Source organism: Sphingomonas pseudosanguinis (genome assembly GCF_052056765.1).
Lineage (GTDB): Bacteria > Pseudomonadota > Alphaproteobacteria > Sphingomonadales > Sphingomonadaceae > Sphingomonas > Sphingomonas pseudosanguinis.
In genome coordinates this window covers 1,128,164-1,184,769 of the sequence record NZ_CP189888.1, presented here as the reverse complement: position 1 = coordinate 1,184,769, position 56,606 = coordinate 1,128,164, and the positions used below count along the sequence as shown (strand labels likewise).

The 56,606-nt window shown below is 67.2% G+C and carries 54 protein-coding genes (2 of these 54 running past the window's edge); 21 read left to right on the top strand and 33 right to left on the bottom strand.

The window, feature by feature from the left end:
- Positions 1-96, top strand: the 3' end of a protein-coding gene (locus tag ACQHGV_RS05335) for an AMP nucleosidase (RefSeq protein ID WP_409789550.1). 1,341 nt of this gene lie to the left of the window's left edge; 96 of the gene's 1,437 nt are visible here — the last part of the coding sequence; the start codon falls outside the window, past its left edge; the stop codon is at positions 94-96.
- A gap of 62 nt (positions 97-158) precedes the next feature.
- Complete coding sequence (locus tag ACQHGV_RS05330) at positions 159-590, top strand: hypothetical protein (RefSeq protein ID WP_440979713.1); 432 nt, start codon at positions 159-161, stop codon at positions 588-590.
- Positions 591-996: 406 nt separating this feature from the next.
- Here the strand turns inward: ACQHGV_RS05330 and ACQHGV_RS05325 are convergent, their stop codons facing one another.
- The 3 genes from ACQHGV_RS05325 to ACQHGV_RS05315 all read right to left on the bottom strand — a co-directional run bounded on the left by ACQHGV_RS05325 (position 997) and on the right by ACQHGV_RS05315 (position 4,656).
- Positions 997-2,850: a M2 family metallopeptidase gene (locus tag ACQHGV_RS05325; protein ID WP_440980148.1), complete on the bottom strand. Its 1,854-nt coding sequence runs from the start codon at positions 2,848-2,850 to the stop codon at positions 997-999.
- A 76-nt stretch (positions 2,851-2,926) separates the two neighbouring features.
- Positions 2,927-3,688: an alpha/beta fold hydrolase gene (locus ACQHGV_RS05320; RefSeq protein WP_440979712.1), complete on the bottom strand. Its 762-nt coding sequence runs from the start codon at positions 3,686-3,688 to the stop codon at positions 2,927-2,929.
- Positions 3,689-3,873: 185 nt separating this feature from the next.
- Positions 3,874-4,656, bottom strand: coding sequence for a DUF4019 domain-containing protein (locus tag ACQHGV_RS05315; protein ID WP_440979711.1), 783 nt, complete (start codon positions 4,654-4,656; stop codon positions 3,874-3,876).
- 288 nt (positions 4,657-4,944) lie between these two features.
- Here ACQHGV_RS05315 and ACQHGV_RS05310 point away from each other — a divergent pair, with 288 nt between their 5' ends.
- A complete protein-coding gene (locus ACQHGV_RS05310; protein ID WP_183952145.1) occupies positions 4,945-5,589 on the top strand; it encodes a YitT family protein in 645 nt (214 codons plus the stop codon).
- 135 nt (positions 5,590-5,724) lie between these two features.
- Here the strand turns inward: ACQHGV_RS05310 and ACQHGV_RS05305 are convergent, their stop codons facing one another.
- The 8 genes from ACQHGV_RS05305 to ACQHGV_RS05270 form a co-directional block, all read right to left on the bottom strand.
- Positions 5,725-6,750 carry an aspartate-semialdehyde dehydrogenase gene (locus tag ACQHGV_RS05305; RefSeq protein WP_183952144.1) on the bottom strand — a complete coding sequence of 342 codons (1,026 nt, stop codon included), beginning with the start codon at positions 6,748-6,750 and terminating at the stop codon, positions 5,725-5,727.
- A 125-nt stretch (positions 6,751-6,875) separates the two neighbouring features.
- Complete coding sequence (lysA, locus tag ACQHGV_RS05300; protein WP_440979710.1) at positions 6,876-8,162, bottom strand: diaminopimelate decarboxylase; 1,287 nt, start codon at positions 8,160-8,162, stop codon at positions 6,876-6,878.
- Positions 8,159-8,407: a hypothetical protein gene (locus ACQHGV_RS05295; RefSeq protein ID WP_440979709.1), complete on the bottom strand. Its 249-nt coding sequence runs from the start codon at positions 8,405-8,407 to the stop codon at positions 8,159-8,161. The genes lysA and ACQHGV_RS05295 overlap by 4 nt, the downstream gene beginning before the upstream one ends.
- Entirely contained in the window at positions 8,404-8,838 is a 435-nt protein-coding gene (locus tag ACQHGV_RS05290) for an SAM-dependent methyltransferase (RefSeq protein WP_440979708.1), read from the bottom strand. The genes ACQHGV_RS05295 and ACQHGV_RS05290 overlap by 4 nt, the downstream gene beginning before the upstream one ends.
- A 14-nt stretch (positions 8,839-8,852) precedes the next feature.
- The gene (locus ACQHGV_RS05285) at positions 8,853-9,116 is read right to left on the bottom strand and encodes a hypothetical protein (RefSeq protein WP_440979707.1); all 264 of its coding nucleotides are present in this window, start codon (positions 9,114-9,116) and stop codon (positions 8,853-8,855) included.
- Positions 9,117-9,234: 118 nt separating this feature from the next.
- On the bottom strand, positions 9,235-9,471 hold the full coding sequence (locus ACQHGV_RS05280) for a hypothetical protein (protein WP_440979706.1): 237 nt from the start codon (positions 9,469-9,471) through the stop codon (positions 9,235-9,237).
- A 131-nt stretch (positions 9,472-9,602) separates the two neighbouring features.
- A complete protein-coding gene (locus ACQHGV_RS05275) occupies positions 9,603-10,319 on the bottom strand; it encodes an MgtC/SapB family protein (protein WP_440979705.1) in 717 nt (238 codons plus the stop codon).
- A 140-nt stretch (positions 10,320-10,459) separates the two neighbouring features.
- Positions 10,460-12,718 carry a DPP IV N-terminal domain-containing protein gene (locus ACQHGV_RS05270; protein ID WP_440979704.1) on the bottom strand — a complete coding sequence of 753 codons (2,259 nt, stop codon included), beginning with the start codon at positions 12,716-12,718 and terminating at the stop codon, positions 10,460-10,462.
- A 218-nt stretch (positions 12,719-12,936) separates the two neighbouring features.
- Here ACQHGV_RS05270 and ACQHGV_RS05265 point away from each other — a divergent pair, with 218 nt between their 5' ends.
- From ACQHGV_RS05265 to ACQHGV_RS05255, 3 genes are all read left to right on the top strand, one after another.
- Positions 12,937-13,590, top strand: coding sequence for a DUF6975 family protein (locus tag ACQHGV_RS05265; protein WP_183952136.1), 654 nt, complete (start codon positions 12,937-12,939; stop codon positions 13,588-13,590).
- Positions 13,591-13,706: 116 nt separating this feature from the next.
- Entirely contained in the window at positions 13,707-14,252 is a 546-nt protein-coding gene (locus ACQHGV_RS05260) for a CHAP domain-containing protein (RefSeq protein ID WP_183952135.1), read from the top strand.
- A 58-nt stretch (positions 14,253-14,310) separates the two neighbouring features.
- Entirely contained in the window at positions 14,311-14,568 is a 258-nt protein-coding gene (locus ACQHGV_RS05255) for a hypothetical protein (RefSeq protein WP_440979703.1), read from the top strand.
- A 3-nt stretch (positions 14,569-14,571) separates the two neighbouring features.
- On the opposite strand, the gene ACQHGV_RS05250 is transcribed toward ACQHGV_RS05255, so the two are convergent.
- Entirely contained in the window at positions 14,572-15,666 is a 1,095-nt protein-coding gene (locus ACQHGV_RS05250) for an anhydro-N-acetylmuramic acid kinase (RefSeq protein WP_440979702.1), read from the bottom strand.
- Between the two features lie 118 nt (positions 15,667-15,784).
- Here ACQHGV_RS05250 and rimO point away from each other — a divergent pair, with 118 nt between their 5' ends.
- Entirely contained in the window at positions 15,785-17,125 is a 1,341-nt protein-coding gene (gene rimO, locus ACQHGV_RS05245) for a 30S ribosomal protein S12 methylthiotransferase RimO (RefSeq protein WP_440979701.1), read from the top strand.
- Here rimO and ACQHGV_RS05240 read toward each other — a convergent pair.
- Positions 17,109-17,498 (bottom strand): MAPEG family protein, encoded by a 390-nt coding sequence (locus tag ACQHGV_RS05240; protein ID WP_440979700.1) that lies wholly within the window; start codon positions 17,496-17,498, stop codon positions 17,109-17,111. The genes rimO and ACQHGV_RS05240 overlap by 17 nt on opposite strands.
- 342 nt (positions 17,499-17,840) lie before the next feature.
- Between ACQHGV_RS05240 and ACQHGV_RS05235 the strand changes: the two genes are divergently transcribed.
- Complete coding sequence (locus ACQHGV_RS05235; RefSeq protein WP_440979699.1) at positions 17,841-19,241, top strand: serine hydrolase domain-containing protein; 1,401 nt, start codon at positions 17,841-17,843, stop codon at positions 19,239-19,241.
- Positions 19,238-20,617: a leucyl aminopeptidase family protein gene (locus ACQHGV_RS05230; RefSeq protein ID WP_440979698.1), complete on the top strand. Its 1,380-nt coding sequence runs from the start codon at positions 19,238-19,240 to the stop codon at positions 20,615-20,617. Before ACQHGV_RS05235 ends, ACQHGV_RS05230 begins: the two co-directional genes overlap by 4 nt.
- 395 nt (positions 20,618-21,012) lie before the next feature.
- On the opposite strand, the gene tpiA is transcribed toward ACQHGV_RS05230, so the two are convergent.
- Complete coding sequence (gene tpiA / locus ACQHGV_RS05225; protein ID WP_440979697.1) at positions 21,013-21,759, bottom strand: triose-phosphate isomerase; 747 nt, start codon at positions 21,757-21,759, stop codon at positions 21,013-21,015.
- A 134-nt stretch (positions 21,760-21,893) separates the two neighbouring features.
- On the opposite strand from tpiA, the gene ACQHGV_RS05220 reads away from it, so the two are divergent.
- A complete protein-coding gene (locus tag ACQHGV_RS05220) occupies positions 21,894-23,840 on the top strand; it encodes a SurA N-terminal domain-containing protein (RefSeq protein WP_440979696.1) in 1,947 nt (648 codons plus the stop codon).
- Entirely contained in the window at positions 23,827-25,344 is a 1,518-nt protein-coding gene (trpE, locus tag ACQHGV_RS05215; RefSeq protein WP_440979695.1) for an anthranilate synthase component I, read from the top strand. The genes ACQHGV_RS05220 and trpE overlap by 14 nt, the downstream gene beginning before the upstream one ends.
- A 223-nt stretch (positions 25,345-25,567) precedes the next feature.
- Here the strand turns inward: trpE and ACQHGV_RS05210 are convergent, their stop codons facing one another.
- Positions 25,568-26,002 (bottom strand): hypothetical protein, encoded by a 435-nt coding sequence (locus tag ACQHGV_RS05210; RefSeq protein WP_183951362.1) that lies wholly within the window; start codon positions 26,000-26,002, stop codon positions 25,568-25,570.
- Between the two features lie 191 nt (positions 26,003-26,193).
- Between ACQHGV_RS05210 and ACQHGV_RS05205 the strand changes: the two genes are divergently transcribed.
- The 6 genes from ACQHGV_RS05205 to lexA are packed head-to-tail and all read left to right on the top strand — an operon-like array spanning position 26,194 to position 31,005.
- Positions 26,194-26,808, top strand: coding sequence for an anthranilate synthase component II (locus tag ACQHGV_RS05205; RefSeq protein ID WP_427730005.1), 615 nt, complete (start codon positions 26,194-26,196; stop codon positions 26,806-26,808).
- Entirely contained in the window at positions 26,805-27,800 is a 996-nt protein-coding gene (gene trpD / locus ACQHGV_RS05200) for an anthranilate phosphoribosyltransferase (protein ID WP_440979694.1), read from the top strand. Before ACQHGV_RS05205 ends, trpD begins: the two co-directional genes overlap by 4 nt.
- A complete protein-coding gene (gene trpC / locus ACQHGV_RS05195; protein ID WP_440979693.1) occupies positions 27,797-28,573 on the top strand; it encodes an indole-3-glycerol phosphate synthase TrpC in 777 nt (258 codons plus the stop codon). The genes trpD and trpC overlap by 4 nt, the downstream gene beginning before the upstream one ends.
- On the top strand, positions 28,570-29,037 hold the full coding sequence (moaC, locus tag ACQHGV_RS05190; protein WP_440979692.1) for a cyclic pyranopterin monophosphate synthase MoaC: 468 nt from the start codon (positions 28,570-28,572) through the stop codon (positions 29,035-29,037). The genes trpC and moaC overlap by 4 nt, the downstream gene beginning before the upstream one ends.
- A gap of 47 nt (positions 29,038-29,084) precedes the next feature.
- Entirely contained in the window at positions 29,085-30,269 is a 1,185-nt protein-coding gene (locus tag ACQHGV_RS05185) for a molybdopterin molybdotransferase MoeA (protein WP_440979691.1), read from the top strand.
- Between the two features lie 55 nt (positions 30,270-30,324).
- A complete protein-coding gene (lexA, locus tag ACQHGV_RS05180; RefSeq protein WP_440979690.1) occupies positions 30,325-31,005 on the top strand; it encodes a transcriptional repressor LexA in 681 nt (226 codons plus the stop codon).
- Positions 31,006-31,309: 304 nt separating this feature from the next.
- On the opposite strand, the gene ACQHGV_RS05175 is transcribed toward lexA, so the two are convergent.
- Positions 31,310-33,409 carry a ComEC/Rec2 family competence protein gene (locus tag ACQHGV_RS05175; protein ID WP_440980147.1) on the bottom strand — a complete coding sequence of 700 codons (2,100 nt, stop codon included), beginning with the start codon at positions 33,407-33,409 and terminating at the stop codon, positions 31,310-31,312.
- 37 nt (positions 33,410-33,446) lie between these two features.
- Between ACQHGV_RS05175 and gltX the strand changes: the two genes are divergently transcribed.
- From gltX to ACQHGV_RS05160, 3 genes are read left to right on the top strand one after another with little or no spacing between them, the layout of a single operon-like run.
- A complete protein-coding gene (gltX, locus tag ACQHGV_RS05170) occupies positions 33,447-34,931 on the top strand; it encodes a glutamate--tRNA ligase (protein WP_440979689.1) in 1,485 nt (494 codons plus the stop codon).
- Positions 34,932-34,933: 2 nt separating this feature from the next.
- Positions 34,934-36,217, top strand: a complete 1,284-nt coding sequence (locus ACQHGV_RS05165; protein ID WP_440979688.1) for a citrate synthase — start codon at positions 34,934-34,936, stop codon at positions 36,215-36,217.
- Between the two features lie 3 nt (positions 36,218-36,220).
- Positions 36,221-36,430, top strand: a complete 210-nt coding sequence (locus tag ACQHGV_RS05160; RefSeq protein ID WP_183951371.1) for a hypothetical protein — start codon at positions 36,221-36,223, stop codon at positions 36,428-36,430.
- A gap of 47 nt (positions 36,431-36,477) precedes the next feature.
- On the opposite strand, the gene ACQHGV_RS05155 is transcribed toward ACQHGV_RS05160, so the two are convergent.
- The 4 genes from ACQHGV_RS05155 to ACQHGV_RS05140 form a co-directional block, all read right to left on the bottom strand.
- On the bottom strand, positions 36,478-37,824 hold the full coding sequence (locus ACQHGV_RS05155) for a sensor histidine kinase (RefSeq protein WP_440979687.1): 1,347 nt from the start codon (positions 37,822-37,824) through the stop codon (positions 36,478-36,480).
- The gene (locus ACQHGV_RS05150; RefSeq protein ID WP_440979686.1) at positions 37,821-38,900 is read right to left on the bottom strand and encodes a hypothetical protein; all 1,080 of its coding nucleotides are present in this window, start codon (positions 38,898-38,900) and stop codon (positions 37,821-37,823) included. Before ACQHGV_RS05150 ends, ACQHGV_RS05155 begins: the two co-directional genes overlap by 4 nt.
- A 35-nt stretch (positions 38,901-38,935) precedes the next feature.
- A complete protein-coding gene (locus ACQHGV_RS05145; RefSeq protein WP_440979685.1) occupies positions 38,936-40,066 on the bottom strand; it encodes a hypothetical protein in 1,131 nt (376 codons plus the stop codon).
- 119 nt (positions 40,067-40,185) lie between these two features.
- A complete protein-coding gene (locus ACQHGV_RS05140; RefSeq protein ID WP_440979684.1) occupies positions 40,186-40,479 on the bottom strand; it encodes an Hpt domain-containing protein in 294 nt (97 codons plus the stop codon).
- A gap of 101 nt (positions 40,480-40,580) precedes the next feature.
- Between ACQHGV_RS05140 and ACQHGV_RS05135 the strand changes: the two genes are divergently transcribed.
- Positions 40,581-42,905 (top strand): hypothetical protein, encoded by a 2,325-nt coding sequence (locus tag ACQHGV_RS05135; RefSeq protein ID WP_440979683.1) that lies wholly within the window; start codon positions 40,581-40,583, stop codon positions 42,903-42,905.
- A 32-nt stretch (positions 42,906-42,937) separates the two neighbouring features.
- Here the strand turns inward: ACQHGV_RS05135 and ACQHGV_RS05130 are convergent, their stop codons facing one another.
- The 13 genes from ACQHGV_RS05130 to nuoG form a co-directional block, all read right to left on the bottom strand.
- Positions 42,938-43,660, bottom strand: coding sequence for a helix-turn-helix transcriptional regulator (locus ACQHGV_RS05130; protein ID WP_440979682.1), 723 nt, complete (start codon positions 43,658-43,660; stop codon positions 42,938-42,940).
- Position 43,661: 1 nt separating this feature from the next.
- Positions 43,662-43,937: a DUF1467 family protein gene (locus tag ACQHGV_RS05125; protein ID WP_440979681.1), complete on the bottom strand. Its 276-nt coding sequence runs from the start codon at positions 43,935-43,937 to the stop codon at positions 43,662-43,664.
- A gap of 4 nt (positions 43,938-43,941) precedes the next feature.
- The gene (locus tag ACQHGV_RS05120) at positions 43,942-45,576 is read right to left on the bottom strand and encodes a ribonuclease J (protein ID WP_440979680.1); all 1,635 of its coding nucleotides are present in this window, start codon (positions 45,574-45,576) and stop codon (positions 43,942-43,944) included.
- A 141-nt stretch (positions 45,577-45,717) separates the two neighbouring features.
- The gene (locus ACQHGV_RS05115; RefSeq protein WP_440979679.1) at positions 45,718-46,497 is read right to left on the bottom strand and encodes a type III pantothenate kinase; all 780 of its coding nucleotides are present in this window, start codon (positions 46,495-46,497) and stop codon (positions 45,718-45,720) included.
- Between the two features lie 9 nt (positions 46,498-46,506).
- Positions 46,507-47,211, bottom strand: a complete 705-nt coding sequence (locus ACQHGV_RS05110; RefSeq protein ID WP_440979678.1) for a biotin--[acetyl-CoA-carboxylase] ligase — start codon at positions 47,209-47,211, stop codon at positions 46,507-46,509.
- A 5-nt stretch (positions 47,212-47,216) separates the two neighbouring features.
- Positions 47,217-48,680 (bottom strand): NADH-quinone oxidoreductase subunit NuoN, encoded by a 1,464-nt coding sequence (gene nuoN / locus ACQHGV_RS05105; protein ID WP_440979677.1) that lies wholly within the window; start codon positions 48,678-48,680, stop codon positions 47,217-47,219.
- A complete protein-coding gene (locus ACQHGV_RS05100) occupies positions 48,680-50,230 on the bottom strand; it encodes an NADH-quinone oxidoreductase subunit M (RefSeq protein ID WP_440980146.1) in 1,551 nt (516 codons plus the stop codon). Before ACQHGV_RS05100 ends, nuoN begins: the two co-directional genes overlap by 1 nt.
- 7 nt (positions 50,231-50,237) lie before the next feature.
- Complete coding sequence (gene nuoL, locus ACQHGV_RS05095) at positions 50,238-52,325, bottom strand: NADH-quinone oxidoreductase subunit L (protein WP_440979676.1); 2,088 nt, start codon at positions 52,323-52,325, stop codon at positions 50,238-50,240.
- A gap of 5 nt (positions 52,326-52,330) precedes the next feature.
- Positions 52,331-52,639, bottom strand: coding sequence for an NADH-quinone oxidoreductase subunit NuoK (nuoK, locus tag ACQHGV_RS05090; RefSeq protein WP_007404079.1), 309 nt, complete (start codon positions 52,637-52,639; stop codon positions 52,331-52,333).
- On the bottom strand, positions 52,636-53,247 hold the full coding sequence (locus ACQHGV_RS05085; RefSeq protein ID WP_007404217.1) for an NADH-quinone oxidoreductase subunit J: 612 nt from the start codon (positions 53,245-53,247) through the stop codon (positions 52,636-52,638). Before ACQHGV_RS05085 ends, nuoK begins: the two co-directional genes overlap by 4 nt.
- Before the next feature lie 49 nt (positions 53,248-53,296).
- A complete protein-coding gene (gene nuoI, locus ACQHGV_RS05080; protein ID WP_440979675.1) occupies positions 53,297-53,782 on the bottom strand; it encodes an NADH-quinone oxidoreductase subunit NuoI in 486 nt (161 codons plus the stop codon).
- On the bottom strand, positions 53,779-54,834 hold the full coding sequence (gene nuoH, locus ACQHGV_RS05075; protein ID WP_314375569.1) for an NADH-quinone oxidoreductase subunit NuoH: 1,056 nt from the start codon (positions 54,832-54,834) through the stop codon (positions 53,779-53,781). Before nuoH ends, nuoI begins: the two co-directional genes overlap by 4 nt.
- Positions 54,831-56,606, bottom strand: partial view of an NADH-quinone oxidoreductase subunit NuoG gene (nuoG, locus tag ACQHGV_RS05070; protein ID WP_440979674.1) — the 3' portion only. It continues 243 nt past the right edge of the window; only the last 1,776 of its 2,019 coding nucleotides appear in the window; the start codon falls outside the window, past its right edge; it ends in the stop codon at positions 54,831-54,833. The genes nuoH and nuoG overlap by 4 nt, the downstream gene beginning before the upstream one ends.

Sequence of the window (56,606 nt, the reverse complement as noted above, 5' to 3'; positions counted from 1 at the left end):
CGGATCGGTATCGAGACCTGCGAGCAGCTGCGCCGCGAGGGTGACAAGCTGCACAGCCGCAAGCTGCGCGCGTTCAACGAGCCGCCCTTCCGCTGATCGGCAACCGGCGCGGGGGGCGGTGCGTTACGCGCACGAACCGAAACAGGGGGTTTCTCGTCATGGTCGATCCGAACGACCCGAAAAAGCCACGTCCACCGCGCCGTCGCGTCAGCCCGAAGTCTACCGCCGGCGCGACCCCGCGCAAGCGCCCCGCCGCCAAGCCGCCCGAGGTGGAAGCGCCGCCCGTCGAAACCGGCGAACAGGACGGGACGGCCGCGCCCAAGCCGGCGGCGAAGCCCAAGGCTCCGCCCAAGCCCCGCTCGACCAAGCGCACCGCCCCGCGCAAGGCCCCGCCGCGCAAACCCGCCCCGATCAAGCCCGCCCCCGCGCCCGCCTTGGGCAAGCATGGGCTGGACCGAGTGGGCGGCAAATGGGGCGTCGCATCGATCCTGGGCAGCCTGGCGGCCTTTGCCGGCGTGACGGCGGCGCTGCTGTCGTTGCGGGGGAGCAGCGCCAGGCGGGACGACGACGGCGAGCGTCAGGGCGACTGAGCGCGTATATCTGCGCGCGTTCCTTACCCCACCCCCGTTCAGGCTGAGCGAAGTCGAAGCCCACGCCCCAATCTCCGCCCAGCGGACAGGTTTTCCCTTGGCCTTCGACTTCGCTCAGGCCGAACGGAGGTAGGGCTCAGGCCGAACAAAGGTCGAGAAGCCCCATTCCTCCCCTGCAAGGGGAGGTGGCAGGGCGAAGCCCTGACGGAGGGGTGTCCTCGCTCGCGGCAAATCACGACCGCCAGCGACAAAATCCCCTCCACCACCGCTACACGGCGGCCCCCTCCCCAAGCTGGCTTGGGGAGGAATGGGTCGATCAAATCCTCCCCATCTTCGATGGAGAGGGGGCCCGCTTGCGAAAGCGAATGGTGGTGGGGCAGGCTTCCTCCCCCAACACTCACCGGCCTCACCAGCCCTGCGGCTTGCCCTTGTTCTGCTGATCCAGCCAGGTCTTCAGCGGCGCGAAATATTCGACCAGCGCCTTGCCCGACATCTCGCGGCTGCCGGTGAACACCTGCAAGGCATCCGGCCACGGCTTGGACTGGCCCATCGCCAGCATCGCGTTCAGCTTCCCGCCGACCTGCTTGTTGCCATAGAAGGAGCAACGGTGCAGCGGCCCCTTCCACCCGGCCTGCTCGCACGCCGCCTTATAGAACTGGAACTGGAGCACCCGCGCCAGGAAATAGCGGGCATAGGGCACGCCCGCCGGGATGTGGTACTTGGCGCCCGGATCGAACTTCGTCTCGTCGCGCGCGACCGGCGGCACCACGCCCTGATATTTCAAGCGCAATGCATCCCAGCCCGCCTGATACTGGCCGGCGGGGATCTGGCCCGAGAACACGCCCCAGCGCCACTTGTCGATCAGCAGGCCGAAGGGCAGGAACGCCACCTTGTCCATCGCCTGGCGCAGCAGCAGACCGATATCCTTGTCGGCACTCGGCACCTTGGCCGGGTCGAGCAGGCCGATCTTCACCAGATAATCCGGCGTGATCGAGAGCGCGACGGTATCGCCGATCGCCTCGTGGAAGCCGTCATTCGCGCCGTTCTTGTACAGGAACGGCTGGTTCTTATAGGCGCGCTGATAGTAATTATGCCCCAATTCGTGATGGATGGTGACGAAGTCGTCGCCATTCACCTTGGTGCACATCTTGATGCGGATATCGTCCAGATTGTCGATGTCCCAGGCCGAGGCGTGGCAGATCACTTCGCGGTCGGCGGGCTTGGTGATCTGCGACCGCTCCCAGAAGGTCTTCGGCAACGGTGCAAAACCGAGCGAGGAATAGAAGCCCTCGCCCGCCTTCACCATCTTGATCGGGTCATAGCCCTTGGCCTTCAGCAGCTCGCCGGTGTCATATCCGACATCGCCCGCACCCTTGGGCGCGACGACGTCATAGATATTGCCCCATTCCTGCGCCCACATATTGCCCAGCAGATCGGCACGGATCGGTCCGCTCTTGGCCTGCACCGCATCGCCATACTTCTCGTTCAGCTTCCAGCGGACATAGGTGTGCAGCGCCTTGTACAGCGGCTCCAGCTCGCCCCAAATCTTGTCGGTCAGCTGCGCGAACTGTTCGGGGCTCATATCATAGCCCGAACGCCACAGCGCGCCGGCATCGGCATAGCCGAGTTCCTTGGCGCCCTGGTTGGCGAGGGTCGTCATCTGCGCATAATCGGCGCGCATCGGTGCACCGACATTGTCGTGCCAGCTGACCCACATCTCCTTCAAACGGGCGGGATCGCGCTCGCTGCCCATCGCGGCCTCGATATCCGATCCGTTGATCGGTTTGCCGTTGAGCAGACCCTTGCCCTTGCCATAGGAGGAGGACATGCGCGTCGTCAGCATCGACAGCTGGGCCGAGGCACCCGGCGTGGTCGGCGCGGGCAGCGTGATCCCGCCGCGCAGCAGATCGAGCTTGCGCTTGGTGTCATAGGACAGGCCCGGCAGCGCCTGATACCGCGCCGCGCCCAGGCCATAGCGGACGGCCAGATCGGTCATCTCCGCGCCCGAGGCGGCGGCGAGCGCATCGGTGTCGTCGGTGATATAGGTCGCATTGACCCAGGCGATCTGCTGCGCGGGCACCGACTTTTGGGCCAAGGTCTTTTCGGCTTCCGCGACAAAGGCGTCGGCCGAGGCGACGGTGGCCGGCACCTGCTTGGCGGGCGCGGTAGACTGCGTGATGGGCGGCGTGGCGGTCTGGGCATGCGCAGCACCCGCCAGCACGAAGGCGAGCACGGTGCCGGAAACGGCGGAGCGGATCATCATATCCCCCTAAAATTCTGAATTGCCCTCGAAACGGGGCGGATAGCGCGCAGTTGCGGCGCTTTGGTGGTCGCCGTCAAGCGCTCAGGAAGTGCGCGATCGCCGCACCCAGTTCGGGCTTGGTCACCGAACCCATATGGTTGCCCGGAATTTCGACATAGCGCCCACGCGGCAACGCATCGGCCAGCTCGACCGCCGCGCCATTGTCGAAATCGTCGACGCCCGCGACGACTAGCGCGGGCAGGTCGAACCCCTCGATCGCCGATAGCGGCGTGTCAGCGAAGGTCTGGAGGATATGGAGCAGCGCCACCGGATCGCCGCCGGTCGTCTTCAGGAACGCCTCGGCCATCCATTCGGGGCTGCCGCGCTTATGCTCGCCCAGCCGGATCAGGATGTTGGTGAAGTGATCGACCCGGCGATCGGTATGGAGCAGTCCCTCCAACCCCATGCCGGCGAAGATCGCCTTGCCCGGCTCCGCCCCCGTCGCCAGCATCCGCGACACGGTGCGCGCGCCGAGCGAATAGCCGCCCAGATCATAATCGGTCAGCCCCAGATGCGTGACCAGCGCATGGCCGTCCCGGGTCAGCGCGTCCTTGGGATAGGCGGCGGGGTCGTGCGGCTTGCCGCTTTCGCCATGCGCGCGCAGGTCGGGCATGATCACCCTATAACCCTTGGCGGCGATGGCGGCGGCATGGCCGTAGCGAATCCAGTTGGTATAGGCGTCGGAGAAATAACCGTGGATTAGGACCAGGGCGCGCCCCTCCCCCATCTCACGCCACGCGATCGGGGTGCCGTCGAAGCTGTCGAAGAAGTGCGTTTCGGGGGCGGTGTCAGCCAAGGGTTCGGTCTCCGGGAAGCAAGCTGTAGCCGCATCTCCTAATACGGATCGACCGGGATGTGGACCTCTCATCCGGCCGCACTGCCCTCACCCTTCCCACCCGCTAGAGCGGGCGGGCCCCTTCCCTCTCCCGGTGGGAGAGGGAAGGAGGCGCTTTAGCGCCGGAAGGGTGAGGCTCGTCTGCGTTACCCCACATAGATCCCCGCGACCCGCCACGCGCCGTCTTCGCGCTCCAGCGTCAGCGTTTCGACGATGTCCGTCGAGGTCCCGAACCGCGTCTTGAACCGCACCATCCGATAGCCGGCGGGGGGCGCGGGAATATCTTCCTGGCTCAGCAGGGTCCGCGACACCGTCTTGCCCAGCGGCGTCCGCACCTTCTCCGAGGTGGCGGCCCAGACCTGTTCAGTGTTGAGCTTGCGGAAACTGCTGGTCGTCAGGCGGTAGCTGTCGGCCCAGCGGCCTTGGTCGATCAGTTGCAGGAAGCGCTGGGCCGCCTCCACCGCCGCCGGGTCGGCGGTCGTGGTCGATGTCGCGGTCGCTTGCGGCGGGACGGAGGCCATGTGGGTCAGGCCGCCAAGGGCGAGTAGGCTGAGGACTAGGGTCATGAGGGTCGCTCCGATGATGATCCGGGAACGGCGGACGCCGTGTCCCACGCCGACGACCGGCGCGGGGCCGTCATCCGTCATCGCCCGGGGCCGGTCCTCCCCGATCCTTCTGTCCCCCACATATTCGGGGGGCAGCGATGCGATCGCCCCGCCTTCCGCTTCGAGAAGCATCCGCGCCGCTTCCCGGCTGCTCGACACCGACAGCTTGCGCCGCGCGTCCCGCAGCCGTTCGTTGATGGTATGGACCGACAGGTCGAGCGCCTGCGCGACCGACTTGGCGTCATGCCCCCGCACGATCAGGCGCAGCGTTTCCTTCTCCTTTTCGGTCAACGCCGTGAGGCCGTGTCTCTCCCGCATGGTCATCGCCCAAGCCCTATGGTCGTGCCGGGCGTGTCGCCAACCCCCAATAATTTGTACCGTCCGATTGGGGGAGTTGCGTGGGCTTCGACTTCGCTCAGCCTGAACGGAGGTTGGGGATCGAGCCCCTTATCCCACAGCCGTTCAGGCTGAGCGAAGTCGAAGCCCACGCCCACCGCCCACGCCCCACCGCCCACCAATTGGCTTGCAGGGACATATGCGGTAGAAGCCCGAAAACTGCCGCCAGAAGCAGACCGCCAGGAGCGGATGCCGGACCCCATATCCGGACCCTCGATGACCGCAGCGACCGCCTCCCCAGCCGACACCCCGCCGCCCAGCCCGATCGGCCGGCCACACAGCCTGCTCGAAGACGCTTATGCGATCTTCATAGGCTGTGCGCTGCTGATCGTGGGGCTGGTGTTCCTGAAAGCGGCGGGATTGGTGACGGGCGGGATCGCGGGGGTCGCGCTGCTGCTATCCTATCTGATCCCGCTGCCCGCCGGCGTGCTGTTCACGCTGGTCAACATCCCCTTCTTCCTGTTCGCGCACAAGGTGATGGGTGCGCGGTTCGCGGTGAAGACGGTGCTGGTCAATATCGGCATCGGCGCGGCCTCGGCGATCACCCGCGTCTCGGTGCATGTCGACAGCGTCCATCCGGCCTTCGCCGCGCTGGTGGGCGGCACCGTGATCGGCATGGGCATATTGGCGCTGGCACGGCATCAGGCGGGCGTGGGCGGCACCGGGGTGATCACCATCTGGCTCTACCGCAAGCGCGGCTGGAACATGGGAATGACGCAGGTCGCGCTCGACGTGTTCATCCTGTCGATGGCGATCCCGGTGGTGACGGGGCCGCAGATGATCTGGTCTGCGATCAGCGCGGCGGCGATCAGCCTGATCCTCTTCGCCTGGCACCGGCCGGGATTGTATATGGGGCGGTAATTCTCCTTTCCTCCCCTGTAAGGGGAGGGGGACCAGCGAAGCTGGTGGAGGGGTGTCACCCTATCGAGAGCGGGACACCCCTCCGTCAGGCCTTCGGCCTGCCACCTCCCCTTCCAGGGGAGGAAGCAGGTCCCCTCAACCCTTCTTCAGGTGGCGGCGGCCGAGCAGTTCGGCGATCTGCACCGCGTTCAGCGCCGCGCCCTTGCGCAGGTTATCCGACACGCACCACAGCGACAGGCCGTTATCGACCGTCGAGTCTTCGCGCACGCGGCTGATGAAGGTCGCATAGTCGCCGACGCACTCTACGGGCGTAACGTATCCGCCGTCCTCGCGCTTGTCGATCAGCATGACGCCGGGGGCTTCGCGCAGGATGTCCTGCGCTTCCTGGGCCGAGATCTCGTCCTCGAACTCGATGTTCAGCGCCTCGGAATGGCCGACGAAGACGGGCACGCGCACGCAGGTCGCGGTCACCTTTACCTTGGGGTCGAGGATCTTCTTGGTCTCGGCGACCATCTTCCACTCTTCCTTGGTCGAACCATCGTCGAGGAAGCTGTCGATGTGCGGGATCACGTTGAAGGCGATCTGCTTGGTGAACTTCTTGGGCTCGGCGGGGTCGCCGACGAAGATGTTGCGGCTCTGCTCGAACAGCTCGTCCATGCCTGCCTTGCCCGCGCCCGACACCGACTGATAGGTCGCGACGACGACGCGCTTGATCGTCGCCTTGTCGTGGAGCGGCTTGAGCGCCACGACCATCTGCGCGGTCGAGCAGTTCGGGTTGGCGATGATGTTCTTGGCCGTATAGCCGTCGATCGCGTCCGGGTTCACCTCGGGCACGATCAGCGGCACGTCCGGGTCCATGCGATAGAGCGACGAATTGTCGATCACGACGCAGCCGGCGGCGGCGAATTTGGGCGCATAGACCTTGGTCGCGTCCGATCCGATCGCGAACAGCGCGATGTCCCAGCCGGTGGGATCGAAATGCTCGATATTCTTGATGGTGAGCATCTTGCCCGTCTCACCATATTCGATCTGGTCGCCCTGGCTGCGCGACGAGGCGACGACCGCCAGTTCGTCGATCGGAAATTCCCGCTCCGCCAGAATGTTGATCATTTCCCGGCCGACATTGCCCGTCGCCCCGGCGACCACCACGCGATAACCCATTAAACCCTCCACTCGGAAGCGTGAGCCGGTAGCGTCATTGCGCGGACGCGTCCACCAACTTTGCGAAAAGTGCGCGTTTGGCGCGGCCAAGCGGGGGTTTAGCGAGCCCCCCCCCCCCCCGCCCCTCAGGCCGCATGATGCAGCGGCTCCGCGTCCAGCCATGCCGGCACCGATTGCGGCCGGATCGCCGCCGCCGCGATCCGGGGCGCGGTGACGGCATGGCGATCGCCATCGACCATGACCTCCGCCGCCAGCGCCCGGCTGTTGTAGCAGGAGGCCATCGAAGCGCCGTACGCGCCGACATCGCGAAGAACGGCCAGATCGCCCTCCGCCACCCGATCGATCAGGCAGGCTCTGGCGAACCGGTCGCTGCTCTCGCAGACCGGGCCCACGACATGGGCGCGTATCGTCTTGCCGGTCGGCGCGACCGCCGTAAATTCATGCCATGCGTCATAGAGGGCGGGCCGCGCCAGATCGTTCATGCCCGCATCGACGACGACGAAGGGACAGTCCGCGCCCGGCTTCACCCAGAGCACGCGGGTCAGCAACACGCCGGCATGCGCGGCGATATAGCGGCCCGGCTCGAACATCAGCGTCACGTCCCAGTCGCGGGTGACGCGGGCGACCATCGCGCCATAGGCCAGGACATCGCCGTCCGCGCCGCCGCGATAGTCGACACCCAAGCCCCCGCCCAGATCGACATGAGTGATCGGATGCCCGCGCGCGCGAAGCAGCGCGACCAGCTGGCCGATCTTGCGATACGCCGCCTCCATCGGTGCCGGGTCTATGATCTGGCTGCCGATATGGACGGCAATGCCCTGCATCGCGATACCCGCTCGGCCCGCCAGCCGATCATAGATGTCCAGCGCCTGCGCGAAGGCCACGCCGAACTTGCTGTCACTCTTGCCGGTGGTGATCTTGGCATGGGTGCCGGCATCGACATCGGGATTGACGCGCAGCAGCGCGGTCGCGGTCAGCCCGATGCGGGTGGCCATCGCGGCCAGCACCTCGCCCTCGCGCTCGCTCTCCAGATTGATATGCCCCACCCCGGCGTGCAGTGCCTGCGCCAGTTCGGCCGGCGTCTTGCCGACCCCCGAATAGACGATGTCGCCCGCCGCCATGCCGGCCTGCAGCGCGGCGGTCAGTTCGCCGCCCGAGACGATATCGGCGCCAAAGCCCTCGCCGCGAAGCAGCGACAGCACCGCCAGCGACGGATTGGCCTTGACCGCGAAGGCCAGCGATTTGCGTGGGATCGGCGACAGCGCCTCGCGAAACCGGCGTGCGGCGGCGCGCAGGGCGCCCGCCGAATAGACATAGGTCGGCGTGCCGACCGCCTCCGCGATGGTCGCCAGCGACACACGCTCGGCATGCAGGACGCCGTCGCGAAAACCGAAACCCGCCTCGCACGTCATGACCGGCGCCCCCGCTTGATCCGCGCGGCATGAATGACCTCGGCGGTATGATAATGCCCGTGCCGCTCCGCGCGCAGCGCCTGGGGCAGGCGCTTGCCGTTGAGCAGCAGGAGGACGCCCCCGAGCGCGACGAGGAACCAGAACAGCGCCAGCAGCGATCCCGCCGGCTCCATCAGCGTGGCGACCACCGCACCCAGCGTCATCGCCGCGCCCAGCGAACGCCAGGCCATGTCGCGGGCCGTCATGCCGCCGTCTCCCTGCCGTCGCGCCCATCGATGGGATCGCCGATCACGCAGGTGGCAGCAGCCTCGAATGCATGGGACGGCGCGCCGCACCGGTGACAGAGCAGGATGTCGGCGGGAAAGGCGCGCTCCTCCGCCAGCGCATCGGCGGGATCGCGACGTTCGAACACCAGCCCCATCGCGGCATGGCGATGCCGCCGCGCGGCGGCGCGGGCGCGGCCGATCAGCACGGGCGAGCGGCCGAGCCCGCGCCCCTCGATCGCGGTAAAGCCCTTCGCGCGCGCCTGCTCGGCCACCGCGATCAGGAATCCGCCCGCGCCGCAGTCGGCGTCGACGATGCGGACCGCACGGCGATGCCGCTCGCGCAGATGGTCGAGCGCCGCCTCGACGGCGGGCCAGCGGGGGTCGTGGCGATGCCGGTTATCGCTATGCATGATGCCCCCTCCCCTCACGCCGCACGCGCCAGCGCGTGGGCATCGGCCTCGACCGGATCGAAGGACACCAGCGGTACCAGCGCCTCGACGGCGACGGTCACGCTGGCATGATAGATATCGGCCTCCTCGGCCGCGAAGCGCATCGCCGCGCCGCGCGAGACGAAGCGCCCCTCCAGCATCCCGGCGCTATCCTGCACCAGCCAATGGCCGGCCCGGTCCTGGCCGACATAGATGTGCCGCGTCTGCGGGTCGGGATCGATGGGGAAATCGGTACGCATGGACACTGAAGACCTTTGCCGATCGGACGTTCGTTCGTCCGCCCGCATCAGCTACGCCCCGCCCCATAGGGTTTCGAGATCGATTTCCCGCTATCGCATAGCGGCGGCATAATGTCGGTCACAACCGGCGCCAGCGTGCGCTGACCTCCACCTCATCGAACATATGCCCGCCCAGCATCGCCAGCGCACTGCCCAGGCTGGCGCAGAAAAAGCCTGCGGTCGCCAGCGCATAGCTCAGGAGCCCGGCACGGCCGCCATGGCCCGCCATCACGATCAGATGCGCGATCGCCCGCCATGCGAGCATGCAAAGCCCCACGCCCAGACAGCGCAGCGCCAATCCCTGCCGCCAAGTCATGCTCCGTACCGCCATACCACCTCCCGGGATCGGTCGGCGGCTAATCGCGGTGCGCGTAGCAATGCGAGAGCGATTTCCTACTATCGCATAGCGGCGGCATAATATGCAGGGAGCCAAAGAGCTCCCCGAGCTCAGTCGTGCGTGCTGGCGGCCCAGGTGGCGTGGGCGATGCCATGGACTGACTGGAAATGGTCGGTGATTCGGTCCAGCTCGCCCGCCTCGACGATCGTGCTGGTCAGCGTGGCGGTGACCGTCACCTGATCCTCGCCCAGTTCCTCGGTATCAAGTTCGCCGACCGGCAGGCCGGCGCGCTCCAGATGCTCGACCAGCATGTCGCCGACCGGGCCGGCGCTGGCGGCGGCGGTCGTCAGGCTGACCGAATAGGTCGCCTCGACATGCCGCCCCTCCACCGGGATGCGGTTGATCGCGTCGACCAGCGGGCGAAGCGCGGTGTTGGCGAGCAGGACGACAACGGTCAGCAGCACCGCCTCGGCCACCATGTCGCTGCCCGCGATCGAACCGACCGCCGCCGAGCACCAAAGGGTCGCGGCGGTGTTCAGGCCGCGGACGTTCATCCCCTCCTTCATGATGACGCCCGCACCCAGGAAGCCGATGCCAGAGACGACATAGGCGATGATGCGGATCGACTCGATGTCGCCGCCCAGCCGCTGGCCAAGATCGACGAACGCCGCCGCGCCGATCGCGACAAGCGCGTTGGTGCGCAAACCCGCCGTGCGCTGGCGATACTGCCGCTCCGCCCCGATCACCGTGCCCAGCACGAAGGCGGTCAGATAGCTGACCAGCGTGTCGAGGAACGGCCAGAGGTGGAAGGTCTTCAGGAATGCCATGGCTGCTCACCTAATTCCTCCCCTGCAAGGGGAGGGGGACCGCCGCGAAGCGGTGGTGGAGGGGTGTCACCGCCAGCGTGGACACCCCTCCGTCAGTCCTTCGGACTGCCACCTCCCCTTACAGGGGAGGAATGACCGCATTATTTCTTCGCCGGCTTATCCTTCACCGTCCGGTCGAGGAAGTTCAGGATCGTGTGCCACAGATGCTGCGACACGCCCGGCCCGCCGACGCGGTGGGTCTGCCCCGGATAGAGCATCATCTCGAACGGCGTGTCGGTCTTCTGCATCTCGGCGGCGAAAGCGGTGGCATTGTCGAGAAAGACGTTGTCGTCCGCCATGCCGTGGATCAGCATCAGCGGATCGCGGATCTTCGCCGCCTCCTTGATCGCTTCCGACGTCGCATAGCTTTGCGGGTCGGTGCGCGGATCACCCAGATAGCGCTCGGTATAATGGGTGTCGTAGAGCCGCCAGTCGGTGACTGGCGCGCCCGACACGGCGGCGGCATAGACGCCGGGCGTCTTCTCCAGCATCTTGATCGACATATAGCCGCCGTACGACCAGCCATAGGTCGCGATGCGCACGGGATCGACGAAGGGCAGCGACTTCAGATAGTTCGCGCCCGCCAACTGATCGGCGACCTCGACCGTGCCCATCGCGTGATAGATGGCATCCTCGAACGCCTTGCCGCGATTATAGGAGCCGCGATTGTCGATCTGGAAGAAGATCCAGCCCTGATCGACCAGATATTGCGGCAGCGCGCCCTGCCAGCCGCGCGTGACCTGCTGACCGGTGCCGGGGCCGCCATAATGCTGGAAGAACACGGGGTAGCGCTTGCCCGGTTCCAGCTTGGGCGTGATCATCTCCCAATAAAGCGTCGTGCCGTCATCGGCCTTGATCGTACCGAACTTGGTCTCGCGGTGGCTGGCGAGATAGGGCGCATAGGGGTGCCCCGCGACAATCGCATTCTCGTTGATCCAGTTCAGCCGCTTGCCCGTCGTATCGGCGAGATATATCTGCGTCGGCTGGGTCGGGCTGGAGCGCGAGACGATGAAGCGGCTGGCCGACGAATCCATCGACGCGCTGTTGGTATAGCCGCGCTCGGTCAGGCGGGTGACGACGCCCGGCTGCGCGATGTCGACCGCATAGAGATGCTGTTCAAGGACATCGTCCTTCAGCCCGGTGAAATAGAGCCGTCCCTTCGCTTCGTCGACGCCGACGAGATTGGTGACGACCCACGGCCCCTGGGTCAGCTGCGTCCACTGGCCGTTCGCGAAGCGATAGAGATGACCATAGCCGTCGCGCTCCGACCGCCAGATCAGGCTGCCGTCCTTCATCGGGCGATAAGCGTCGGACAGGTTCAGCCAGCTGCGATCGCCGGAACGCTCGGTGAAGAGCACGGTCGACTTGCCCGTCCTGGGATCGACGCGCAGCATGTCGAGCGTCTTCTGGTCGCGGCTCTCGCGCTGGACCAGCATCGCCGAGCCGTCGGGCGTCCAGTCGACACGCGCCAGATAGATGTCGGGATTGCTGCCGAGATCGACCTTCACGCGGCCCGACCCGTCCGCCTTCATGACATACAGGTCGACCAGCGCATTGGGCGTACCCGCCGCCGGATAGCGCTGTTCATAGACCTTGGTGCCCGCCGCACCGATCGCGGCGCGCACCGCGACCTTGACCGGCGCCTCGTCGAACCGCTCGACCGCGATATAGCGCTCGTCGGGGCTCCACCAATAGCCGGTGAAGCGGTGCATTTCCTCCTGCGCGACGAACTCCGCTTCGCCGAAATGGACGGTGCCGCCGCCTTCCTTGGTCAAGGCACGCGCCTCGCCACCGGCCAATGGCATGGCCCAGAGATTCTGGTCGCGCACGAAGCTGACATAGCCGCCCTTGGGGCTGACGATCGGGTTCAGCTCGCCGCCGGGCGTATTGGTCAGGCGACGGACCTGCCCGTCGAGACCGGCAAGATAGAGGTCGCCGTCCAGCGGGACCAGGATCGACTTGCCGTCGGGCGCCCAGTCATAGGCGACGATGCCCTTCGACCCGCCGATACGCGCGCGCTCCCGCTGCATCTTCTCGGCCTCGGACAGTTCCGCGCCCGAGCCGACCTTCTTGGAGTCGACCAGCATCCGCTCCTCGCCGGTGCGGGTATCGCGTGCCCAGAGGTCGAGCCGCTCCTTTTCGTCCGCGCGCGGGCGCAGCGAGGTGAGCAGCGTGCCGTCGGGCGACAGGCGCAGCCCGCGCGGCTGCGACCCCGACAGGTCCGGGCTGCCGAACACCCGTGCCAGCGTCAGGTCGCCCGCCTTCTCATTCCGCTCAGCGGCCATCGCCGGCACCCCCGACCCGATCGCGATCGAGGCCCCGACCGAAGCCAGCGCCAGACCCAGCACCCATTTGCGCATCCATAGCACTCCAAACCATCGTTTCGCCGATCATCCCGGCGCATGGCGCGCGTTATCGCGACCGTGCCGCCATCCGTAAAGCGGCATCCTCGGCCAGCAATGTCGCGCCGCGCGGATATTCGTAAACCCGGCATTAACGAAAAGCCGATAGGACCGACGATCGGGAGCATAAGGGCGGCGCACCTCCCCTCGCGGTCGGGAGGCTTATCGGAACGGACATGACGATCACGGCAGCATTCGACATCCAGCATGACCGGCGCGGGGATATCGACGCGATCCTGGCGCGGCTGGGCAGCGCGGGGCATCCGCATGTCCAGGCGCTGCTGATGCCGCAGGCGCTGCTGCACGACCTGACCGACGCGGTGCATGCGCTGTGCGCGGTGCATGGCAATCATCCCAGCATGATCGACTATGCGATGGCGCGCGGCATCCAGCTCGAGACGCTGCCCTGGCTGATCCGTTCGTCCAACGCCTTTGCCCATGAACGCGCCTTTCTCGCCAACCTGACCTCCGCCGCCGGCCCGCTGCCCTCCACCCCCGGACAGGCGCAGGCCGATGCCGCGCTGACCCAGTTGCGCCACACGCTGGAGATGCTCGCCAATTCCGACCGGCGGGGCTGCGCGACGGGTGCCGTCTCCGCCCTCATCCTCGACTGGCAGGCGATCCGGCAGTTGCTCGATCACGCCGCGAACCGCTTCGGGATCGAGGCGCCGCCCGAATTGCTGCCCGACCCGATCCGGCGCGAGGTGGACGGCGACGATCCCGCCTTGGGCATCGCGCGCGCGCGCGGGTTCGGCGCCACCCAGCTGCTCAACCAACATCGCGGACTGTGGGAACTGCTCGAAGCGCGCGCCAGCGCCCGGCGCGGATAGACCATGCGCGCGCGTCCCCCCGACTGGACGCACAGAACACTCCGTTTACCGGCCTGTCGTCGCGTTAACCATATTGGGCAGGATCAGGTTAATCCCGCAAACTCAAGATGGTGGGCATGAAAGGCATCGTTCCCCCCGTAACTTTGTCACTCTGCGCCGTGGCGATCGCCTCGCCCGCCCCGGCCCGCTCGCTGCTCGACTATGTCGGGCAATGCGTTCCCTTCGCCCGCCAGGCGTCGGGCATCGCGATCTATGGCGACGCCTGGACCTGGTGGGGCCAGGCGGAGGGGAAATATCCGCGCGGCCATGCGCCCCGCGTCGGCGCGGTCGTCGTCTTCGCCCGAACCGCGCGCCTGCCGCTGGGCCATGTCGCGGTGGTCAGCCGCGTCGTCGAGGACCGCGTACTGATGCTGACCCACGCCAACTGGTCGATCCAGAATGGCGAGCGCGGCCATGCCGAACAGGACGTCACCCTCTTCGACGTTTCCCCCAACAATGACTGGAGCAATGTCCGCGTCTGGTTCCGCGACTCGGATGGCCTGGGCAGCTCGACCTATCCGCTTTACGGCTTCATCTATGGCAAGGGCCGCACCGCGCCCGAGCTGACCAGCGAAAAGCCCGATTATGTCGGCGCGCTGATCGACGCCTATGTCGCGCGCTGATTGCCGGACGCGCCGATAAGGCATAGTCTGTCAGTCATTCCCAGGGAGGAGAATGGCGATGACGATGCTGGTTGCGTTGCTGACCCTGTCGACCATCGGTGAGGACGTGCTGAACACGACCCCCACGCTCGGTCAGCCCCCGGCCCGCTGTGCCCCGCATGCCGAGCAGGTGGCCAGCCCCACCCCCGCAAACAAGGGCGGCCTTCGCAGGCTCGACGAAATGCCCGCCGCCGAGCCGCATCTGGCGGTGCTGCGCAGCGTCGATGGCTGCCCCGTCCCCGTCAAGGTCCGCGCCGAGGTCGCCCCTCGCCGCTGATCCTCATCCGCCGGCGGGGTGATGGATGACGCCGCCGGTCATCGGCTGGGGCACGCCGGTCGTCCCCGGAAAGCTGATCGGCAGATCGCGCAGGCGGCGCACCGCCATATAGGCGAAACCCTCCGCCTCCAGCGCGTCGCCGTTCCAGCCGAGCCCATCGGTCGGCTCGGGCGTCAGGCCCGTCTCGGCGGCGATCATCGCCAGCATCGTGGCATTGTGCCGGCCGCCACCCGCGACCAGCAGCCGCTGCGGCCGCTCCGGCAGATGGTCGAGCGCGCGCGCCACCGTCCGCGCGGTAAAGGCGGTCAACGTCGCGGCACCGTCCGCCGCCGACAGGCCGCGCGCCGGCTGGATGGTGAAGTCGTTGCGGTCGAGCGACTTGGGCGGTGCGAGATCGAACCAGTCATTGTCCATCATCGTGTCGAGCACGGTCGGCTCGATCCGCCCCGCCCCCGCCAGCGCGCCGCCGGCATCGAAACGCTGCCCCGCCTCGGCCTCCATCCAGTGATCGATCAGCCCGTTGGCCGGCCCGGTATCGAAGGCGACCAGCGAGCCGTCGCGCCCGATCCAGGTGATATTGGCGACCCCGCCCAGGTTGAGCAGCGCGACCGGCTGCGCCAATCCAGCGGCAAGCGCGGCGTGATAGATGGGGATCAGCGGCGCGCCCTGCCCGCCCGCCGCGACATCGGCGGAGCGGAAATCGCCGACCACGGTGATCCCGGTCGCGTCCGCCAGCGCCTGCCCGTCGCCGATCTGCCAGGTCCAGCCGCGATCGGGGCGGTGCGCCACCGTCTGGCCGTGAAAGCCGATGACATCGACCGCCTCCGCGCCCAGCCCGGCATCGCGCAGCAGCTTCTGCACGACCATCGCATGGGTGCGCACGATCAGATCGCTGGCGGCCACGATCGGAGGACTGGCGCGCGGTCGCTCGAAGGTCAGCGCCAGCGCGGTCGCCTCGGCCAACTCGGCGCGGGCGGCGTCCGAATACGGTTCGGTGCGAAAGGCGACGGGACGCACGTGGCCCTCGCCATCCGTCTCGATCAGCGCGGCATCCACCCCGTCGAGCGAGGTCCCCGACATCAATCCGATCGCCAGCATCGCGCCTAACCCTTGTGAATTTCGGCCCCTCATGCCGGGATCGCGGCGGCCTGTCGACCACATGGCGCAAGCGCATCTGGAAAAGCGGTCCGATTTGGACTATGTGCGCGCGCATCCCATGGCAACCAAACTCCCCACTCCGCCGCGTGTCGGCATGGTCTCGCTCGGCTGTCCCAAGAATCTGGTCGACAGCGAACGCATCCTGACCCAGCTGCGCGCCGATGGCTATCAGATGTCGCCCGACTATGCCGGCGCGGACGTCGTACTGGTCAACACCTGTGGCTTTCTCGACTCTGCCAAGGAGGAAAGCCTGGAGGCGATCGGCGAGGCGATCAAGGAAAACGGCCGCGTCATCGTAACGGGGTGCATGGGCAAGGAAGCCGAGGCGATCCGCACCCGCTTTCCGGACGTGCTGGCGATTACCGGCGCGCATGAATATGAGCAGGTGGTAGAGGCCGTCCACGCCGCCGCGCCCGCCAACCTGTCGCCCTATATCGACCTGATCCCCGACGCCGGCCTGAAGCTGACGCCGCGCCATTACAGCTATCTGAAGATTTCGGAGGGCTGCAACCACCGGTGCAGCTTCTGCATCATCCCCAGCCTTCGCGGCGATCTGGTCAGCCGCCGTCCCGACGCCATCCTGCGCGAGGCGGAAAAGCTGGTCGCGGCGGGCACGCGCGAGCTACTGGTCATCAGCCAGGACACCTCGGCCTACGGCATCGACATCCGCAAGGAACCCCGGATGTGGAAGGGGCAGGAGGTCGTGCCGCACATGACCGACCTCGCCCGCGAACTCGGCAAGATCGCGCCCTGGGTACGCCTGCACTATGTCTATCCCTATCCGCATGTGGATCAGGTGATCCCGCTGATGGCGGAAGGCCTGGTGCTGCCCTATCTGGACATCCCGTTCCAGCATGCCGCGCCCTCTGTGCTCAAGCGTATGAAGCGTCCCGGCAACGACGCCAAGGTGCTGCAACGCATCCATCAGTGGCGCGACATCTGCCCCGACATCGCGATCCGCTCGACCTTCGTCGTCGGCTTCCCCGGCGAGACGGAGGAGGATTTCGAATATCTGCTCGACTGGCTGGATGAAGCCCAACTCGACCGTGTCGGCGCCTTCCGCTTCGAACCCGTAGAGGGTGCCGCCGCCAACGCCCTGCCCGATCACGTCCCTGAAGAGGTGAAGGAAGAGCGTTACGCGCGGATCATGGAAAAGACCGCCGCCATCTCCGCCGCCAAGCTGGCCGCGAAAGTGGGTCGCACCCTGCCCGTCATCATCGACGCGGTCGACGAGGACGGTGGTGCTACCGGCCGCAGCCAAGCCGACGCGCCCGAGATCGACGGTGAAGTCTTCCTGCGCGACGCCGGCCATCTGTCGGTCGGCGACATCGTGAAGGTCGCCATCGAGGACGCCGACGAGCACGACCTGTACGGCGTCCCCGTCACAGGAAACGCATAAGCATCATCACCAGCCCGGCCATCGACACCAGATAGGCCAGCGACCGCACATAGCGGACGCCGAAGATATAGAGCGGCACATAGGCGACCCGCGCGAGGAACCACACCCACGCGCCGGTCGCCGCCATTCCACCGCTCTGGCCCGTCACCGTCAGCCCCAGCGCCAGTGCGATGAAGACCGGCCAGGTCTCGCGAAAATTGGCCGAGGCGCGCTCGGCCCGCCCGGCATAGGGGCCAAGCGGTGCCGGCGTCCCGTCACGCGGCCCGGCGTTCCAGCCGATCCCCCGGTCGAGCGTCGCCAGCTGCGATTGCAGCGCGATATGTACGAACAGCAGGATGATCGACCAGCCGAGGATCGTCAGTTCGGTCGTCATTCCCTGTCTCCAGTGGCCACCCCGGCGAAGGCCGGGTTCCATGCCATAGCCGTTCCAACGCAAAGCATAGCGACTGGCCCCCCGGACTCCGCCGGGATGGCAAAGAAATTCACCCCCATCTTCCGTTCCGCCTGAGCGTAGTCGAAGGCCAAGGGACGCACTCTCCACGCAACCCCGGATCAAGCGTGGCGAATGTGCCAGCGTGGCCTTCGGCTTCGCTCAGGCTGAACGGAGGGAGGGGTGATCTTGGAAAAGCCGCTTGGGCTGAGCGCAGTCGAAGCCCACGCCCCAACACCCCACACCCCGTTGCACCACCTCGCCAAACCTGCTTCCTTGGGCGCCATGAGATACCCCCATTTGCTGGCGGCGATCGCGTTCATCGCCCCCGCTCCGCTGCTTGCCCAGGCGCTGACCCCCGCCGAGACCCGGACGATCGATGCGCTGGTGACGAAGACGCTGGCCGATACCGGCGTCCCGTCCGCCTCGATCGCAGTGGTGCGCGGCGGCAAGACCGTGCTCGCCAAGGCTTACGGCAAGCAGTTCGAGGGGCAGAAGGGGCCGGCCGATCCGACTCTGCCCTATCAGATCGCCTCGGTATCCAAGCAGTTCACCGCCGCCGCCGTCCAGCTGCTGGCGGACGAGGGCAAGCTGTCGCTCGACGACACGGTCAGCAAATACATTCCCGGCATCACCGGTGGCGACACGATCACCATCCGCCAGCTGCTCAGCCATACCTCGGGCCTGCGCGACTATTGGCCGCAGGATTACAGCTTCAAGGCGATGGCGACCCCGACCACGCCGCAGGGCATCGTCGACCGCTGGGCCAAGGCACCGCTCGACTTCGCACCCGGCACCCAGTGGCAATATTCCAATACCGGCTATGTCGTCGCCGGCATGATCGTCGAGAAGGTGGCGGGCCAGCCGCTGCTCGATTTCCTTCAGGCGCGGGTGTTCCGCCCGCTCGGCATCCGGGCGCTGGATCAGGACAAGGCGGTCGGGCCGGGCTTCCCGCAAGGCTATCTGCGCCATGCGCTGGGTCCCGTCCGGGTCGAGACGCCGGCTGCGCCCGGCTGGCTCTACGCGGCGGGCGAACTCGCCATGTCGCCGCAGGACCTGGCCAAATGGGACGTCGCCCGGATGAACCGCACGCTACTGCCGGCCAAGCTCTGGGCCGAGCAGGAGACGCCCGTCAACCTGACCAGCGGCGCCAGCACCGGCTATGGCCTGGGCGTCGGGATCGGCGTGAAGGACGGCCGCCGCATCGTCGAGCATAGCGGCGAGGCGGTCGGCTTCCTGACCGAGAATATCGTCTATCCCGAGGACAAGGCGGCGATCGTCGTCGCGGTCAACGCCTGGTTCGCCGATGCGCCGGGCCGCATCGCCAAGGGCATCGCCGACGTCATCCTGCCCCAGCCCCAGGCGAGCAATCCCGACGCCGCCGCGCTCGACCGGACGAAGCAGGTCTATGCCCAGTTGCAGGCCGGGCGGCTGGACGGCGCGCTGCTGACCGAAGACGCGGCCTATTATTTCACCCCGGCGACCATCGCCGATTACCGGACCAGCCTGTCGCCGCTGGGCGCGCCGAGCAAGATCGAGCAGGTCGGCCAGACGCGGCTACGCGGCGGCTTCGTCAATCGCTCCTACCGCGTCAGCTATCCGACCCGGACCCTGCGGATCAGCACCTATGCCGAGCCGGGTGCTCAGGGTCGCATCGAACAATTTCTGGTAAGCCCCGTCGAATGAACGATTTCTCCGCTCTGCTTCAACCCGATCGTGGCCAGCCCGCGCAGTCCGTCACCGTCCTGACCGCGGATGGCTTTCCCGCGTGGCTGACCCGGCAATCCGCCGCCACCCGCGCGCTGGCGACCGCGCAACGCTTTACCGCCAAACCCGACACGCATCTGCTCGTGCCGCATGGTGACGGCATCGCGGTGATTGCGGGTGTCGCCGATCCCACCTCGCCCTGGGCGCTCGCCAAGCTGGCCGAGAGCCTGCCGGCCGGGACCTATCGCCTCGACGGGGCGGAGGTCGGTGCCAATGCGCTGGGCTGGCTGCTCGGCCAATATCGCTTCACCCGCTATCGCAAGGGCGAGTCGATCGGCGACCGCGTGCTGCTGACCGGCGACGTCGCGCATCGCGACGAGATCGTGCGCATCGCCGCCGCGACCGCGCAGGTGCGCGATCTGGTCAATACCGGTGCGGGCGATCTCGGCCCGGCGGAGCTGGAAACCGGCGCCCGCGATCTTGCGCAACGTCATGGCGCCAGCGTTACGGTGACGGCCGGCGAAGCGCTCGCCCGCGACTATCCGATGATCCATGCGGTCGGCCAGGCCGCGATCCGCGAGCGCGCGCCCCGGCTGATCGAGCTGCATTGGGGCGATCCCGCCCATCCGCGCATCGCCATCGTCGGCAAGGGGGTGTGCTTCGACACCGGCGGCCTCGACATCAAGCCGTCCGCCGGCATGCGCCTGATGAAGAAGGACATGGGCGGCGCGGCGCATGCGCTGGCGCTGGCCGGACTGGTCATGGCGGCCGGGCTGCCGGTGCGGCTCCACCTGCTGATCCCGGCGGTCGAGAATGCGGTGTCGGGGGCGTCCTTCCGCCCCGGTGACGTGCTGCGGACTCGCAAGGGTCTGACGGTCGAGAATACCAACACCGACGCCGAAGGCCGCCTGATCCTGGGCGACGCGCTGACCCGCGCGGGCGAGGACAACCCCGAGCTGATCCTCGACTTCGCGACCCTGACCGGCGCGGCACGCGTGGCGCTGGGTCCCGACCTGCCGCCGCTGTTCACCGATGACGAGGGGCTGGCGGCCGATCTGCTCGCGGCGGCGGCGAGCGAGCAAGACCCCGTATGGCGTCTGCCGCTCTGGGACGGTTATGACGAGATGCTGAAGTCGGACATCGCCGACATGGTCAACGCCCCCGATGGCGGCTTTGCCGGGGCGATCACCGCCGCGCTGTTCCTGCGCCGCTTCGTGCCCAAGGACACGGCCTGGGCGCATCTCGACGTGTTCGCGTGGCGGCCTTCGGGCAAGCCGGGGCGGCCCAAGGGCGGTGACGCCTATGCGCTGCGTGCGGCGTACCGGATGTTGAAGGGGCGGTATTCCAAGGCTTGAGGCAAGGTCGGGGCGTGGCCTTCGACTTCGCTCAGGCTGAGCGGGGGTGGAGGTGGGTTCAAACAGCCGTTCACGCTGAGCGAGGTCGAAGCGCGTCAGCCCTCACCCCAGTTACTCAACTCCGCCGGGAGTTTGAGGAGCAGGACGGGGCGTGGCCTTCGACTGCGCTCAGGCTGAACGGACGTTGGAGATGGGGCCAAACAACCGTTCACGTTGAGCGAAGCCGAAGCGCATGCCCTGTCCATGCCCTAACTGCACAACCCCGTTCGGCGTTTGAGATGAATGCCGGGGCTCGGCCTTCGACTGCGCTCAGGCGGAACGGACGTTAGGGTTGGGTCCAAACAGCCGTTCACGCTGAGCGAAGTCGAAGCGCACGTCCCGCCCCCGCCCCGGCTTCACAGCCCTGCTGCCGCCTCGATGATTGGCACGAACTTCGCCGCCGTCAGGCTGGCACCGCCGACCAGCGCGCCGTCGACATTCTCGACCGCCAGCAGCATCGCGGCATTGTCGCCCGTCACCGAGCCGCCGTACAAGATCCGAACCCCGTCCGCCGCATCGCCGATCAGCATGCGCAGCTTGGCGCGCGCGATGGCGTGGATGCTGGCGATATCCTCCACGGTCGGCGTCCGCCCCGTCCCGATCGCCCAGCGCGGTTCATAGGCGAGCGTGAACCAGCTGCCATCGGCATTGTCGGGCACCGACTTCTCGATCTGCGCCTGCACCACCCGTTCGGCGCGGCCGGCATTACGTTCCGCCTCGGTCTCGCCGCAGCATAGGATGACGTGAAGACCGTTGCGATGCGCCGCCGCCGCCTTGGCCCAGGCGTCCTGGCTGGTCTCGCCCTGGTCCGCGCGGCGTTCGGAATGGCCGACGATGGTGAAGCGTGCGCCCGCCTCCTTGACCATCCCCGCCGAGACGCAGCCGGTATGCGCGCCCGAATCGCGCTCATGCACGTCCTCGGCCCCGATCGACAGGTCCGGCACCCGCTCGGCCGCCGCCGCGATCAGCGTGAAGGGCACCGCCATCGCCACATCGACCTGCGGGGCCGCCTTCGCCGCCGCCGCGATGGCGTCCAGCTCGGCCAGGGCCGCGCGCGAGCCATTCATCTTCCAATTGCCCGCCACCAGTTTGCGCCGTGCCATTTCAGGGGCTCCCATGAGTCGACTGTTATACGTGTTCAACACCGATAGCGGATCGTGCGCGCGGCACAAGCTTGATGCGGGCGCGCCGTCCCCCTAAAGCACATGCGTTTTTATCCTTTGCCGATCGGTCGTCCATGCTCAGCTTCTTCCGCCGGATCATCAATTCCAAGGCCGGCGTCATCGTGACCTTCATCGTGCTGGGCATCATCGCGATCGCCTTTGCCGCCGGTGACGTGTCCAATATCTCGGGCATGGCCGGCGGGCTGACCGGTTCGACCGTCGCCAAGGTCGGCGATGCGAAGGTGACCGTCGACGACCTGCGCACCGCCGCGCAGAACGAAGTCGCCGCCTATCGCCAGGAACAGCCGACGCTCGACATGGCGCAGTTCATCGCCGCCGGCGGGTTCGAGGGCGTGTTGCAGCGCGAAGTGACGGGCCTGTCGCTCGAGGAGTTCGGCAAGGACCAGGGCATGGTCGTGTCGCGCCGGCTGGTCGACGGCCAGATCGCCTCGATCCCCGCTTTCCGTGGCCCCAATGGCCAGTTCGATCCGGCGCTTTATCAACAGCTTCTGGCGCAGCGGAAGATGACCGATGCGCAGGTCCGCACCGATCTGCAGCGCACGCTGTTCGCACAGCAGCTGACCGTGCCGACGATCGGCGCGACCCAGATGGCGACGCAGATGGCGCTGCCCTATGCTTCGTTGCTCCTCGAAAAGCGTCAGGGCGAGGTCGGCTATATCCCGACCCGCCTGGTCGGTGCCGGCGCCGCGCCGAGCGATGCCGACATCCAGGCCTTCTACACCCGCAACATCCAGCGCTATACCCTGCCCGAGCGCCGCGTGGTGCGCTATGCGCTGGTGACGCCGGCCTCGATCGCCGGCCAGTCCGCGCCGAGCGAAGCGGAGATCGCACGCTATTACCAGACCAACGCCGCGCGCTATGCCGCAACCCAGAAGCGCGACATCACCCAGGTGATCGTCGCCGATCAGGCGGGCGCCAACGCGCTGGCCGCGCGTGCCAAGGGCGGCGCCAGCCTGGCCGATGCCGCCCGCGCCGCCGGGTTGGAAGCCTCGGTGCAAAAGGGCGTCGACAAGGCGACCTATGCCACGCAGAGCACGCCGGCAGTCGCCGATGCGGTGTTCGGCGCGGCGCAGGGCGCGGTCGTCGGCCCGGTGCGCGGTCCGCTCGGCTTCGTCGTCGCGCGCGTCGACGCGGTGACCCAGGTCGCCGGCAAGACGCTGGCGCAGGTTCGCCCCGAGATCGTCGCCGAACTGACCAAGCAAAAGCAGACCGCCGCGCTGGGCGAGACCCGCAACGCGATCGAGGACTCGCTGTCGGGCAACGCGACCTTCGACGAGGTTGTCGCCGACCGCAAGTTGCAGGCGCAGACCACCCCCGCCGTCACTGCGCAGGGCGCGGCGCCCGAGACGCCCGGTTTCCAGCCGACGCCCGAGCAGCGCGCGATGATCACCGCCGCCTTCACCGCCGAGGAAGGCGACGCGCCGCAGATCGTGCCCGTCGGCCAGGATGGCGGCTTCGCCATCGTCGGCGTCGGTCAGATCCAGCGCTCCGCGCCGCGTCCGCTGGCGCAGGTCCGACAGCAGGTAGTCGCCGACCTGACCGCCGACCGCGCCCGCGCCGCCACGCGCAAGCTGGCCAATGCCGTGCTCGCCAAGGTGAACAAGGGCATGCCGATGGCGCAGGCGCTGAAGGAAACCGGGCTGGCGGCGCCGCCGGTCCGCCCGATCGCCGCGTCGCGCCGCGACCTCGCCGCCGCGCAGAACACGCCCGCCGCCGCGCCGCTCGCGCTGCTGTTCTCGATGCCGCAGGGCAAGGCCAAGACGCTGGAAGCCCCGGCCAATGAGGGCTGGTACATCATCCGCGCGACCAAAATCGATGCGGGCAACGCCACCGGCAACACCGCCGCGATCCAGGCCGCACGCCAGGACATCGGCCGCCTGATCGGCCGCGAATATGTCTCGCAGTTCGCGCGCGCCGTGCGCGACACGGTCGGCGTGAAGACCGATCCGAAGGCGGTGGCGAAGGTGCGCTCGGAGCTGCTGAACAATGGGAGCAACTAAGCCCCGCACCGACGACGCCGCGATCGCCCAGCTTCAGGCGGGTCGCCCCGCGCTGATCTGGCGTCGGCAGATCGCCGACACCGAAACGCCGGTTGCCGCCGCGCTGAAGCTGATCGAGCCGGGGCGCGGTGATTTCCTGCTCGAATCGGTCGAGGGCGGTGCCACGCGCGGGCGCTACAGCCTGATCGGTCTTGCCCCCGACCTCGTGTTTCGCGCGCATGGCCATGAGGCGGGGATCAACCGCCGCTGGGCGACCGATCGCGAGGCGTTCGAGCCCTGCGCCGCGCCGACGCTGGAGGCGCTGCGGCAGCTGGTCGCGGAGTGCCGCGCCGATGTGCCCGAGGGACTGCCCGCCGCGCTCGCCTGTCTGGTCGGCTATTTCGGCTATGAGACGGTCGGGCTGGTCGAGACGCTGCCCCAGCCGGCGAGCGATCCGCTCGGCCTGCCCGACATGATTTTCGTGCGGCCGACGGTGATCCTGGTGTTCGACCGGCTGGCCGACGCGCTGTATCTGGTCGCACCGATCTGGCCGGGTTCGGACGTCGACCCCTCCAAGGCAGTTGCCGAGGCGCAGGACCGGTTGGAGGCGACCGCCGCCCGGCTGGCCTCGACGCCCCTGCCCGCGCCGGTTCGCGCCGAGCTCGACGAACCCGCTTATACCCCCGCCCTGCCTGCCGGCCGCTATGGCGAGATGGTGGCGCGCGCGAAGGACTATATCGTCGCGGGCGACATTTTTCAGGTCGTGCTGGCGCAGCGTTTCTCCGCGCCCTTCGCGCTACCGCCGTTCGAGCTGTATCGCAGCCTGCGTCGGATCAACCCGTCGCCCTTCCTCTATCATCTCGACCTGCCGGGCTTCGCACTGATCGGGTCCAGCCCCGAAATCCTGGTGCGCGTCCGTGAGGGCGAGGTGACGATCCGCCCGATCGCGGGCACGCGCCCGCGCGGGAAGACCGGGGCCGAGGACATCGCGCATCGCGACAGCCTGCTCGCCGACCCCAAGGAGCGCGCCGAGCATCTGATGCTGCTCGACCTAGGTCGCAACGATGTGGGTCGCGCGGCGCAGGCGGGCAGCGTCCGCGTGACCGACAGCTATACGGTCGAATTCTACAGCCATGTGATGCACATCGTGTCCAACGTCGTCGGCCGGCTGGCGGAGGACAAGGATGCGCTCGACGCGCTGTTCGCGGGCTTCCCCGCCGGCACGGTCAGCGGCGCGCCCAAGGTCCGCGCCTGCCAGATCATCGCCGAGCTGGAGCCGGAGCGGCGCGGTGCCTATGCCGGCGGCGTCGGCTATTTCTCGCCCGACGGTTCGATGGACTCGTGTATCGTGCTGCGCACCGCCGTGGTCAAGGATGGCACCATCCATGTCCAGGCGGGCGCCGGCATCGTCGCCGACAGCGACCCCGCCTATGAACAGCGCGAATGCGAGGCGAAGGCCGGCGCGATGCTGGCGGCGGCACGTGAGGCGGTAGCACGGGCGGGCGAAGGCGGTTTCGGGCAGTAGGGCGCGTGCCGCCACGTCGGAGCAGGGACCGCCTGCCCCGCGAGGCAGCCAAAGTACCCGTCGCGAACGGTTCCCCCGCGAAGGCGGGGGCCCAGTACTCTTTCATGGCAGGATTATCAGTGGCCTGCCCTCACGACAGCCCAACCAAGAAACTGGGCCCCCGCCTTCGCGGGGGAACGGCGAAATTACTGGGCTTCAGTTCGTGACCGCTTGGGCGCCCCGCTCACTCCCCATCGGCCGCCGGCGGCGTCGCCTCGGCCTGGCGGGCGCGGCGTTCGGCCTGATATTGCTGGTTCCACATCATGCTGCACCCGGTCTGGCCGCCCGTGCCGATCGGCGAGCAGGTATTGGGGATGCCCCCGGCGACGCGGCCGACCTGATCCATCGTCGCGGCGCGATTGACCCAGCTCTGGTTCTGCGCCGCGATGGGGCGATCGTCACGTAGCGCCTTCGGGATGCGATACGGCTCGTCGTCGCGGCCGCAGACCACGACCTCCTCGGCGGTGCTCTCGGGACATTTCTGGTCGCCGGTCAGCGTCACGTTGCGGACGCGCTTGGGCGGTTGGCCGGTGGCCGCCTGCTGATCCTGTGATGCCGTCTGGGCATAGGCGCTCCCCGAGGACAAGAGCAGGGCGGCAATCAGGGCGGCTCGAACCATGGCGACGGGACTCCTTTGATATTCTAACGTCAGACACGGCGCATGGCTCCATGCTGAACGATCGCCCAAGCGCGCGCATTCGGGCGAAATTACGGCCGCCGGCCGCATGTACGGCCTGTTCGACCCCAAAGGCGTGACCATAAGGGAAAGGGGGGCGTTGCACCGCCCGTACGATCGGCTATGGCGGTCCCATGATCCTGGTCGTCGACAATTACGACAGCTTCACCTGGAACCTCGTCCATTATCTTCAGGAATTGGGCAGCGAGGTGGAGGTGGTCCGCAACGACGCGATCTCGGCGGGCCAAGCGCTCTCGTCGGGGGCGCAGGCTTTTCTCATTTCCCCCGGCCCCTGCACGCCGACCGAAGCGGGCGTCAGCCTGGACCTGGTCGCCGCCGCCGCCGATGCCGGCCGGCCGTTGCTCGGCGTGTGCCTGGGCCATCAGGCGATCGGCCAGCATTTTGGCGGGCTGGTCCAGCGCGGCGGGCTGATGCACGGCAAGACGTCGCCGGTGCTGCATGACGGGACCGGGTTGTTCCGCGGCCTCCCCTCGCCCTTCACCGCGACGCGCTACCACTCGCTGATCGTCAACGACGTGCCGGACGATCTGGTCGTCAATGCGCGGGCCGAGGACGGGACGGTGATGGGTTTCCGGCACCAGACGCTGCCGATCCACGGCGTCCAGTTCCACCCCGAAAGCATCGCCACCGAATATGGCCATGCGATGCTCGCCAATTTCCTGCGCGAGGCGGGCGTGGCGCACGACCTGCCCGAACGGCTGCGGCCCCCGGTCGGACACGCCGCGTGACGACCATCGCCTTGCTGCCCGATACGGCCAGCCCGCTGTCCCGCGAAAGCGCGGCGGCGGCCTTTTCCGACATTCTGGACGGGCGCGCCGAGGACGAGGCCATCGCCGCCTTCCTGATCGGCCTGACCGAGCGCGGTGAAACCTCGATCGAGATCGCCGAGGCGGCGCGCGCCATGCGCCAGCGGCTGATCCCGATCGAAGCGCCGGCGGGCACCATCGATGTCTGCGGCACCGGGGGCGACGGGCATCACACGCTGAACGTCTCGACCGCCGTGTCGCTGGTCGTCGCCAGCCTGGGCGTGCCGGTGGCCAAGCATGGTAACCGCGCCGCCTCGTCCAAGGCGGGGGCCGCCGACACGCTGGAGGTACTCGGCCTCGACATGCAGCGCGCGGGTGAGATGGCGCAGGCCAGCCTGACGGATATCGGCATCGCCTTCCTCTTCGCCGCCAATCATCACCCCGCCATGGCGCGGATCACCCCGATCCGGAAGCGGATCGGGCGGCGGACGATCTTCAACCTGATGGGGCCGCTCGCCAATCCCGCGCATGTCGGGCGGCAGCTGATCGGTATCGCCCGCCCCGACTATGCGACCGTCTATGCCGAGGCGCTCGAGCAGCTGGGGGCCGAGGCGGCCTTGGTCGTATCGGGCGAGGAAGGGCTGGACGAACTGTCGGGCGCCGGTCCCAGCATCACCGTGTCGGTCGGCCAGGTCGATGCGCCCCGCACGATCACGCCCGAGGATGCCGGGCTTCCCCGTCATCCCATCACCGCCATTCGCGGCGGCGACGCGCGGCACAATGCCGAGGCGCTTCGCCGTCTGCTCGCCGGAGAGCCGGGCGCCTATCGCGACGCCGTTCTCCTCAACGCCGCGGCCGCGCTGCTGGTCGCCGGGCATAGCGCCGATCTGGCCCAGGGGGCCGTGGCCGCCGCCCGCGCGATCGACAGCGGCGAGGCCGCCGCCCTCCTCGATCGATGGATTGCTTACCGATGACGATGCTCGACCGCATCCTGGAAACCAAGCGCGCCGATGTCGCCGCGCGCAAGGCGACCATGTCGCACGCCGATCTCGACGCGCGCATTTCGCAGGTCTCCGCGCCGCGCGGCTTTCGCGCCGCGCTCGACGCCAAGACCGGCCACGCGCTGATCGCCGAGGTCAAGAAGGCCAGCCCGTCCAAAGGGCTGATCCGCGCCGATTTCGATCCCCCCGCCCATGCCCGTGCCTATGAGGCAGGCGGTGCCGCCTGCCTGTCGGTGCTGACCGACGAGCGCTGGTTCCAGGGGGCCGACGCCTATCTGGAACAGGCCCGCGCCGCCGTGTCGATCCCGGTGCTGCGCAAGGACTTCATGGTCGATCCATGGCAGGTGCACGAATCGCGGGCGCTGGGTGCGGACGCGATCCTGATCATCGTCGCCGCGCTCGACGATACGCAGATGCAGGAGATCGAGGCGGCCGCCATCGACTGCGGCATGGACGCGCTGGTCGAGGTGCACGACGCCGCCGAGATGGAGCGCGCCGCCCGGCTCAAGTCGCGGCTGATCGGAGTAAACAACCGCGATCTCAGGGACTTCTCGGTCGATTTTCAGCGGACCTATGATCTAGTGGCGCACGCCCCCGCCGGTGCGACCTTCGTCGCCGAAAGCGGGCTGACCAGCCGCGCCGATCTGGACGCGATGGCCGAGCATGGCATTCGCTGCTTCCTGATCGGCGAGGCGCTGATGCGCCAGCATGACGTCGAGGCGGCGACCCGCGCGCTGATCGGATGAGTCGACTGACCCATCTCGACGACCAGGGCTCGGCCCGGATGGTCGATGTCGGGGGCAAGACCGTCACCCAGCGTCAGGCGGTTGCGCGGGGACGCATCACGATGACGCCCGAAGCCGCCGCCGCGATCGTGGCCGGTAGTGTCCAGAAGGGCGACGTGCTGGCCGTCGCGCGGGTGGCCGGGATCATGGCGGCCAAGAAGACAAGCGACCTGATCCCGCTGTGCCACCCGTTGCCGCTGAGCAAGGTCGAGATCGACCTCGTCCTGGACGAGAGTGGCGTGACCGCCACCGCGACTGCCGCGACCGCCGGGCAGACGGGCGTCGAGATGGAGGCGCTGACCGCCGTGTCGGTGACGCTCCTGACCGTCTACGATATGGCAAAGGCGCTGGATAAGCGCATGACGATAGGCGATATTTGCCTGTTGTCGAAGACGGGCGGAAAATCGGGCGACTGGCACGCCTGAAACCCGGAACTTCGGGCGCGTCGGGTGCGTCCTTCGCGTCAACAGGAGTGACCGCCATTCTCTTACCCGTCGCCGAAGCCCAGCAGCGCCTGATCGCGCTGACGACCGATCGCCCCGTCACCTATGTCGCGTTGCGCGAGGCCGCCGGCCGCTGGGCTGCCGAGGATGTGCCCGCCCGCCGGACCCAGCCAGCGAGCGACCTGTCAGCGATGGACGGTTATGCGATCCGCTTCGCCGATATGCCCGGCCCCTGGACGGTGATCGGCGAAAGCGCGGCGGGGCGGCCCTTCCAGGGCCATGTCGGCCCCGGGCAAGCGACCCGCATCTTCACCGGTGCCGCGCTTCCCGAGGGCACCGACACCGTGCTGGTGCAGGAAGAGGCCGCGCGCGACGGGGACAGACTGATGCTGGCCGGCGAAGGACCGGCGCATCAAGGGCGTAATGTCCGCCGCAAGGGGCTGGACTTCACGACCGGCGACCGGCTGATCCGGTCCGGCGAGCGACTGACTCCGGCACGGATCGCGGTGGCGGCGACGGGCGGCCATGCCACCCTGCCCGTTCGCCCGCGCGTGCGCGTCGCCATCGCCGCTACGGGCGACGAACTGGTCGCGCCGGGAGCGGACGATCCCGCCGCCCTGCCCGAATCCAACGGCGCGATGCTGGCGGCGATGCTGGCCGACCTGCCGGTCGACATCATCGATCTGGGGATATTGCCCGACAATCTCGATCGGCTGCGCGAGGCGTTTGCCGGCGTCGATGCCGATCTGCTGGTCACGACGGGCGGTGCCTCGGTCGGCGACCATGATCTGGTCCAGCCCGCGCTCAAGGCGGCGGGGGGCAGCATCGATTTCTGGCGGATCGCGCTACGTCCCGGCAAGCCGATGATGGCGGGCCGTCTGGGCAAGGCGGTGGTATTGGGCCTGCCCGGCAATCCCGTGTCGGCGTTCGTGACCGCCCTATTGTTCGTCAAGCCGCTGATCGCGCATCTGGCGGGGGCAGCCGACCCTTTCCCCGCGCCCATTCCCGCCGTACTGGGCGAGGATCTGCCCGCCAACGGCCCGCGTATCGACTATCTGCGTGCTGCGATGATCGACGGTCGCGTTCATGCCGCCGCCATTCAGGACAGCTCGATGCTGCTGACGTTGGCGCGTTCGACCTGCCTGATCATCCGTCCACCGCATGCGCCGCCGGCCAGCGCGGGCGACTCGGCGGAAATCCTGATGCTCGCTTGACGCAAGCCTTTACGTTCCATATAAGTTCCACGTCTGTTCTGGACGGAGGATCGCGATGCTCACCGCAAAGCAGCATGAGCTTGTCTGCTTCATCAATGATCGATTGAAGGAAACCGGCGTTTCGCCGTCCTTTGAGGAGATGAAGGAGGCGCTGGACCTCAAGTCCAAGTCGGGCGTCCACCGCCTGATCTCCGCGCTGGAGGAACGCAATTTCATCCGCCGCCTGCCGAACCGCGCGCGCGCGCTGGAAGTGCTGCGGATGCCCGACCGTCCCGAAAAGCCGGCGGCCGCGCCGACGGTGGCGGACAATGTCCGCGCGCCCTCGCCGCATGTGCAGATCGAGGCCGCGAACGACGTGGTCGAAATCCCGCTGCACGGCCGCATCGCCGCCGGTGTGCCGATCGAGGCGTTCGAGGGCAGCTCGATGCTCGCGGTACCCGCCGCGCTGCTGGGATCGGGCGAGCATTATGCGCTGGAAGTCTCGGGCGACTCGATGGTCGAGGCGGGCATTCTGGACGGCGACTATGCGCTGATCCGCCGCACCGATGTGGCGCGCGATGGTCAGATCGTCGTCGCGCTGATCGACGAGGCGGAGGCGACGCTGAAATATTTCCGCCGCGAAGGCTCGATGGTACGGCTCGACCCCGCCAACCGCGCCTATGACCCGCAGCGTTATGCGCCGGCACAGGTCCGGGTGCAGGGCAAGCTCTCCGGGATCTTGCGCCGCTACGATTAAGCGGCGGTGACGGCCGGGTGATACCGTTGGGTATCGGTCGGCCGTTGGGTTGCATGTGATATAAAGCTGCCGTTCGGAATGACGAAGCCTATGACCGAGATTCAGGTTTTCGCGTCAGCCCTTTGCTAACACGGCGAAAACCTTGCCGGATCACCGTCGCACACGCCAAGCGGCTTAATGGCTCCAGACTTGTCTGGCCGCAGGCTATGACAACTGTCTTCATCATGGCAGCATAGGCCCCTTCCTACCGTGTGGAAGCTGGCCAAGCGCAAATCATCCTCCGCGCCATAGCGACGGCGATCGTTCAGCGCGCTCCGTATGACACCGATCGCCGCCAGGGATGTCCGTCGCCCGGCCGATGGACCGTCGCGACCCGGGGCGGATCGAGCCAGATCGTCACGCCGCCGGTCCGGTGTAGAACGGGCGTATCCAGCTTCAACCAGCGCGGGCGGCACGCCTGCGGCAAACGCCGGTCGGCGATCATGATGTCGACGCGTCGACACAGCGCGATCAGGCTGCTCCATGGCACCGCATAGCCGCTGCGCGTCGCGGCGATCCGCCATGATCGCCCACCCGCCATCATGTGCGTCAGGCAGACATCCTTCCCGCATCGCGCGGCGGACTGATCGGACAACGCGGCGAGTTCCCCCTGCGATCCGCTCATCTCCGCCAGCGTAGTCCGCATATAATCCCCCGCCCGCTCGCGGAGCAGCGCCATGCCGCCATCGGTCCGGATCGCGGCGTGTCGCCCGTCGCCGGTCACGATCAGATCGGGGGCCGGCGCGGCGAGCATGGCCGCCGTCCCGCCCAGCAACAGCGGCACCCCGATCCAGCGCCCCCGCGTCCGCCACAAGGCCAGCCAGAGCCCTCCGGCCACCGCCAGCGCGAACGTCCAGGCCGGTGCGACCGGCATCGCCACCGCTGCGCCTGGCCGACTGGCGACGAAATGGGCGAGGCGAAGCAACGCCTCCAATGCCCATTCGAGCATCTGCCAGAAGGGGCCCGCCAATCCCCATGGCTCCAGCAAAAGGGCTATCATCTCGATCGGCATCGCGACGAAGGTCGTCCACGGGATCGCAACGATATTGGCGAATGCGCCGTAGAGCCCTGCCTTGTGGAAGTGAAAAATCGCGATCGGCATCAACGCCGCCTCGACTACCAGCCCGGTGACCAGCAAGGCACCGCCCTGCCGGGCGATCGACCAGCGCCAGTCGGAATGCGGCCCGAACCAGCGACGCATCGCGGGGTGTTCGTGCAGCGCGACGATGGCGGTGATCGCCGCGAAGGAGAGTTGGAAGCTCGCCCCCATCAGCGCCTCGGGCCGGAACAGCAGCACGATCACCGCCCCCGCCGCGACCAGCCGCAGGGTCATCGCTTCCCGCCCGAGCGCCAGTGCCGCCAGCACCAGCATCGCGGCCACGCAGGAGCGGATCGTCGGCACTTCCGCCCCCGTCAGCCAGGTATAGCCGATCGCGGCCAGAGCCCCCGCGAGCGCGCCGAGCAGCGGCAACCGTACCCGCAGCGCCAGCCAGGGCCACAATGCCAGCAACCGGATGGTGATCGTCATGACGATGCCGACCACGGCGGTGATATGCAGACCGCTGACCGACAAGAGATGCGCCAAGCCGGCGCGCCGCATCGCCTCGGCATCCGCCAGCCCGATCGCGCCGACATCGCCGGTCGCCAGCGCCGCCGCGATCCCGCCGGCGCTGCCCTCGACGCGCGCCGTGATGCGCCTCGACAGACGCTGGCGCAGGCCATCCTCCCGCTGTGCACCCCGTAGAACGGTGACAGGTGCGAAGCCTCGGCCGGTCGCGCCGATCCCCTGAAACCAGGCGGCGCGGGCGAAGTCGTAACCGCCGGGCGCGACGGGGCCGGCCGGCGGCATCAGCCTGGCCCGCAATCGCAGGACCGCCCCGCGCCCCAGCCCCGCTGGCACATCGCCATCGGCGATCGAGACGCGGATGCGCGGTGGCAGGGTCAGGGCACGCCCGCGTCCGTCACGCGCCGTGACCGGACGGAGCATGACCCGCACCATCTGCCGCGCCACCAATCGCTCGCTATCATCGACCCGCGCGAACATATCGGCGATGACCGGCCGCACCAGCACCGGCGCCGCCACCGACTCGGCACGCAGCCAGGCCAGCGACAGCCCCGCCAGCATCAGCACGGCCATTGCCCAGACCATTCGCGCGATACGGCCGCCATCCGCCACCACCGCCGCCGCCAAAGCCATCCCCGCCAGCAGACAGGCGAAGGCGGCCCAGGCGCGCGGATCGGGCAACAGGAACCAGGCGGCGATGCCCAGCCCCAGGCCGACCGGCATCCATAATGCGATCTGGGTCCGCTCAGCCTCGGCCCAGCGTTCGGCCCGGTCGCGAAGGCCGCGCGCCCCCCGCTGCATAGCCACGAAGCGCGGCATTTGGCGGCGCGGGCGCTTGATGCTAGGGGCTGCGGCGGCTGAATGGGCCATCGGATTTCATGATTGGGAGTATGCGCGGTTGAGCGCAACAGATGATATCGCCGCCAATGGGGTCGTGACCCGTTTCGCGCCCTCGCCGACCGGCTTCCTCCACATCGGCGGCGCGCGCACCGCGCTGTTCAACTGGCTGTTCGCCCGTCACCACGGCGGCAAGTTCCTGCTGCGTATCGAGGATACCGACCGGGTCCGCTCGACCCAACCGGCGATCGATGCGATCCTGGACGGCATGCGCTGGCTGGGGCTGGACTGGGACGGCGAGGCGGTGTTCCAGTTCGCCCGCGCCGACCGTCACGCCGAGGTCGCGCACGAGATGATGGCGCGTGGCCATGCCTATCGTTGTTACATGACGCAGGACGAGATCACCGCCCAGCGCGAGGCGGCGCAGGCCGCCAAGCAGCCGCTGCGCATCCGCTCGCCGTGGCGCGACGCCGATCCCGCGACCGCACCCGAAGGTCAGCCCTTCGTCGTCCGCCTGCGCGCGCCGCGCGACGGCTCGGTCACGATCGAGGATCAGGTGCAGGGCAGCGTCACCGTCCAGAATGCCGAGCTCGACGACCTCATCCTGCTCCGTTCGGACGGGACGCCGACCTATATGCTGGCGGTGGTGGTCGACGATCACGACATGGGCGTCACCCATGTCATTCGCGGCGACGATCACCTCAACAACGCCTTCCGCCAGTTGCCGATCTACAAGGCGATGGGCTGGCCCGAGCCGGTCTATGCGCACATTCCGCTGATCCACGGCGCGGACGGCGCCAAGCTGTCCAAGCGTCACGGCGCGGTCGGGATCGAGGCCTATCGCGATGACATGGGCATTTTGCCCGAAGCGCTCGGCAATTATCTACTTCGCCTCGGCTGGGGGCATGGCGATGCCGAGATCATCGCGCGCGAAGATGCGGTACAGTGGTTCGACCTCGCCAATGTCGGCAAGGCGCCGTCGCGCTTCGACCTGAAGAAGCTGGAAAACCTCAACGGCCATTATATCCGCGAAGCCGACGACGGCCGCCTGGCCGAGCTGACCGCCAAGCGGATGGGCGTCGAGGACATCGCGCTGTTGACCGCCGCGATGCCGTCGCTCAAGCCCCGCGCGGCGAATTTGAACGAGCTGGCGGACGGCGCACGGTTCCTTTTCATGACCCGTCCGTTGACCATGGACGACGCCGCAGCCGGCCTTCTCGATGAAAAGGCACGGAACATTCTCTTTGCCGTGCACAGCGCGCTTGACGCGGTGCACAACTGGGATACGGAGCTTTTGGAAGACGCGGTACGCAAGGTGGCCGAAGCCGAGGGCGTGAAGCTCGGTCAGGTCGCCCAGCCACTCCGCGCTGCCTTGACCGGACGCAAGACGTCACCGGGGATCTTCGACGTGCTCAGCCTGTTGGGCCGTGAGGAAAGCCTGGGTCGGATCGCGGACCAGATGACCGCAGATAGGAAGGATAATTGAGCATGAGCGACACCGCGAAATTCAACATCGCAGGCAAAGAGTTCGACTATCCGGTCATGTCCGGTTCGATCGGCCCGGACGTGGTCGACATCCGCAAGCTCTATGCGCAGACCGGCGCGTTCACCTATGATCCCGGCTTCACCTCGACCGCGTCGTGCCGGTCGGAGCTGACCTATATCGATGGCGACGAGGGCGTGCTGCTCCATCGCGGCTATCCGATCGGCGAACTGGCCGAGAATAGCAGCTTCATGGAAGTGGCCTATCTCCTGCTGAACGGCGAACTGCCGAACCAGGACGAGCTGTCGGGCTTCACCAACACCATCACGCGCCACACCATGGTGCATGAGCAGCTGGCGGCGTTCTTCCGTGGCTTCCGCCGCGACGCGCACCCGATGGCGATCATGTGCGGCGTGGTCGGCGCGCTGTCGGCCTTTTATCACGACTCGACCGACATCCATGATCCGGTGCAGCGCACGATCGCGTCGCACCGCCTGATCGCCAAGATCCCGACGATCGCGGCGATGGCGTACAAGTATTCGGTGGGCCAGCCCTTCCTGTACCCGGACAACTCGCTGTCCTACACCGGCAACTTCCTGCGCATGACCTTCGGCGTTCCGGCCGAGCCCTATGAGGTGAACCCGGCCGTCGAAAAGGCGATGGACCGCATCTTCATCCTGCACGCCGATCACGAGCAGAACGCCTCGACCTCGACCGTCCGTCTGGCCGGTTCGTCGGGCGCCAATCCGTTCGCCTGCATCGCGGCGGGCATCGCCTGCCTCTGGGGTCCGGCGCATGGCGGCGCGAACGAGGCCGCGCTCAACATGCTGCGCGAGATCGGCACGCCCGATCGCATCCCCGAGTTCATCGCGCGCGCCAAGGACAAGAACGATCCGTTCCGCCTGATGGGCTTCGGTCACCGCGTCTACAAGAACTACGATCCGCGCGCGACCGTGATGCAGAAGACCGTGCGCGAAGTGTTCGACGCGCTGAAGGTCAACGATCCGCTGTTCGAGACGGCGCTCCGCCTCGAAGAGATCGCGCTGAACGACGATTATTTCGTTGAGAAGAAGCTGTTCCCGAACGTCGACTTCTATTCGGGCGTCATCCTGTCGGCGATCGGCTTCCCGACCGAGATGTTCACCGTGCTCTTCGCGCTCGCTCGCACCGTCGGCTGGGTCGCGCAGTGGAACGAGATGATCACCGATCCCGACCAGAAGATCGGCCGTCCGCGTCAGCTCTACACCGGCCCGACGCAGCGTTCCTACGTCCCGGTTTCGCAGCGCTAAGCGATGAACCGGGTCCGGCCGATCCTGATCGCCATCGGCGTCATGCTGGCGCTGACCGGCGCATTGTGGATCGGCCAGGGCCTGGGTTACATCCGCTGGCCCGAGCAGAGTTTCATGCTCGGGCGCGGCGAATGGGCCGATCGCGGCGCGTTCACCGCAGTGGCGGGACTAGCGCTGATCCTGGTCGCACGGCGACTGCCCCGGCGGCGATGACGGCCGGTCAGGACCAGAGACGAAAAGGGCTCCCTCGGGAGCCCTTTTTATTGCTCGCGCAGGCGGAAGGTGAAGGTGGCGCCCTCGCCGGGCATGCTTTCGACGCTCAGGTCGCCGCCCATCGCGCGTGCCAGGCGGCGCGCGATATAGAGGCCCAGGCCATTGCCGCCCGGCTCGGTCGGATCGACGCGTTCGAACTTCTCGAAGATGCGGACCTGATCCTCGGGCGCGATACCCTTGCCCTGGTCGACCACGCGGACGAGCGCCGCATCGCCGTCGCGTTCGGCCGTCACCACCACCTCGCCACCGCGCGGGGAATAGCGCAGCGCGTTGCCGATCAGGTTGATCAGGATTTGCAGGCTGCGTCCGAAATCGCCGATCGCGCCCAAGGTCTCGGTGATGGCGGGGCGCTGGATCGTCACCCCGGCGGTTTCGGCGCGGACGCCGAGCAGGCCAGCGGCCCGGCGCGCGACATCGGCGAGGTCCATCGGCATCGCCGCGAGCCGGAAATCGGGCTGTTCGATCGCCTGAAGCTCGACCAGATTGTCGACCAGCCCCATCAGATGGCGCCCCGCATGCGCGATGTCGCTGGCATAATCGGCATAGGTCGCCGCCACCGGCCCGTCGCCTTGTGCCGCGATGCTGTCGGCATTGGCGACGATCCGCGCCAGCGGCGTGCGCAGCGCGCGGTCGAGGCCGTTGGTGAAGCTCTCGGTAAGCGGCAGGGTGCCGGGCGATACGGTTTCCACGTCCTCGCCCGCCTCGTCGACCAGATAGGCCGCGCCGATCAGCCCGGCGATACCGCCCATGGCATCGTGCCGGATCGCCGCCGACAGGCGGACCGGCGCGTCGGTCGGCCGCAGCCTGGCCCCCTGCCCGTCCAGCGGCACCGGATCGGCGAGCAGCCGCCCGCCCGCCGCCGTGTCGAAGACGAACAGCGCATGGAGAGGCTGCCCCAGCAGCGCGGTCGCATCGAACCCATGGCGGGTGCCCGACGATAGCGAAATCAGGCGGAGCGCGGCGTCGGTTTCCCACCGGAAATCGGCACCGGTCGCGGCGAATTCGGGGGGTGTCGCGCTCGGCTTCCACGCATCGCGATCACGCCAGCCACTGACGCTCAGCCGGATCTGGCCGGTTTCGGGCCGCGCCTGCACCCACAGGTCGAGATCGCCCTCATCGTCCGCGACGACCATGCGGCGCGACACCGCGATGCCCAACCGCCGGGCGAGCTGCGCGATCGTCGCGATGGGCGCCACCGCCAGCCGGTCATGCGCCCCGCCCCCGGCGCGCATATGCAGCAGCTCGATCGGCGGATCGGCGGACAGGATGCGGTTCTCGCCGTCGAGGATCGCCCGCGCCACCATCGATTCGCCGGGGCTGTTCATCGACGTCATCGCGGCAGCGTCCCGTCGAGCCGGTCGATCGCGGTCCGGAACGCGCGCGGCAGATTCAACAGCGCCAGCGCCTCGGTCGCGTCCGTCGCGGCGATCGCCATCACCGCATCCAGCCCATCGGCAAAACGCTCGACATCGCGGCGGCGGTCGGCCTCGCTGATCGCCCAACCGATCCGGGCGATCGTCGCCCGGTTGAGATCGAGCGCCCTCAGCGCCAGCCACAGCCGGTCGCCATCCGGCTCCAGCACGATCTCGCGGACATCGCGGTCGTCCAGCCGCAGGGCATGGGCGAGCAGCGCGATGAACAGGCCGAGCTGGCGGTCGGACAGACATTCGAGCAGCAGCACCGGCAATTCGCTCGGCCGCGCATCGATCGCCGTCGCCAGCCGCAGCGCGGGCGCGCCGAAGCATGCGCCCTCATCGCGTGCGTGGAGCATCCGCTCGGCCGCCTGCGCCAGCGCACGATCCGCCGCCGGGCGATGATCGGCGCGCATCGCGGCGGCGACCATCCAGATCAATCGCTCCTGTGCTCGGTGCGACAGGATCGCATAATCCTCGGCATGGCCCGCCGGTGCCTGCGCATGGCCTTCGGCGGCCAGCACCGCGCGGGCGGCGGTGGCAACGATCCGGTCGGGCGCCTCGGTCAGCCGGACGAGCAGGCTGGGCGCGTCGCCCCCCATGGTCTCGCTGGGCAACGAATCCGCGATCAGCCGCTGCTGCGCTTGGGCGACCAGTTCATCCACCAGAATCGGGTCGTGCAACAGGCCGGCCGTCTGCAGCCGCGCGACGATGTCGGAAGCCGTGGCGGGCCAGGCATCGGCCTGATCATGTCCGGCATCGGCCACCAGCCGGCTGGCCTGATGCTTCAGATCGCGGGCGACCGCCTCGACCAGTCCGCGAAGCCGGGTGCCCACGGCCAGCCGGATCTGGTCGCTCAGCCGGGCGGCTTCGTCCAGCCCCAGCTCGACCAGCGCCGCCTGCCGCCGCCGGGCCGCGCGGCTGCGCGCCTGCGCGACGCGCGCGAACAGCGACGCGGCTGGCGGGTCAGCCTGATACGGGTCCGGTTCTACGGCCATCCGGCATCGCTAACCCCTATGATCTTAATGCGACACTAAACTTGTGCGCGTAATGTCTCGATTGCGGACGCCAATGTCGCAATCGCATACACCCCCGCCAGCGCCAGCCCCCACAGGCCGATGCCCAGCATCGTCGCGGGGAGCATCACCAGCAGATAGGCCGGCGGGCTGGCCCACCAGCGCCGGCGAAAACGATAGAGCGCGGCGCGCTCCGCCAGAATGCCGAGGATGACCAGCATCAGCGCCAGCACCGGCCCCAGTTCGTCCCCGGCAACGCCGTAATATTGCCAGCCGAGCCCCGCGACCACGATGGCGGTCAGCGCGGCGATGGCGGCCGACTGCGCCTTGGCCGCCGGCTGTTCGTCGCGCAGGCCCGCCAGCGTCTCCCCCAGCCCCAGCCCGAGCGTCCCCGCGATCGCCATGCATAGGCCAAGCGCGGGCAGCCCAAAGAGAATCAGGATCAGCCCCAGCGCGCCAAGGCCGACCCCCGCGCCGCCCGCGACATGCGCGGGCACCGCCCGCTCGACCAGACGCGGCAGCGCGAAGCGCGCCACCGGGGCGAGGACGTAGCGATCGAACCAGCTCCGCCGCCCCGACACCAGCCGCGCGACGACCGCACGGCCCCGCGCATCCAGCGTCTCACCGCGATGGACGATGCCGTGCCCCGCCCGCTCCGCCTCGGCCGGCAACAGGATATGGGTCGCATGCGCCTGCGCCGCGAGACGCAGCAGCGTCGATTGCAGGTCATAGTCGCGCGGCAGCGCTGCTACCTCGGCTACGCGGCGCGGATCGACGCGCGCGACGCCGGCCCAGGCCATCTGACCGCCGACACGCTCCAGCCCGGCCTCCGCTCCCGCCTCGGGCACGACCATCAACGCGTCATGGCCGGTGTCGCGCAGGACCAGCGCGATCGTCTCCTCGGTGGTGATCAGGCCATCGGCCAGCACGACCAGGCGCGACAGCGGGTGCAGCTTCTCGGCCGCCTCGACGGCGCTGCGCACGGTATCGACCACCACGCCACGCTGCGCGATCCGGGCAATCGCGCCCAGCAATTCGGGGGTCAGGCGCGCGACGACGATGATCACCTGCGCCGCACCGGCGGCGATCAGCAGCCGCGCCTGATACTCGATCAGGGTCACGCCGGCGAATGGCAGGGTGGCCGTCAACCGCCCGGGGCGGTCTTCAGCATCGTCGATCGCAAATAATAGCCCGGACAACATCGGTCGCTGTTAGGCGCTTGGGGGCGTGCATGCCAGCCCCGTCCCGCGCCGCTTGTGCAGAAGCCTTACAGCCGGGCGACGACCTCGCCGATCCGCTCGAGCAGGGCGGGATCGGCCTCGTCCATGTCCGCCGCCTGGCCGGCCAGCGTCATCAGCGGCAGCGCATTGACGCTGGCCGCCAGCCCCTTCAGCCGCAACGCGGCCTCGCGCCATTCAGCGCCGCCCTGGGCCATGTGCATCGCCTCCAGCGCGCGGGTCGCACTGTCGACGAAAGCGATACGCAAATCCTGGATCACGGCCGGTTCGTCACCCGCAACCGCTGCCAGGGCAGCGTCGATCGTTCCGCGTTCATAGGTCATGGTTGCTCCCATAAACCGGAAGCTCCTGCACGGAATAGCGCAATTCGCTTTCTGCCGCCGGCAAACGTGATAAACCGACCCATTGTGACACGGGGGCTTGGATGATCGTGGATTTGCGCGCGGAGCGTCAGGACAGATCGGACCTGCTGGACGAAGCGTCGATCGCCGACGACGCGCCGCAACCCTTCGACGTCGCCGACCCCATGACGCCCCCCGCCCCCGGCCAGCCGGCGCAGGTCTGGCTGGAGGATCGGGTCGGCATCCCCGCCGAGCCGCCCGCCCCCCGTTGGCCGCTGTTCGCCGCCATCGCACTGTCCACGCTCTGGTTGGTCGGCGTCGTCCTGTGGGGGCTTGCCGGATCGTTGTCGGTGACGCCCGCCAGCTTCGCCCCGATCCTGACGCTGGCGCTCGCCGGGCCGATGCTGGTCGCGATCCTCTGGCTGATCGCACAGCGTAGCAGCCGCGCCGAGCAGCGCCGCTTCGCGCTGACCGCGCGCGACATGCGAGACGAGGCGCTAGCGCTGGAGAGTGCGGTCGCCGCCATCGGCCGCATGCTGGAGGCCAATCGCGGCGAATTGTCAGCGCAGGCCGTGGCGCTGGCGGAGATGGCGCAGGCCGCCGAAACCCGCTTCAACGCCATCGCCCGCGACCTGGCCGACGACATCCAGATGGTCGAGGCGCATGGCCGCACGCTGGCCGATGTCGCGGGCACCAGCCAGTCCAATCTCGCGCATCTGCTCGACGCGCTGCCCCATGCCGTGGACGAAGTCGGCGAGGCGAGCGACCGGATGGCGGAGGCCGCCCGCTCGGCGCAGAGCCATGCCACCGCGCTCGACGCGCAGCTGGTCGCGCTCGGCCGGCGCGGGCAGGATGCCGATACGATCGCCAGCGGCGCCGCGCAGCGTCTGGCCACGCATCTGGAACAGATGGAAGCGACCGGCCGCGCGGCGAGCGCGCATCTGGACACCGTCACCGCCCATGTCGCGGCGACCATCGACGCGCTGCTCGATCGGGCCGCGCAGGCGCTCGACCAGTCGCGTCAGGGCATCGCCGAACAGGGTGAGGCGTTGGTCGCGATGGTCGGCGAGAACCAGCAGGCGCTCGACATCGCGGCCCGCGACAGCGCCGATGCGCTGGCCGAGCGACTGACCCAGGTCGACGGCGCGGTGACCCGCCTGACCGCCGAACTGGAGGCGCAACGGATCGCGGGCGAGGCGATCGTCGACACGCTCGACGCGCAGCTCGACCGGGTCGAGACGCGCATCGCGACGCTCCATGTCCAAGGCACCGAAAAGTCGCAGATGCTCGCCGCCTCGATCAGCGCGCTGGGCGGATCGGCGGATGCGATGACCGGCGCGCTGGAGGCGGGCGAGAGCATGGCCAATCGCGTGATCGGCACGACCGAGACGCTGCTGATCGCGCTGGATGCCGCCGCACGCGAGATCGACGAGACGCTGCCCGAGGCGCTGGCGCGGCTCGACCAGCGGATCGTGGGCAGCCATGAGATCGTCGTCCGGACCAAGCCCGAATTGCTGGCGCTGGTGACCGCCGCCGAAAGCACCCACGAAGCGATCGAAGCGATCGCCGAGGTCATCGCCGAGCAGCGCCAGACGCTGGAAACCCTGTCGGGCACGCTGATCGAAACGCTATCGACCGGCCGCGCCAAGGCGGATGCGCTGGGCATGATGGTCGAGGAGACGATCGACCGCACGAACCAGTTCGCCGACGAGGCCGCGCCCAAGCTGGTCGACGCGCTGCTCCGCGTCCGCGAAACCGCCGTGACGGCCGCCGACAGCGCGCGCGAGACGCTGGCCAACGTCATCCCGGAGGCGGCGAGCGTGCTGGAGCATGCCAGCGCCGAGGCGATGCGCCGCGCCACCGGCAACACGGTCGAGCGACAGGTCCATGCCATTGTCGACGCAACGCAAAGCGCGGTCGAGGCCGCGACCCGCGCGACCGAACGGCTGGCGCGTCAGGCCGAGCTGATCGCGGAGAAGACCGCGGTCGTCGAAAGCCGGATCGAGGAAGCCCGCACCGAACGCGAGGACGCCGACCGCGACAATTTCGCACGGCGTGCCTCGCTCTTAGTGGAGTCGCTCAACTCCGCCTCGATCGACATCGCCAAAATCTACGCGCCCGAAGTCACCGACAGCGCCTGGGCGGCCTATCTGAAGGGTGATCGCGGCGTCTTCACCCGGCGCGCGGTGCGTATCCTCGACTCGCATCAGGCGCGCGACATCGCCGATCTCTATGATCAGGACACCAAGTTCCGCGAGCATGTGAACCGCTATATCCATGACTTCGAGGCGATGCTGCGCGGCGTGCTGGCCCAGCGCGACGGATCGCCACTGGGCGTGACGTTGCTGTCGTCGGATATGGGCAAGCTCTATGTCGCGCTCGCCCAGGCGATCGAGCGGCTTCGTTGACGGCTGACGATGTATCAGCCGCCCAGTCCGCTCTATTCCTGTGGGACCTCGAACACATCCAGCCGGTAGCGGTCGTGCTCGATGTCCCGCCGCTGGCGCCATTCGCGCAACAAACTGGTCCGGCGGCGGGGATAGCGATCGGCTAGCAGGCGTGCGCCAACGATGCGATCGATGCGGAAGGTCCGGTAATCGCCGCGCAATTCGCACCAGCCGAGCAGCACTTCCGCGCGGTTGTACAGGCCGGTCGCGAAGGGCCAGATGATGCGCCGCGACGGATCGCCATCGATGTCACGATAGAGGAGATGCATCCGCCGCTCCCCCCGAATGGCGGCGTCCAGTTCCAGGGGTTCACTCCCCTCATGATCCTCGGCGTCTATATCGATACACGACAGGGTGGACCGCATCGCCATGGCCTGTTCCGGCGTCATCGCGGCCATGATCCGTGCGGCGGCACGGCGCGCCGCCCGCGTCGTGTCCGGGTCGGCATGCCTGGCGACCTCGATCACGCCCAAGAGCAGCGCCTCGACCTCCTCGACCGGGAAATGCAACGGCGCCAGCAATATTCCGGGGGGCAAGTGATAGCCGTGCTCGGCGTCGCCTTCAATTTCGCCCCCCAGCGCCCGGAGCGTCGCGATGTCACGATCCAAGGCACGCGGTGACATGCCGAGCTGCTCGGCCATTTGCCGGCCGGGCACGACACCGACCTGGCGATGCAGCAGATGGAGAATATCCAACAGGCGGGACGGGCGCGCCATGTCAGACGCCCCGGCTCACCCCGCTCCAATCGAGCATGTCGGCGGTGATCCAGCCATTGACATAGTTGAGATAGAACAGCGCGAACATCACCGTCGCGGTGATCGTCGTACGCAGCAGGAAGCGCCCGACCAGGAACACATGCGGCGCGCTTTCCGCCGTGCCGGGGATATGCTCGCCCCCCGCCTCGTGCGTGGTCCTGACCCCGAAGGGCAGGACCAGGAACACGGCGAGGAACCAGAACAGGACGTAGATCGCAAGGGCCGACGTCCAGTGCATGGTCTTATCCCTCGATCAGCAGGACGTCGACGATCGGCTTCTTGCCGGTCCAGCGCGTCGCGACCTTGCGCACAGAGAGGCGGATGTCCTCGCGCAACTTGTCGGTCGCACGACGCGGGCCGTCGACCGCCTTTGCGGCGGCCGCCACCGCCTCGGCGATGAAGGCGTCGCGCTCGTCCTCGACCGGCACGCCCTGCACGCGAACCTGCGGGCTGCCGACCAGCCGCCCCTTGGCGACCGCGACACCGACCGAGATCTGGCCACTGATCGCCAGCTTGCGCCGCTCGTTCATCGTCGAGCCGTCCGACGGCAGGATGACGTCGCCGTCCAGTACCAGCCGCCCAACCGGCACATTACCGATCTTGGTCGCATTGCCGGGCAGCAGGCGGACCATGTCGCCGTCCGACTGGACGAGGGTCTGCGGCACGCCCCGCGTCGTGGCGAAGCGGGCATGTTCCATCATGTGACGCATCTCGCCGTGGACGGGCATCAGCGTGCGCGGGCGCAGCCACTTGTACATCTGCGCCAGTTCGGGCTGGCCGGGGTGGCCCGAGACATGGACATGCGCCTGCCGCTCGGTGACCATGCGGACGCCCTTGCCCGCCAGGATGTTCTGGATACGACCGACCGCCGTCTCGTTGCCCGGAATCTGGCGCGCCGAGAAGATCACCGTGTCGCCGGTGTCGAGCCGGATCGTGTGGCTACCCTCGGCGATGCGCGACAGCGCCGCGCGCGGCTCACCCTGCCCACCGGTTGCGACGATCAGCACGCGGTCCTTGGGCAGCCGCATCGCCGTCTCGGGATCGACGACCTCGGGGAAGCCCTTGAAGTAGCCACAGGCGCGGCCGACCTTCAAAATCCGGTCGAGCGAGCGGCCGGTGACGCACAGCTTGCGCCCGGTTTCCTTAGCGACCTCGCCCAGCGTTACCAGACGCGCGGCGTTGGATGCGAAGGTGGTGACGACCACGCGCCCCTTGGCCTTGGCAACCGTCTCGGCGATGCCGGGGCGCACGCTGGCTTCCGAACCCGACGCCTCGGTGTTGAAGGCGTTGGTGGAGTCGCACACCAACACGTCGACGCCCATGTCGCCGATCGACGACAGCTGCGCTGGACTGGCGGGCTTGCCGATGACGGGGGTCTGATCGAGCTTCCAGTCGCCGGTATGGAAGACGCGGCCGACAGCGGTCTCGATCAGCAGCGCGTTGGCTTCGGGGATCGAGTGCGACAGCGGCACGAAGGTGAAGTCGAACGGGCCGACCTCGAACGTCTTGCCCGCCTCCATCACGCGCAGCTTGACGCGGTTGGCGCTGCCCTCTTCCTCCAGCTTGCCGCGCACCAGCCCGGCGGTGAAGGCGGTGGCGTAGATGGGCACGCCCAGATCCTCGGCCAGATAGGGCAGCGCGCCGATATGGTCTTCATGACCATGGGTCAGCACGATGCCGACCAGATCGTCCAGCCGATCCTCGATAAAGCTGAGGTCGGGCAGGATCACGTCGATGCCCGGATAGGCCGGATCGGCGAAGGTGATGCCGCAATCGACCATCACCCACTTACCTTCGGTGCCGTACAGGTTCACGTTCATGCCGATTTCGCCCGATCCACCGAGCGCGCAGAACAGCAATTCTTTCTTCGGAGTCATTCACTTCCTGACAATAGAAGCCCCGCCCCGCTGCAAGCGGAGGCCATGGGGCATAGGGATTGCGCCGGTCAGGGCGCGGTCATCTCATGCGTGGCTCGAACGCCCTGCGGATATTCGCGGGCTGCCCGAACCAAATTCTGTTTACCCGATATGGGCGCGTTCCCACAGGATCGCCAGCCCCTGAATGGTCAGATCGGGCTCGATATGATCGAATACATCGGTGTGCGGGCTCAGCAGCGCGGCCAGACCACCGGTGGCGAGTACCTTGACCGGCCGCCCGACCTGCGCCTTCAGACGTGCGACCAGACCCTCGATCATCGCGATATAGCCCCAGAAGATACCGATATGCATCTGGTCGACCGTATTGCGGCCGATCACGCTGCGGCTCTCCGGCGCCTCGATCGCGATGCGCGGCAGCTTGGCGGCGGCGGTCACCAGCGCATCGAGCGACAGGTTGATGCCGGGCGCGATGATCCCACCCTTATAGGCGCCCTGATAGTCGCTGATGTCGAAGGTCGTCGCTGTGCCGAAATCGATGGTGATCAGGTCGCCGGGATGAAGCGCATGTGCCGCGATCGTGTTGACCGCGCGGTCGGCGCCCAGCGAGGCGGGTTCATCGACGTCGATCGCGATCCCCCATTCCACCGGCGCACGGCCGGCGATCAAGGGATCGACCTTGAAATATTTCTGCGCCAGCACCTGAAGATTATGGAGCGCGCGCGGCACGACCGTGGCGATGATGACGCCGGTCACATCCTCGCGCGCATAGCCTTCCAGCGCCAGCAACTGGCTGAGCCATACCGCATATTCGTCGCCCGTCCGGCGGGGATCGGTCGCGATCCGCCAGCGGCCCTTGATCGTCCGCCCCTCGAGCAGCGCGAAGACCACGTTCGTGTTCCCGGCATCGATGGCAAGCAGCATGAAAGTCCCTCAGACCAGGAAGATATCGCCGGCATGGATGACATGCGCCGTGCCATCCGCCAAGGCCAGCCGCAATGCGCCGTCATGCGCAAGACCGTCGAACGCCCCCTTCAGGACCTGCCCATCGGGCAAATGTGCGGTCAGCGGTGTTCCGCGCGGATGCGCCCGCGCCTCCCAACGCTGGACGATCGCGCCCAATCCCTGCTCGCGCCAGACGGCGAGCCAGCGGGTCATGGCTTCGGCGAGCAGCGCCTGCATCGTCGCGGGCGCGACATCGACGCCATGATCGACCAGCGCGGTCGTGGCGCGGTCGGGTAGCTGCGGGGCCGACGCCAGATTGATCCCCATGCCGATGATGACCGCATCGCCGGTGCGCTCCAGTAAAATGCCCGACAGCTTGGCTCCGTCGATCAACAGATCATTGGGCCATTTGAGCATCGCGCGCGTCGTGGTGCCCGACAGGCACGCCGCCACCGCATCCTCGATGGCGACGGCGGCGACCAGTGCCAATGTGGCTGCCATCGGATCGCCGGGCCGCAGCCGGACCAGTGTTGACCCGTAGAAATTGCCCGAGGGCGAGGACCAGTCCCGCCCCTGGCGTCCGCGCCCTGCCGTCTGGCGGTCGGCGCGGAGCCAGAGGCCGTCTTCACCGCCTGCTTCCGCAAGCTGGCGAAGATCGGCATTGGTCGATCCCGTCTCCGGGACGTGGAGCAATCGGCTCAGAACAGCGCTCGAGCCGCCGCCAGCGACCATGCGCCGAGCACCGGGATCAGCAGATAGCCGACCGGCGATACGAACAGTGCCGACAGCGCGATCAGGCCGTTCTCGACGGGCTGCGCCTCGCTATTGTCCCAGGCACCCGCCGGTTCATCGAAGAACATCGTCTTGACGATGCGCAGGTAATAATAGGCACCAATCACCGAGGCGACGACGCCGATCACCGCTAGCGGGAACAGCCCCGCCGCAACCGCCGCGTTGAACACCGCGAACTTGGCGTAGAAGCCGAGCAGCGGCGGAATACCCGCGACCGAGAACATGAAGAACGCCATCGCCCAGGCGAGTGCCGGACGCGTGCGCGACAGGCCCGACAGGCTGGCGATCGACTCCAGCGGATTGCCCTGCTCGTCACGCATGCGGATGACGATCAGGAACGCACCCAGCGTCATGATGACGTAGATCGTCAGATAGGTCAGCACCGCCGCGACGCCCTGCGCCGTGCCCGCCGCCAGACCGATGAGGGCAAAACCGACATTGTTGATCGACGAATAGGCGAGCAGACGCTTGATATTGGTCTGCCCGATCGCCGCGACCGCACCCAGGATGATCGACGCGAGCGCCGCGAAGGTCACGATCTGCTGCCACTGCTGCACCGCCGAGCCCATGGCCTCGACGGCGACGCGGATGGCCAGCGCCATCGCCGCAACCTTGGGGGCCGAGGCGAAGAAAGCGGTCACAGGGGTCGGCGCGCCTTCATAGACGTCCGGGGTCCACATGTGAAACGGCACCGCCGACATCTTGAACGCCAGGCCGGCGAAGACGAACACCAGGCCGAAGACCAGACCCAGCGAACGCGTGCCCATCGCCGCGTCGCGGCCATAAGCGCCCGCAATCTGCGCGAAGTCGGTCGAACCCGAGAAGCCGTAGACCAGCGAGATACCATAGAGCAGGATGCCCGAGGCCAGCGCGCCGAGGACGAAATATTTCAGGCCCGCTTCGGCCGAACGACCGTCGCGACGCATGAAGCTCGCCAGCACATAGGCCGACAGGCTCTGCAGTTCGAGACCGACATAGAGGGTCAGCAGATCGCCCGCCGACACCATCATGCCCATGCCGACCGCCGAGAGCAGCATCAGGATGGGATATTCGGGCCGCAGATCCTCACCCGGCGAGCGGGCGAAGAAGCGCGGCGCCATGATGATCGCCACGGCGGTCGCCAGATAGATCAGCACCTTGGCGAAACCGGCAAAGGCGTCCGCGCGGTACAGACCGCCAAAGGCCAGCCCACCGGTCGTCGACGGCCCGGCAAGCGCGACCATCGCGCCGGCCAGCACGAACACCGCCGCGATCGAGATGCCGCGCGTGGCGTTCGTCCCACCCCAGGCGGCGACGAGCATGAGCGCGATCGCGCCTAGGCTCAGCACCAGCTCGGGCAGGACCATCAGAAGGTTCAACGAATAGCTCATCAGTGCGCCTCCCCGTGCGCAGCTTGGTGCTCAGGGGTGTGGGCAGTCGCGAGTGCAGGATTACCGGCGGTCGGACGGCTGTCCGAACCCGGGTTCGCCCGATCGATCCGCTGAAGCAGGACCTGCACGTCCTTGCGCATCGGCGCGAGGAAGCTCTCCGGATAGACACCCATCCATAGCGTCACCGCCGCGATCGGGGCGAGCAGCCACAGCTCCCGGCTCGTCAGGTCGGGCATCGCCGCAACCTCATCCGACTTGATCTCGCCGTAAGCGACCCGCCGATAGAGATAGAGCATGTACGCCGCACCCAGGATGATGCCGGTCGTGCAGAGCAGCGCGGTCCAAGTCGACACCTGATAGGTGCCCATCAGCGACAGGAACTCGGCGACAAAGCCGCTGGTGCCCGGCAGACCGATCGACGCCATGGTGAAGAACAGGAACAGCACGGCATATTTGGGCATGTTGATCGACAACCCGCCGTACCGCGCGATCTCGCGGGTGTGCAGCCGGTCATAGATGACGCCGACGCACAGGAAGAGCGCGCCCGACACCAAACCATGGCTGAGCATCATGATCATCGCGCCTTCGATGCCCTGCTGGTTGAAGGCATAGAGGCCGATGGTCACGATCGCCATGTGCGCGACCGACGAATAGGCGATCAGCTTCTTCATGTCGGACTGCACCAGCGCGACCAGTGAGGCATAGATCACCGCCACCGCCGACAGCGCGAAGATCAGCCAGGTCAGCTGTCCGCTCGCCTCCGGGAACATCGGCAACAGGAAGCGCAGGAAGCCATAGCCGCCCAGCTTCAGCAACACGCCCGCCAGAATGACCGAACCCGCCGTCGGCGCCTGAACGTGCGCGTCGGGCAGCCAGGTGTGGACCGGCCACATCGGCATCTTGACCGCGAACGAGGCGAAAAAGGCGATCCACAACCAGGTCTGGACCGAGGCCGGGAAGTCATAGGCGAGAAGCGCCGGGATCGAGGTCGTGCCCGCCGTGCGCGCCATATAGAGCATCGCGACGAACATGAGGAGCGAGCCGAGCAGCGTGTACAGGAAGAACTTGTACGACGCGTAGATGCGGTTCGCCCCGCCCCAGATACCGATGATGAGATACATCGGGATCAGGCCGGCTTCGAAGAAGACGTAGAAGAGGAACAGATCCTGCGCCGCGAAGGTGCCGATCATCAGCACTTCGGTGAACAGGAACAGGCCCATATATTCGGGAACGCGCTTGTCGATCGCGCGCCAGCTGGCGCCGATGCAGATCGGCATCAGGAACACACTGAGCATGATCAGCAGCAGCGCGAAACCGTCGATGCCGAGCGACCAGCCGAACGGGCCGAAGATGCCGGGGGCATGCTCGACGAACTGCCACTGCGCACCGCCGACGTCGAACTGCGTCCAGAGCACGATGCCCAGGACGAAGTCGATCAGCGTGGCGGCGAGCGCCAGCATGCGCGCGCCGTTCGCGTTGAGGAAAAGGCAGGCGATCGCGGCAACAGCCGGGACCGCCAGCATGACGGAGAGGATCGGGAAGCCCTGCATCACGCGATCAACCCAAAATGGCCCAGGTGACGGCCGCAGTCAGGCCGATCAACATGACGAAGGCATAGCTGTAGAGGTATCCCGTCTGGAAGCGCGCCGCACCCTTGCTGCCCTGCTGGATAAGCCAGGCAACGCCGTTGGGGCCGAAGCGGTCGATCGTCTTCTCGTCGCCACGGTGCCACAGCAACCGGCCGATCGCGAAGGCGGGGCGCACGAAGAGGAAATGGTAGATCTCGTCGAAATACCATTTGTTGAGGAGGAAGCGGTACAGGATGCGGAACTGGTCCGCGAACTTGGCCGGGAACTCCGGAGCGCGGATATAGGTCAGATACGCGGTCGCGAGACCGAGCAGCATGACGATCGTCGCCGACAGCTTCACCCACACCGGCACGCCATGCATCGAATGCATCAGATGCTCGTTGAAGGCGATCGCGCCCTTCCAATAGCTCTCGCCCGCTTCCGGCTCGATGAACCAGCCATGGAAGACGAAGCCCGCCGCGATCGCGCCGATCGACAGGACGATCAGCGGGATCAGCATGACCAACGGGCTCTCATGCGGATGATAGCCACCGGTGCCCTCGGGCAGTTCCTCCTGCGACGGGCCATGGACGTGCGGCTCGTCACCGGCATCCTCGTTCGCGGGGTGCGGATCATGGGTATGCCCATGATCGCCATGCCCGTGCGCGTCGTGCAACGCGTGCTGAATATGCTCCGACGCGACCCAGCGCGGCTTGCCCCAGAAGGTCAGGAACATCAGGCGCCACGAGTAGAAGCTCGTCAGCAACGCGGCGATCACGCCTGCCCAGAAGGCGAAGCCCGAACCACCAGCATAAGCGACTTCGATGATCGCGTCCTTCGAATGGAAGCCCGCGAAACCGAACGCCATCGGATTGCCGAACAGAGCCGGGATACCGACGCCCGTGATCGCCAGCGTACCCATCATCATCGCCCAGAAGGTGAGCGGGATGTGGCGACGCAGACCGCCATAGTAGCGCATGTCCTGCTCGTGATGCATCGCATGGATCACCGAGCCCGCACCCAAGAACAACAGCGCCTTGAAGAAGGCGTGGGTGAACAGGTGGAACATCGCCGCGCCGTACGCGCCGACGCCGGCGGCGAAGAACATGTAGCCGAGCTGCGAACAGGTCGAATAGGCGATGACGCGCTTGATGTCGGTCTGCACCGTGCCGACGGTCGCGGCGAAGAAGCAGGTCATGGCACCGATGACGGTGATCACGCCCAGCGCGGTCGGCGAGGTTTCGAACATCGGCGACAGGCGGCACACCATGAACACGCCCGCGGTCACCATGGTCGCGGCGTGGATCAGCGCCGACACCGGGGTCGGGCCTTCCATCGCGTCCGGCAGCCAGGTGTGGAGACCCAGTTGCGCCGACTTGCCCATCGCACCGACGAACAATAGCAGGCAGAGCACGGTCATCGTGTCGAACCGATAGCCCAGGAAGCCGATGGTCGATCCCGCCATGCCCGGCGCGGCCGCCAGGATCGCCGGGATCGAGACGGTCCCGAACACCAAGAAAGTGCCGAAGATGCCGAGCATGAAGCCGAGATCGCCGACACGATTGACGACGAACGCCTTGATCGCGGCGGCATTGGCCGAAGGCTTGCGGAACCAGAAGCCGATCAGCAGGTAGGACGCGAGACCCACGCCTTCCCAGCCGAAGAACATCTGGACCAGATTGTCCGCCGTCACGAGCATCAGCATCGCGAAGGTGAAGAGGCAGAGATAGGCGAAGAAGCGCGGCTGATCCGGCTCCTCGCTCATATAACCCCAGCTATAGAGATGGACGAGCGCCGAGACGCTGGTGATGACCACCAGCATGATCGCGGTCAGCGAGTCGACGCGCAGCGCCCAGTCGACCGACATGGTGCCGCTGGTGATCCAGTGGAGCACCGGCGTGACGGTCGCGACATTGGCGCCCGACAGATAGCCGATGAAGATCGGCCATGAGAGCGCACAGGAAATGAACAGCGCGCCGGTCGTGACGACCTTGGCGGGCACGTTCCCGATGGCCTTGTTGCCGAACCCCGCAATGGCGGCGGCCAGCAACGGCAGGAAGACGATAGCGAGGATCAACCCGATTACCCCTTCATCCGGTTGACGTCGTCGACCGCGATGGTGCCGCGGCCACGGAAATAGATGACCAGGATCGCCAGACCGATCGCCGACTCACCGGCGGCCACGGTCAGCACGAACATGGCGAAGACCTGACCCACCAGATCCTGAAGCGCGGCCGAAAAGGCGACGAGGTTCAGGTTCACGGCGAGCAGAATGAGCTCGATCGCCATAAGGATGACGATCAGGTTCTTCCGGTTCAGGAAGATACCCAGCACCCCCATGGTGAACAGGATCGCTGCAACGACCAGATAATGGACGAGACCGATCGTCACAGTTCCACCCCCTGCCCGATAGGCTGATTGATGTTGCGGATCGCCTCATGCGGCTGACGCGCATTCTGCTTGGCGATGTTCTGCGGACGGACGCCGCCGCGCTTGCGATGGGTGAGCACGATCGCGCCGATCATCGCGACGAGCAGGACCAGGCCCGCACCCTCGAAGATGAACAGATAACGCGTGTAGAGCAGGTTACCGATCGCCTGGATGTTGGACACCTCAGGGGCGATCGGGGCCGCGCGGGCCGCGAGCTGTACGCCGCCGACGCTCCATGCCTGGAACGCGATGATGACCTCGGCCAGCAAGGCCACGGCCAGTGCCAGGCCCAGCGGCAGATAGCGCGCAAAGCCCGCCCGCATCGCCGCGACCTCGATATCGAGCATCATGACGACGAAGAGGAACAACACCGCGACCGCGCCCACATAGACGATGACGAGCAGCATCGCGATGAACTCGGCCCCGCACAGCACCATGAGGCCCGCGGCGTTGAAGAACGCCAGGATCAGCCACATGACCGAGTGCACCGGATTGCGCGACGCGATCGTGAGCCCTGCGGACACGATCACCACGGTCGCGAAAATATAGAAGGCGATAGCCTGTATCACTGCCTGTCAGGCCCCTTTTCTGTCCGCCCCGAACCGTTGGTCGCGGGCTTTAACGGTACGGCGCATCGGCGGCAAGGTTCGCCGCGATCGCGCTTTCCCAGCGGTCACCGTTATCGAGCAACTTCGACTTGTCGTAGATCAGCTCTTCGCGGGTCTCGGTCGAAAATTCGAAGTTCGGCCCCTCGACGATGGCGTCCACGGGGCAAGCCTCCTGGCACAGCCCGCAATAGATGCACTTGGTCATGTCGATGTCGTAGCGCGTCGTGCGGCGGCTGCCGTCGTCGCGGGGTTCCGCCTCGATCGTGATCGCCTGGGCGGGGCAGATCGCCTCGCACAGCTTGCACGCGATGCACCGTTCCTCGCCGTTGGGATAGCGACGCAGCGCGTGCTCACCCCGGAAGCGCGGAGAGATCGGGTTCTTCTCGTACGGATAGTTGATCGTCGCCTTCGGCTTGAAGAAGTAGCGAAGGGTCAGCGCATGGCCCTTCACGAACTCCCACAGCGCAAAAGCCTTGACGTACTGAGCGACGCTCATGCCGGAACTCCCACGCGCGCATACATCAGCACGCCAGACACCAAGAATACCCAGAACAGCGACACCGGCAGGAACACCTTCCAGCCCAGCCGCATCAGCTGGTCGTACCGATAGCGCGGTACGGTCGCCTTCACCCAGGAAAAGACGAAGAAGAAGAAGCACATCTTCAGCAGCAGCCAGACGATACCCGGCACGGCGTAGAGCGGTGCCCAGTCGAGCGGCGGCAGATAGCCACCCCAGAACAGGATCGCGTTCAGCGCGCACATCAGGATGACGTTGGCATACTCGCCCAGCCAGAACAGCGCGAACGACATCGAGCTATATTCGGTCTGATAACCCGCGACGAGCTCCGACTCCGCTTCGGTCAGATCGAACGGCGCGCGCTGCGTCTCGGCCAGCGCCGAGATGAAGAACATGATCGCCATCGGGAAGAGCAGCGGGTTCAGGAAGAAACCGTTGATCGGGGTGTTCAGCACACCCTTCTGCGCCTCGACGATATTCGTCAGGTTGAAGCTGCCCGACCACATCACGACCGAAATCAGGATGAAGCCGATCGCGACTTCATAGGACACCATCTGCGCGGCGGCACGAAGCGCCGAATAGAAGGGATATTTCGAGTTCGATGCCCAGCCCGACAGGATCACGCCGTACACGCCGAGCGACGAGGCGGCGAGAACATAGAGCAGGCCGACATTGATGTTGGCAACGACCACGCCCGGCTGGAACGGCACCACCGCCCAAACGATCAACGCGACCGTGAAGGTGATGATCGGCGCCAGCAGGAACAGCCCGCGATTGGCGGCGGCCGGGACAATGGTTTCCTGAAGGAAGACCTTCAGACCGTCGGCGAAGGACTGGAGCAGACCGAAGGGACCGACCACGTTCGGGCCCCGCCGCAGCGCCATCGCCGCCCAGATCTTGCGATCGACATAGATGACCATCGCGACGGCCAGCATCAGCGGCAGCGCGATCGCCAGAATCCCGACCAAAGTCGCGATCGTCCAGGCCCAGCCATAAGGAAGGCCGAGCGTCGTGTTGAAAAACGCGGTCACTCCGCTGCCTCCGCATAGCTCTCACCATGGACCAGTTCGGCCGAGCAGCGCTGCATCGTCGGGCTGGCGCGGCAGATCGCGTTGGTGAGGTAGAAGTCCTTGATCGGATAGCCTTCCATGGTGCCGGACGCGGTCGCGTTCAGCGACGGCGCGGCCCAGTCGAAGGTCACGAGGCCGACCTGGCCCAGCGCGGGAACCTCTGCGGCCATGGCGGCGCGCAGTTCGTCCAGCGTGTCGAAGCTCAGGGTCTGACCGAGCACTTCGGACAGCGCGCGGAAGATCGTCCAGTCGTCACGGGCATCGCCCGGTGCGAACACCGCACGGTCGCCGCGCTGCACCCGGCCTTCCAGATTGACCCAGGTGCCCGACTTCTCGGCAAAGGTCGCGCCCGGCAGGATGACGTCGGCGTGATGCGCACCCTTGTCGCCATGATGGCCGACGAACACCTTGAAGCTGTTACCGAACTTGGCGAAGTCGACCTCGTCGGCACCCAGGAAGAAGGCGAGCTTGGGCGCAGCCGCAACCACGTCCGCAATGCCGCCCTTTTGCGCATAGCCGAGCATCAGGCCACCCATGCGCGACGCCGCCATGTGAACGACATTATAGCCGTTCCAAGACGAACCGTCCTCGAGCGTCCGCACCAGATTGAACTGGTCGACCAGCTTCAGGCTCGCGCCATGCGCACCCTTCAACGCACCGCCACCGACGATCACCATCGGACGCGCGGCCTTGCCGAACAGCTCGGTCACGGCCTCGGGGAGGTTGCCCAAGACCGACAGGTCGGCACCCAGCCATTCGACCTTGTAGGTCAGATCGGTTTCGGGGCCGATCGCGAACACCTGGGCGCCCTTCTTGATCGCCTTGCGGATACGGGTGTTCACCAGCGGCGCTTCCCAGCGCAGATTGGTGCCGATCAGCAGGATCGCATCGGCCTTCTCCACGCCCGCGATGGTCGTGTTGAAGTTGACCGCGGCCAGGCTCGACGTGTCGTAATCCATGCCGGTCTGACGACCTTCGAGCAGGGTCGACCCCATCTTGGCGAGCAGTGCCTTGGCGGCGAACATCGTCTCGCAATCGACCAGATCACCGGCGATGGCGGCGACGCTCGAACCCGCGTTCACGTCCCGGATCGCGGCGAACGCCTCGTCCCAGGTCGCGGGCACCAGCTTGCCGTCGCGGCGGACGAACGGACGGTCGAGACGACGACGGACCAGACCATCGATCGCGTGACGCGTCTTGTCGCTCGCCCACTCCTCATTCACCTCGTCATTGATGCGCGGCACGCAGCGCAGCACCTGACGACCCCGGCTGTCGAGGCGGATGTTGGTGCCGACCGCGTCCATCACGTCGATGGCGAGCGTCTTCTTCAGCTCCCAGGGACGCGCCTCGAACGCATAGGGCTTGGACGTCAGCGCGCCCACCGGGCACAAATCGACGACATTGCCCGACAGCTCGCTCGACACGGCCTGTTCGAGGTACGAGGTGATCTGCATATTCTCGCCGCGATAGATCGCGCCGATTTCCTCCACGCCCGCAACCTCTTCGGCGAAGCGGACGCAGCGGGTGCACTGGATGCAGCGGGTCATGACCGTCTTGACGATCGGACCCATATATTTCTCGGTGACGGCCCGCTTGTTCTCGTCATAGCGGCTATGGCCCTTGCCATAGGCCATGGACTGGTCCTGCAGGTCGCACTCGCCGCCCTGATCGCAGATCGGGCAGTCCAGCGGATGGTTGATGAGCAGGAATTCCATCACGCCTTCGCGCGCGGC

Coding starts and splice junctions, on each gene's coding strand:
- nuoN (WP_440979677.1), bottom strand. CDS start 48,680: ATGAGCTATTCGTTGAACCTTCTGATGGTCCTGCCCGAGCTGGTGCTG.
- ACQHGV_RS05290 (WP_440979708.1), bottom strand. CDS start 8,838: ATGCATAGCGATAACCGGCATCGCCACGACCCCCGCTGGCCCGCCGTC.
- ACQHGV_RS05115 (WP_440979679.1), bottom strand. CDS start 46,497: ATGCTGCTTGCCATCGATGCCGGGAACACGAACGTGGTCTTCGCGCTG.
- ACQHGV_RS05160 (WP_183951371.1), top strand. CDS start 36,221: ATGAACCGGGTCCGGCCGATCCTGATCGCCATCGGCGTCATGCTGGCG.
- ACQHGV_RS05285 (WP_440979707.1), bottom strand. CDS start 9,116: ATGCGTACCGATTTCCCCATCGATCCCGACCCGCAGACGCGGCACATC.
- ACQHGV_RS05140 (WP_440979684.1), bottom strand. CDS start 40,479: ATGACCTATGAACGCGGAACGATCGACGCTGCCCTGGCAGCGGTTGCG.
- ACQHGV_RS05165 (WP_440979688.1), top strand. CDS start 34,934: ATGAGCGACACCGCGAAATTCAACATCGCAGGCAAAGAGTTCGACTAT.
- ACQHGV_RS05220 (WP_440979696.1), top strand. CDS start 21,894: ATGCTCAGCTTCTTCCGCCGGATCATCAATTCCAAGGCCGGCGTCATC.
- ACQHGV_RS05310 (WP_183952145.1), top strand. CDS start 4,945: ATGACCGCAGCGACCGCCTCCCCAGCCGACACCCCGCCGCCCAGCCCG.
- ACQHGV_RS05255 (WP_440979703.1), top strand. CDS start 14,311: ATGACGATGCTGGTTGCGTTGCTGACCCTGTCGACCATCGGTGAGGAC.
- trpC (WP_440979693.1), top strand. CDS start 27,797: ATGACGATGCTCGACCGCATCCTGGAAACCAAGCGCGCCGATGTCGCC.
- ACQHGV_RS05280 (WP_440979706.1), bottom strand. CDS start 9,471: ATGACTTGGCGGCAGGGATTGGCGCTGCGCTGTCTGGGCGTGGGGCTT.
- ACQHGV_RS05205 (WP_427730005.1), top strand. CDS start 26,194: ATGATCCTGGTCGTCGACAATTACGACAGCTTCACCTGGAACCTCGTC.
- lexA (WP_440979690.1), top strand. CDS start 30,325: ATGCTCACCGCAAAGCAGCATGAGCTTGTCTGCTTCATCAATGATCGA.
- ACQHGV_RS05175 (WP_440980147.1), bottom strand. CDS start 33,409: ATGCAGCGGGGGGCGCGCGGCCTTCGCGACCGGGCCGAACGCTGGGCC.
- ACQHGV_RS05150 (WP_440979686.1), bottom strand. CDS start 38,900: ATGGCCGTAGAACCGGACCCGTATCAGGCTGACCCGCCAGCCGCGTCG.
- ACQHGV_RS05260 (WP_183952135.1), top strand. CDS start 13,707: ATGAAAGGCATCGTTCCCCCCGTAACTTTGTCACTCTGCGCCGTGGCG.
- ACQHGV_RS05210 (WP_183951362.1), bottom strand. CDS start 26,002: ATGGTTCGAGCCGCCCTGATTGCCGCCCTGCTCTTGTCCTCGGGGAGC.
- moaC (WP_440979692.1), top strand. CDS start 28,570: ATGAGTCGACTGACCCATCTCGACGACCAGGGCTCGGCCCGGATGGTC.
- ACQHGV_RS05100 (WP_440980146.1), bottom strand. CDS start 50,230: ATGCAGGGCTTCCCGATCCTCTCCGTCATGCTGGCGGTCCCGGCTGTT.
- ACQHGV_RS05325 (WP_440980148.1), bottom strand. CDS start 2,850: ATGATCCGCTCCGCCGTTTCCGGCACCGTGCTCGCCTTCGTGCTGGCG.
- ACQHGV_RS05265 (WP_183952136.1), top strand. CDS start 12,937: ATGACGATCACGGCAGCATTCGACATCCAGCATGACCGGCGCGGGGAT.
- trpE (WP_440979695.1), top strand. CDS start 23,827: ATGGGAGCAACTAAGCCCCGCACCGACGACGCCGCGATCGCCCAGCTT.
- ACQHGV_RS05315 (WP_440979711.1), bottom strand. CDS start 4,656: ATGACCATGCGGGAGAGACACGGCCTCACGGCGTTGACCGAAAAGGAG.
- lysA (WP_440979710.1), bottom strand. CDS start 8,162: ATGACGTGCGAGGCGGGTTTCGGTTTTCGCGACGGCGTCCTGCATGCC.
- ACQHGV_RS05135 (WP_440979683.1), top strand. CDS start 40,581: ATGATCGTGGATTTGCGCGCGGAGCGTCAGGACAGATCGGACCTGCTG.
- ACQHGV_RS05330 (WP_440979713.1), top strand. CDS start 159: ATGGTCGATCCGAACGACCCGAAAAAGCCACGTCCACCGCGCCGTCGC.
- nuoI (WP_440979675.1), bottom strand. CDS start 53,782: ATGAGCGTCGCTCAGTACGTCAAGGCTTTTGCGCTGTGGGAGTTCGTG.
- ACQHGV_RS05120 (WP_440979680.1), bottom strand. CDS start 45,576: ATGACTCCGAAGAAAGAATTGCTGTTCTGCGCGCTCGGTGGATCGGGC.
- ACQHGV_RS05295 (WP_440979709.1), bottom strand. CDS start 8,407: ATGACGGCCCGCGACATGGCCTGGCGTTCGCTGGGCGCGGCGATGACG.
- ACQHGV_RS05235 (WP_440979699.1), top strand. CDS start 17,841: ATGAGATACCCCCATTTGCTGGCGGCGATCGCGTTCATCGCCCCCGCT.
- ACQHGV_RS05155 (WP_440979687.1), bottom strand. CDS start 37,824: ATGACGTCGATGAACAGCCCCGGCGAATCGATGGTGGCGCGGGCGATC.
- tpiA (WP_440979697.1), bottom strand. CDS start 21,759: ATGGCACGGCGCAAACTGGTGGCGGGCAATTGGAAGATGAATGGCTCG.
- gltX (WP_440979689.1), top strand. CDS start 33,447: ATGCTAGGGGCTGCGGCGGCTGAATGGGCCATCGGATTTCATGATTGG.
- ACQHGV_RS05305 (WP_183952144.1), bottom strand. CDS start 6,750: ATGGGTTATCGCGTGGTGGTCGCCGGGGCGACGGGCAATGTCGGCCGG.
- ACQHGV_RS05125 (WP_440979681.1), bottom strand. CDS start 43,937: ATGCACTGGACGTCGGCCCTTGCGATCTACGTCCTGTTCTGGTTCCTC.
- ACQHGV_RS05130 (WP_440979682.1), bottom strand. CDS start 43,660: ATGGCGCGCCCGTCCCGCCTGTTGGATATTCTCCATCTGCTGCATCGC.
- ACQHGV_RS05250 (WP_440979702.1), bottom strand. CDS start 15,666: ATGCTGGCGATCGGATTGATGTCGGGGACCTCGCTCGACGGGGTGGAT.
- ACQHGV_RS05230 (WP_440979698.1), top strand. CDS start 19,238: ATGAACGATTTCTCCGCTCTGCTTCAACCCGATCGTGGCCAGCCCGCG.
- ACQHGV_RS05270 (WP_440979704.1), bottom strand. CDS start 12,718: ATGCGCAAATGGGTGCTGGGTCTGGCGCTGGCTTCGGTCGGGGCCTCG.
- ACQHGV_RS05240 (WP_440979700.1), bottom strand. CDS start 17,498: ATGACGACCGAACTGACGATCCTCGGCTGGTCGATCATCCTGCTGTTC.
- rimO (WP_440979701.1), top strand. CDS start 15,785: ATGGCAACCAAACTCCCCACTCCGCCGCGTGTCGGCATGGTCTCGCTC.
- ACQHGV_RS05275 (WP_440979705.1), bottom strand. CDS start 10,319: ATGGCATTCCTGAAGACCTTCCACCTCTGGCCGTTCCTCGACACGCTG.